Genomic DNA, 56,356 nt, shown 5'->3' with positions numbered 1-56,356 from the left:
GCCGCGTACCTCCAGAACGGTGCCGGCGACCTGCAGGCGGACCGCCCGGCGGGGCAACTCGTCGGTGACGGTCTTGATCAGCGCGCCGAGCCGGTAGCGGTCCGGCATCACCACCGGCACACCCAGGTCGATCAGCGGCGCGGCGGTCACCGGGCCGACACAGGCGGCGAGGGTACGGCAGCCGAACGCCCCCGTGACGTCCGCCGACGACTCCCCCGCGATCTGCAGGAAGGCCTTCACAGCCGGGGCGCTGGTGAACGTCACGGCGTCGATCTGGCCGGCGGCGACCTGGTCCGCCAGGCGTTTCACCGGCGCGGTGTCCGGCGGCATCGCCCAGCGGTAGACCGGCACCTCGACCACTGCCGCACCGGCCGCGCGCAGCGCGTTGACGAACTCGGTCTGCGGCTCACCGTGCTCCTGCACCACGATCCGCTGACCGGCCACACCCTCGCTGAGCAGGCGCTGCAGGATCTCCTCGTTCGCCTCGGTCTTGGCCGCCCACTCCTCGGTGAGTCCGGCCGCCCGGATGGCGCCGCACGGTTTCGGGCCACGCGCCAGGATCCGCGCGCCGCGCAGTGAGTCGCGCAGCTGGTCGCCGATGCCCCAGCCCTCGGCCGCCTCCAGCCAGCCGCGGAACCCGAAGCCGGTGGTGGCCACGACCAGGTGCGGCTCCAGGCCGATGCAGGCCGCGGTGGCGGCGTGCAGCGCCTCGTCGTCGATCAGCGGAATGATGGTGATGGCCGGCGCGCTGACCACGCGCGCCCCGCGCCGCTCCAGCAGCGCCTCCATCTCGGTCCGGCGCCGCTCCGCGGTGACTGCCACGGTGAACCCGGCCAGTGCGCCCTCGATCATCCGGTCCCCATCCTGTGCCGCTGTCGTTGCACAGAGTCCTAAGGCCCTATTTCGGGACCAGCGCGACCATGTTTCCGCGAGAATAACGGCCGGTCACTTGGCTGACGTTCACCGTTGTGAGCAGTTGATCATGCGCTCTCTTCCGGGCCGTCGAAGAGTGACCCTTCCACTCCCAGGATCCGCCGAATCTCTGCGATATGGTGAAAAGCCGCGATTCGCCCGTCCAGGAGGCCGACCCGGTAATCCGCTCCGACCTCTGGGTCCTCGGCGATCTGCGGGTCCCGCAGCCCGGCCGCCCCGTCCACCCGCCCGGCGTTGTAGGCCACCAGAGCGTCGTCCATCGGGTCACTCCCTGCACTGCCGTGTATCTCTGTCGCGCGCAATCTCGCACGTGCGCCGCGACAGGCCCACCCTCCGACCGTCCGGATCACACCGGACCGCTCGGGCAGCCGCGCTCAGTCGTAGTCATAATCACGGCTTGCCCGGCTCGCGGCTTCGAAGCGGGCTCGCAGGTCGGCGGTGGTGGCGTCGTGCATCGAGGGCATCCAGGCCCAGGAGTGGCCGGCGCAGGAACGCTCCCGGAGCGAGCCGGTCTCCGCCGCCGCGAGGAGCCGCTCGGCCAGGGTCCGGTCGCCGAGCGCGCGGCCGGCCGCTCTGACGAACCGGCCCACCTTGCCGAAGGCGCCGTCGTGCAGGATCACGTCGAGGATCTCCGGACCGAGGCGGGCGGCGAGGTCCGGCTGCTCGTCGATCCGGCCGGCGGCCTCCCGCCGTTTCCGATCGACCCGGCGGACCAGCGCCGTCCCCTCGTCGAGGCCGGCCGGGTCGGGTGGTGGCGACCCCGCGGGTCCCAGCGCCAGCAGCAGCACGTCGAGGCGCCGCTCCAGCTCAGGCAGCGTGTCCACGCCGGTTCCCAGGGCGTAGCCGTGTTCGCCCGTCCAGTGGCGGGTGCCGCATCTGCGGCAGTATCGGCGCGGGTCGGAACTCGACGCGGAGGACGCCTCCCGCCGCACCTCCTTGATCTGCTCGGCGGTCAGGCGACGGGCGTCCCACGCGAGCTCGGCCAGGCCTTCGTGGTCCGGGTGCGGCTGGGCCTCCGGATGGCCGTCGACGCCGGTCACCGCGGCGAGGTCGGCCACCGGGACGCCGAGCAGGTACGCGAACGCGCTCACGTAGCGCGGTGTGAGCTCGACGCGGCCCGCGAACAGCATGGCCACCGTGGAGTCGGAGACGTAGGGCCCCTCGCCGATGACCATTAGCGTGCCAGCGCGTACCCGTCTCATGGCTCTGTTCTTCACCAGCGCGCCCAGAATCGGACCGGGACCGGCCTCGCTCACCGCGGGCATCGGCTCGGACGGCTTCACCTCGGGCATCCGCCGGATGACGGCCTGCAGGTGACGCCGCTCGGCGGGCGTCATCTCCGCGGCCCGGCCGACGATCGAACCCACGCCCCCCGAGGATCTTCCGGGCGCGGCTGCCAGATCCACCGGGACGTCGCGGCCGGCCAGCACGAACAGATCAGCCGCGTGCCAGCCCAGCAGCGGCGCCAGGTCGCGTGGATCCCCCGTTGCCGGAACGCCGCGATGCTCGAGCAGGCGGCGCAGTGGGGAATCGTCCATCCGATGAGGCTAGATCAACCCCGAAGCCCGCCACAGTGCCGCGCCCGGCCCGCCGATCAGGTCCAGGTCGCGCAGGAACTCGACGACCCGCTCGCCGGCCCAGCGCATCGTCTCGCGGTGGTACGGGTTGGCCCGCGCCGCACGCCGCCCCTCCTCCGGGTCGATGCCCACCGAGCGGTAGACGCGCGGGTCGACGAGCCGGGTTCCGGTCAGGTACGCCGCACGGGCGATCACGATCTTGTCGAAGGCAAGCCGGCCACGGCCCGCGCCGCGGATCTGCCGGGCGAGTTCCTCCCGCGCGTACCGGACGTGCCGGGCCTCCTCGACCACGTGGATCCGGGACACCATGCGGACCAGCGGCTGCACGTCCTCGCAGGCCATCGCCTCGCGCTGCAGGGTGTCCAGGATCTCCTCGGCGATCAGGATCGCGGCGTACATCCGCGGGCCGGTGCCGGTGTGCGCGATCCACTTGCCGAGCGCCTGGTTGAAGCCGCTGGGCTGGTAGACCGGAGTGCCCAGACGGGCGATCATGCGGCCGAACATCACCGAGTGGCGGCACTCGTCGCCGATCTCGGTGAGCGCGTACTGCGCGTGCGGCGCGGTGGGGTCCTGCTTGAAGTACTCCCTCACGAGCAACTGCATGAGGATCGTCTCGAACCAGACGCCGAGGCCCGCGATGCTGGCGACCTCGTGCTTGGTGAGCTCGACGCGCTGCTGCTCGGAGAGCCGGTCCCAGAGCGCGGTGCCGTAGAGGCTGGAGCGGTGCGGCGGCACGAAGTACCTGCCGTCGGCGAACGGGGCCTCCCAGTCGATCTCCACCTCCGGGTCGTACGAGTGCTCGGCCGAGGAACGGAGCAACCGGGTCGCCGTGCGGTCGCGATCGGGCGGGGTCACGGTCGTCATTCCAGCCTCCAGGTCTTGACGTTACCGGCGGTAACAGTTACTTCTAGTACTATGAGCCCGGTCACTCCACCCGTCAATCCCGCCTCTTCCGGTCCTTCCGGCTCCTCCGGTCCTTCCGGCTCCTCCGGTTCGTCCGGCCGTTCCGACGGTCGCCGCGGTCGCTGGGAGAACCACCGGGAGCAGCGCCGCGCGGAACTCACCACCGCCGCCATAGAAGCGATCCGGGCGCACGGCCCGGACATCGGCATGGAGGCGATCGCGGCACACGCCGGGGTCAGCAAGCCGGTGCTCTACCGGTACTTCGCCGACAAGTCCGAGCTGTGGCTGGCCGTCGGCCAGCAGGCCGGCCAGATGGTGGTCGAGGCGATGGTGCCGGCCGTCGCGGCGGTCCGCGAGGAGCGGGCGATCATCGCGGCGGCCATCGACGTCTACCTGGCGCACATCGAGAACGACCTGAACCTCTACCGGTTCGTCGTGCACCAGCCTGACATCGCCCGGCACCGCGACGTGGTCGCCGACGTGATGGACACCGTGGCGAGCGGACTCGCCCGCATCTTCGGGGACCGGCTGCGCGCTCGCGGGCTGGACTCCGGTGCCGCGCTGCCCTGGGCGTACGGGGTGGTCGGCTACGTGCAGTCGGTGGGTGACTGGTGGCTGCGGCAGCAGCAGCCGATCAGCCGGGACGCCCTCTGCGACTACCTGACCACGTTCCTCTGGGGCGGCATCGCGGGCATGCGCCGTGCCGCGGACGTCCCGGGCGGGCTGGCGGCACACGAAGGGTGGGCTCGGGATCTATGAGCGTTTCCGAAGAGGAGTACCGGGGGCCGGCGACGCTGCATCTCGCCGACGGGCCGGTCGCGGTCCAGATCAGGATGTCGGCCCGCTTCGAGCCGATCGAGGGACGGTTCCGGTGGGCGGGGCGGACGGGGCCGGACGAGGGGCTGCGGGAGCGGGTCGGGGATGGCCTGCGCAAGGCGACGATCGTGGTGCCGGGGGCCGGGGAGACCACGGTCCGCCTGAGCGAGCCGGATCCCTGGGGCGGCGTCCGCCTCTCCGGAACCGGAACACCCCCCTGGTTCCCGCTTCCCAGGAGTGACAAAAATGCCTGCTGAGATTCATTTCGATGTGTTGATCGTCGGGGCCGGGATGTCGGGGGTCGGGGCCGCCTGGCGACTGCAGAAGCAGCGTCCCCGGGACAGTTACGCGATTCTCGAGGCCCGCGACGCGATCGGCGGGACCTGGGATCTGTTCCGCTACCCCGGTGTCCGCTCCGACTCTGACATGTTCACGCTGAGCTATCCGTTCCGGCCGTGGCGCGAGCCGGAGGCGCTGGCGTCCGGTGACAAGATCCGCCGGTACATCGAGGAGACCGCGGCGGAATCCGGCATCACTCGGCACATCCGGTTCGGCACGCGGGTGGTCCGCGCCGACTGGTCCACACCGGACGCGCGCTGGATCGTGCGCACTTCCGCCGATCAGGTCTACACGTGCAAGATTTTGTACGGTTGCTCCGGCTACTACAGCTACACCGAGGGCTACCAGCCCGACTTTCCCGGACTCGACGATTTTCGCGGTCACGTCGTGCACCCGCAGTTCTGGCCGGAGGACCTCGACTACGGGGGCAAGCGCGTCGTGGTGATCGGCAGTGGCGCTACCGCTGTCACGCTGGTGCCGGCCATGGCCGTCGACGCCGCGCACGTGACGATGCTGCAGCGCTCCCCCACGTACATGACACCGCTCCCGAACCGTGACGTGATCGCCGACGCGGCACGCCGGATCCTGCCGCCGGCGGCGGCCAACCGCGTCGCCCGCGCCAAGAACATCCTGCTCACCCAGGCCTTCTACCAGCTGGCGCGGCGCCGCCCGCAGCTGGTCCGCCGGGCGCTGCGCGGCATCGCGCTCCGCTACCTGAACAACCCGGGGTACGTGGACGAGCACTTCAAACCCGCCTACGACCCGTGGGACCAGCGGCTCTGCGTGATCCCGTCCGGCGATCTCTACACGTCGATCACGTCGGGACGCGCGTCGGTGGTGACCGACCACATCGACACGTTCGTGCCGGAGGGCGTCCGGCTCCGCTCCGGCAAGATCCTGGAAGCCGACGTGGTCGTCTCCGCGACCGGCCTCTCACTGCTGCCAGTCGGCGGAATCGCGCTGTCCGTCGACGGCGCTCCGGTCGACGTCGGCACACACGCCGCCTACCGCGGTCTGATGCTCAGCGGAGTGCCGAATTTCGCGTACTGCATCGGATACGTCAACGCGTCCTGGACCCTGCGCGCCGATCTGTCGCACCGATACCTGATCAGGTTGCTCGACCACATGGAACGGCACGGGTACGTGAGCGCCACACCCACCGCCCCGTCCGGCACCGGCCGTCCGTTGCTCGACCTCTCTTCCGGTTACGTGCGGCGCGCCCTCGACAAGTTCCCGTTCCAGGGCGATCGCGAGCCGTGGATCGTCCGGCAGAACTACCTGCGCGACGTGGTCACGACCCCTCGGGCCGACGTCACCCGGGACATGACGTTCGCGCGGCGTACCGCCAACGCCCGTAAAGAAGAGGTGGTTCGATGAGCCTTCCCGAATACCGGTTCGCCGGCCGTGTCGCCGTCCTGACCGGCGCGGCGAGTGGCATCGGCGAGCATCTCGCCTACGGCCTGGCGGCGCGGGGCAGCAGTCTCGTGCTGGTCGACGTCGACGAGGAGCGGCTGGAACGCGTCGCCGGCCGGATCCGCCTGGCACACCCCGGCATCAAGGTCGAGACGATAGTCGCCGATCTGGCCGACCGCGACGCCGTGCTCTCGGTCGCCTCCACAGTGCTCGCCTCGCACCCCGCGATCGGTCTGCTGATCAACAACGCCGGGATCGCGCTGGGCGGCCGCTTCGACCAGATCTCGATCGACCAGTTCGACACTGTCATGAACGTGAACTTCCGTGCACCACTGTTGCTGACGCATGCACTGTTGCCCGTGTTGACTGCATCGCCGTCAAGTCATCTCGTTAACGCAAGTCATCTCGTCAATGTGTCAAGTCTGTTCGGGTTGATCGCGCCGCCGGGGCAGTGTGCGTACAGCGCCAGTAAATTCGCACTGCGCGGTCTCAGCGAGTCTCTGCGCAGCGAACTCGTCGACAGCGGCGTCGGCGTCACCACAGTTCATCCCGGTGGCATCAGGACACGGATCGCCGAGTCGGCGCTGGTCGGTTCTCACGTACCCGAGGAAGAGATCGAACCCAACCGCAAGCTCTTCGCCGCGTTGCTCACCTATCCCCCCGACAAGGCCGCGGATCAGATTTTGCGTGCCGTCGCGAAGCGAAAGGCGCGGCTGCTCATCGCGATCAGCGCCAAGGCGCCGGATCTCTTGGCCCGGCTTCTGCCGGTCGGTCACGCACGGATCGTGCGCGCGCTCACCACAGCACGCAGCACCGGTTCGGCCCGGTCGGTGGTCAAGCGATGAGATTTCAAGACGTACGCGGTACGCGCATCCGTGTCCACGAAACCGGCGATCCGGCCGCTCCGCCCGTCGTCCTGCTGCACGGAATCGGGCGGAGTCTCGAGGACTGGTCGTCGCAGCACGCGCTCCTGTCCTCGGACTATTTCGTGGTGAGTATCGATATGCCGGGTTTCGGGTTGTCACAGCGCATGCCCGCCCCGACGACGCTTCCGGTGCTCGCCGACGGCGTGTGGGCGACACTCGACGCGCTCGGCGTCTCGCGGCCGGCGCACGTGATGGGCAACTCGCTCGGCGGCGCCGTCGCCATGAACATGCTGGCGTCGTCGCCGGGCCGGGTGTCCACGCTGACGCTCGTGAACAGCGCCGGGTTCGGCAAAGAGGTGACCATCGCGCTGCGGATGCTGGCCGTCCCCGGGCTGGGACGCCAGATGCTGCGCCGCATCGACCGATGGAGCGCCCCTCGCGTGGAACGCACACTTTTCGCGGATCGTGCCATGGTCACGCCGGAACGGGTGGCGATGGCCATCAAGATCGCGCGGCAGCCGGACTTCGCCGCCGTGTACCTGGAGATCGCCAAGGATCTCGGCGGTTTCCGTGGTGTGGCGGCGGCCTGGCGCGACGACCTGCTGAGGCGGGTGGCTCCGCACGTGAAGCCGACGATGATCGTCTGGGGAGAGCGTGATCTGATCCTGCCGTGCGCGCACATGGCGGCAGCGCGGGTGGCGTTCCCTCATGCGCAGTCGCACATGTTTCCGCGCACCGGCCACATGCCCCAGATCGAGCGCCCGGAGGAGTTCGCCGACCTCGTCCGGCCGGTGCTGGCCCGGATCGCGGTCTAGTCAGGCACCTGTGTCTTTCGGCCACGCCCACACGATCCGGGTAATGACCGGCTCACCGGTCTCATGGCCAAGCTCGGGACTCGGAACCGCTTCGAACTGGCCACGTGGGCCTACCGGACCAACCGCGTGACGTGACGCGTTCTTGCGTGTTCCCGCCGGCTCAGCCCGCACGACGCGTTTTCCCTTGTTGTCTTGCTCGTCGCGCGGTTCCTATTCGGACTTGCGTTGCACGGTGACTCCGTCGCGGGCGGCGTATCGGGGCAGGGCCTCCAGTGAACCACCGGTCTGGAGGGTCCTGGCCGTCGGCGGGTCGACGACGATGACGTCGAGCAGGAAGAGGTCCTCGCCGCCGCGGTCCAGGCGCACCGGGTCGCAGACGAAGGACCGCCCGCCGCGGCAGGCGCCCTCGGTCCGGAACTGTCCGCTCTGTCCCTGCCGTGAGAGCAGCCAGACTTGATGGCCGTCCGGAAGTACCGCCGTTCCCGACACGCCGGCCGTCCCCGCCAGCGTCTCCCCGTCCCCCGGACTGCCCAGCCGAACCGACGCCGCCTCGGTGCGTGGCGTCCCGCCCGACGGCCGGCCCGTCGCCCGCTGCGGCACCGGCTGAGCAACCGTTGCCCCAGCCGTCGGCTCAGCAGCCACCATCGGGTCCGTCACCGCCGGCACCGCACTGGGCACTCCGCTGCTCTGGTCTGGACGCGGCGGCGGGCTGCTCGAAGCCACTCGATCGGCCTCGGCCGGCTCGTAGGGTGCGAACGGCGCCAGCCCGCGCGGAGCCACCACGTCCGGGGAAGCCACGTCCGACGGTGACGGGGTGACGCCGACAGCTGCCGGCCGGGGAGCCTCGCGGCGCTCCTCGCCCAGGGCCAGCCCCGACACCACGAGCAGCACGACCCCGACAGCCGCGATCACAGCTGTCGCAAGGGTGCCGCTCGACAGCGCTCGCCCACGACCGGCGCCCAGTTCCCCGACCACTCCTGTCAGCGACGAAAGTCCGGCCCACCGGCGTCTCGCTGGCCTGCGGTCCCGCTCCCACCGCGGGCGCAGCAGCATCGTTGCCCGGTCATGTTCGGTGCCGGCCGGATCTTCCGCGTGTGCATTCACCGCGGTCGAGGGTTCGCGGTGATCGTTCGCGGACGAGTGCTCGTGCGGGTCGTCCAGCGCCCGCGGGGTGACAACCATCGAAATGCCTTCCGCATGGTCCAGGGCCGTCGGCAAGCTCGCCGGCCGCTATCCCGCCCGGCGGCGGGTTCAGCGCGAGTAACCGCCCCACCGCCCGTTTGGATGCGGCACCGGTTGTGTCGCGACCGTGTCAGTGACCGACGGCATGCGTGGAGCGTTCCGGGCGCCGGCGGTGGTTGTCAGGCGTTGCGGTTGAGTGCGGATTGCCAGCCGGGGACCTCGGGTGCTTCTCGTTCGGCCGGGCCCACGTAGTCGGCGGACGGGCGGATGATCTTGCCGAGGCGTTTCTGTTCGAGGACGTGGGCGCTCCAGCCGGCCGTCCGGGCGCAGCTGAAGACGGCGGTCAGCATGTCGGCGGGGACGCCCGCGAAGTCGAGGACCACGGCGGCCCAGAATTCGACGTTGGTCTCCAGTACCCGGTCGGGCTTGCGCTCGCGGAGCTCGGCCAGGGCGGCGAGCTCCAGGGCGCGGGCGGGTTCGTAGCGGGGCGCCAGCAGCTCACGGGCGGTCTCGCGGAGGATGCGCGCGCGGGGGTCCTCGGCTCGGTAGATGGCGTGGCCGAAACCCATCAGGCGCCGGCCGCTGTCGAGGATCTGGCGCACGTGGGTACGCGGGTCGGCGCCCGCCTCCACGGCCTCGATCATGCTCAGGGCCCGGGCGGGCGCGCCGCCGTGCAGTGGCCCGGACAGGGCGGCCACGGCGGCGGAGAGACAGGCCGGGGCGTCGGCGCCGGTGCTGGCGACCACGCGGGCGGTGAAGGTGGAGGCGTTCATGCCGTGTTCGGCCGCGCAGATCCAGTAACGGTCGAGCGCTGTCACGTGACGCGGGTCGGGGTCGCCCTGCCAGCGAATCATGAACTGTTCGGTGGCGTTGCGGCCGGCGTCGATCCGATGTTGCGGGACGGCGGGTCGACCGGTTCCGCGGGCGGCCTGCGCGACGAAGGACAGGACGGCGGCGGAGGCGCGAGCCAGGTCTACGCGGGCCTGGTGGTCGTCGATGTCGATCAGCTGGCCGAGGCGCCAGTGCGGGGCGAGCATCGAGACGGCGGCCTGCACGTCTACTCGGATGTCGCCGGTGCTCACCGGTACGGGGAATGGCTCGGCCGCAGGTAGGGGCGCCTCGAAATGGGCGTCGGCCAGCAGGCCCCAGACGTCTGCGAAAGAGACGTGGCCGGCCAGCGAGCGGATGTCGACGCCGCGGTAGCGCAGGGAGCCGCCGTCGCGGTCGGGTTCAGCGATCTCGGTGTCGAATGCGACGACACCGGCAAGACCTGGGTTGACAGTCAACATGACTTCAATCTGAAATCAACACGACTTGATGTCAATGTTGATCCAGTCAATATGAGAACATCAGCACACGCCCGCTGAGCAGTTATCCACAGGCCGCCGACGCGAATCTGCCGTGTGTGGTGGGGTGGGTGGCCGGCGACAGAGGCGGAGGGTGGTCATGGTGGTGGTGAGTGGGGATCCGACGTTGCGGGCTGCGGAGCTCATGACGACGGACGAGGTTGCTGAGCGGTTGGGGGTCAAGCCGGCCACCGTTTATGCGTACGTGAGTCGTGGGCTGTTGAGCAGTCGGCGCAATGCTGACGGGAAGAAAAGCCTGTTCAGCAAAGGGGACGTGGACGAGTTCGTGGCGGGGAGGAAGCGGACCACGCCGGACATCCGGACGGGTGTCACGCTGATCAAGGAGAAGGAGCTGTTCTATCGGGGGCGGGACGCCGTCGTGCTGGCGCGGACGGCCAGCTATGAGGCCGTCGTTCACCTGCTCTGGACCGGGGAGCTCGAACACCTCGACTTTCCGGTCAATCACAAGCTGGTCGAGCTGGCTTCGGCGGTCACACGGCCGCTGCCGGGGACGGCGCGGCTCACTGATCGGCTCAGGGTGACCGTGGCGGCGGTGGCGGCGGCTGACCCGTTGCGGTTCGACACGGCGCCGGCGGCTGTGGTGGCTACCGGGCGGCAGCTGCTCGCTGTGATGGTGCACGCGCTGCCGTCGCGAACCGGCGTGCACACGACGAAACCCATTTCGCTCGCGGAGGCACTGTGGAGCCGGCTGACGGCGGAGCCTCCGACCGAGGCGGGGCTGCGGATACTCAATGCGGCGCTGGTGCTTCTCGCGGATCACGACCTGGCGGCGTCCACAGTGGCGGCGAGGGTCGCGGCGTCGACGCGGGCGCATCCGTACGCGGTGGTGAGCGCGGGTCTGGCCGCACTCGACGGTCCTCTGCACGGAGCCGCGAGCGCGCTGGCGTACCCCTTGATCTTGGAAGCGGCCAACGGCCTGGACCCTGTCGCCGGGATCTCCGACCGCCTGCGCTCGGGTCTTCCGGTGCCCGGCTTCGGGCACCTGCTGTATCCGGGCGATGATCCGCGTGCGACGGCGCTGCTCGAAATGCTCGAAGAGGGGCGGATCCGGCAGACGGCGACGCGGCTGGCGGAGGCGATGCGGACGCGGTCGGGCGCGGCGCCGAACGTCGACCTCGCGCTCGCTGCGCTCGCACTGCATCACCGCATGCCGGCGGACGCGGGAGAGGCGATCTTCGCGGTGGCGCGGACGGCGGGGTGGTTGGCGCACGCTTTGGAGGAGTACGTGGACCAGCCGTCCCGTTTCCGGCCATCTGGACGATATGCCGGTCGTTCACCCGTCTGAACTCTTCGCAAGTCGCACACGTGGTCCGCGATCACCGTCCAGTTCGACTACCGTGAAGCCAGTGACTGCCGGGCGGATCGGGTGGGTCGTCCTCGGGTTGCTCACGCTGGCATCGGCCATCGCGGTGAGCTTCAGGTTCGGCGTGGGCACGATCGTGGCGGCGTTGATCTTCTTCGTGGTGCCGTGGATGCCCTGGAAACCGCTGCGCTCGGCCTGGTTTCCGCTGTCTGGTCTGGTGGTGCTGACGGTGTGGCCGGTGTGGCCGCCGCTGTTCGGTGCGGGGCTGGGCTGGCTGACGGGCATCGCGGCGGTCCGGGTGCTCCGCGGGCCGGATGAGCTGCGGGACGGGCCGGCCGGACCGGGACGGCTGGGATTTCGGGTGCTGGGGCTGGATCTGGCGCCGGACCGGTCGTTGCTCGGGTTTCGGGGGAAGCCGGGACCGCAGGCCGGACGTGCGTCGATCCCCCGGCCCGAGCCGGTGAACAGTGAGCCCGAGCCGCGGTCGTCGCCGTCGTCGTCGCCCTCCGAGGAGGAGCCGCCATCGGGCGAACCGGGTCCGGCAAACGGACCGGCGCCGAGCCAGCGGGCCGCCGAACAGGGCGAACGGAGGCCGCACCTCCGGCCCCCGGCGAATCGGCAGCCGCGGGCGGCGTCGAAGCCGGAGCCGCGGCAGGTGCCCAAGCCGGGATCCGGCAGGCACGCGCGGCCGGACAGCGGGCCCGAGTCCGGGACAGGACGCTGATCCACCGTAGGCTTCGGCCATGACCGCACCCGAGCCTGACCCGCAGGAACTCACCCTGCTGGAGGCGTTGCACTCGACGCCGGCCCGCCGCTACCTGTCCACCGATCCGATCAGCGACGACGTGATCCGGTCGATCCTGGACGCCGCGATCCGGGGGCCGTCCGCCGGGAACGGGCAGTTCTGGAGTTGGATCGTGGTTCGGGATCCGGACACCAAACGGCAGATCGCCGAGTGGTACCGGGAGGGCTGGGAACGCCACTACGGTTCGCGCCGCGAGCAGATCCTGAACGCGCCCGAGGGCGGGCCGATGAGCAAGCCGAGCTTCCTCGCCGCGGATCACCTGGCCAACCACCTCGAGGAGGCGCCGGTGTGGATCTTCCCGGTGCTGCTGGGCGCGGCGAAGTCGAGCAACCCGCGGCTCGGGTCGTCGATCTACGGGGCGGTGCAGCACCTGATCCTGGCGGCTCGCGCACATGGCCTGGGTGCGACGCTGACAACCCTGCACATCGGGCACGAGGAGGACGTGCGGGCGCTGCTCGGGCTGCCGGACGACGCGCTGACGATGGCGCTGATCCCGCTCGGCTATCCGAGCCGTGGCCGCTGGGCACAGCCGAAGCGGCGGCCGCTGGACGAGGTGGTCCGGTTCGAGCGGTACAGCTGAGATTCACCCCTCGCGAGTGATCACGTTCCGCCCGGCCCCGCGAATCATGGGCGGATCGGGGAAGGGGGGCGCGATGCGCGAGAGGGAAATGGCGGCCACGGTCGCCGAGAACGCCGGGCTGGCCAAGCAGGAGGCCGCTGACCTCATCCGGGCCACGCTGGAGGGACTGGGCAACCAGTTCAGCAACGGCGTGGTCCGGGAACTGGCCGGATATCTGCCCGCGGAGCTGGCCGCCAGCCTGCCGCAGCACGACAACGGGGCGCGCCCGGTGCCGCTTGCCGACTTCATCCGTCAGCTCAGCCGGCGTACCGGGCTCACCGAGGTGGAGACGGAACGCGGGGTGCGCTCCATCGTCACCGAATTGAACGAGACGGGCGGTCCGGCGCTGGTCCGCGCGCTGTCCCAGTTGCCGGGCGAATACCGGCGGCTCGGGGAGAACGGCGGATAGGGGTCATCCGGCCAGGGCGGCATAACGACCGCCGTCGCGCAGCAGTGAATCGTGGGTGCCGGATTCCAGAATCCGGCCGTGGTCGATGACGGCGATCTGATCGGCCGAACGAACCGTGGAGAGCCGGTGCGCGATCGTCACCGTGGTGCGGCCACGGGACAGTTCGTCGAAAGCGCGCTGCACGGCTCGTTCGGTCTCGTTGTCGAGCGCGCTCGTGGCCTCGTCCAGCACGAGGATCCGCGGGTCGCGCAGCAGCGTCCGGGCGATGGCCATCCGCTGTTTCTCGCCGCCGGAGAAACGGTGCCCGCGGGATCCGACAACGGTTTCATAGCCGTCGGGCAGGGCGGCGATCACGTCGTGGATCTGCGCGGCGCGGGCCGCTGTCACGATCTCGTCGTCGGAGGCGCCGGGCTTGGCATAGCGCAGGTTCTCCCTGATGGTCGTGTGCAGCAGGTAGGTCTCCTGGCTGACGACACCGACGATCTCGGCGAGCCGCGCCAGCGGGATCTGGGAGATGTCGACGCCGTCGATCGTGACCCGGCCCGAGGACGGGTCGTACAGCCTGGCGATCAGGGCGGCGATTGTCGACTTTCCCGAGCCGGTCTCGCCGACGAGCGCGAGCGACGATCCGGCCGGGACGTCCAGGCTCACTCCCGCCAATGCGGCGGTGCTGCTTCCCGCGTACGCGAAAGTGACGTCCTCGAACCGCAGGTGGCCCCGCACCCGGCCCATTTCGACGGGCCTCGCCGGTTCCGCGACCTCGACGTGCAGATCGAGATATTCGAATATCCGCGCGAACAGTGCCAGCGAACTCACCCACGTCACGCCGACGTCGAGCAGGCTCATCAGCGGGCGGAACAGATTGCCCTGCAGGGTGGTGAACGCGACCAGCGTCCCGATGCTCATCGAGCCGGCCGCGAACGGGAGTCCCGCCGCGAGATAGATGGCCGCCGGAATGACGGCGAAGACGATGCTCATCGCGGCCATTCGCCAGCGGCCCGCGAGTTCGGATCGCAGTTCCAGGTCGATCAGCCGGCGTGACGAGGCGGTGAACCGGTCGATCTGCGCGGCACCGGCGCCCATCGTCTTGCTGAGCTGGATGCCGCTGATCGACAGTCCCTCCTCGATGATCACGTTGAGGTCGGCGAGTTCGCGCTGCCGTTGCGCGGTGATCGTCCGGCGCATCCGGGCGACCCGCCGGGTCAGGATGATCGCCGGCGGCAGCACGATCAGCGAGACCAGCGTCAGCTGCCAGGACAGGGCCGTCATGGCGACCAGCGTGGCGGCGACGGTGGTGAAGTTCGAGGCGACCGAGCTGGCGGTGGACGTCACGACCTGCTGCATGCCGCCGATGTCGTTGGTGATGCGCGATTGCACCTCGCCGGTGCGCGTTCGCGTGAAGAAGCCGACGGATTGTCGCTGGAGATGCGTGAAAACCTCCGTTCGTAAACGGTGCATCACGTTCTGGCCGACCGCGGTGGAGATCCACGTCTGCACGACGCCGAGCGCGGCGGTCACCGCGGCGATCGCGACCATGCCGCCGACGAGCCAGAGCAGCAGGGTCACGTCACTGCGCGGAATCGCGACGTCGATGACCTCACGCAGCAGGAACGGTGATCCCATCGAGAGGACGGACGAGATCACGATGACGGCCACGACGACGGCGAGCTGCCGGCGGTGGCCATGGAAGAGAGCGCCGATGCGGCGCAACGAGACGGAGCGGGCCTGCGCCTTCTCCGCGGGGGTCGGTGTGCGTGCCGCGCCGCGGCCTGATCCTTGAGCCAAGAGCAAAACCCTGTTTCTGTACGGTCGACGCCCCCGGCGGTCCACGAAGATGCGCGTTCGGAGGCTCTGAGCAATGATGAGGTTACCTCAACATGAGGGTACAACCGCAACCGTTGCTACCTTGTTCCCGTGGAGGACGAGAGTCTGCTCGAGGCGTTCTGGGCTGTCACCCGGCGCCTGCGTCATCGAACCCGGGTCGCGCTGGAGCCGTGGAACGTGTCACCGTCGCAGTCGCGCGCGCTCACGATGTTGATGGAACACGGAGAAATGCGCCTCAGCGCGCTCGCCGAGCACCTGCGCATCGCGCCGCGGTCCGCGACCGAGGTCGTGGACGATCTTCAGTCCCGTGGTCTGGTCGAGCGCCGCCCGGATCCGGCTGATCGTCGTGCGACGCTGGTCGCTCTGACCGATCAGGGCATGGCGACCGGCACCGGGATCCGCCAGGTGCGGGCCGCTGAGGGTGAACGTCTTTTCGCCGAGCTCAGTCCGGGCGACCGCGCGACTCTGGCCCGGATCCTGCGTAAACTCCGCGACTGAGCCCTGTTTCCGCCGGAACGCGCGGGAACGTGCAGCATCCGCTTCGGCGAGCCGCGCCTTCCGCCGCACTCCGCCCGCCGGCTCGGTGAGCCCGCCGCACGCAGCACCCGCCCCGCTCTGCCCGCCCTTCGGCTCGGTGAGCCCGCCGCACGCCGCACCCGCCCCGCTCTGCCCGTCGTCCGGTTCGGTGAGCCCCGCCGCGCCCTGCCCGCCCTTCGGTTCGGTGAGCCCCGCCGCGCCCTGCCCACCCTCCGGCTCGGTGAGCCTCGCCGCGCCCCGCACCGGCCCTCCGGCTCGGTGAGCCCCGCCGCGGGCCGCGCGCTGTGTTCCGGTGGCGTTGTCCGGCGTGCCCCAGGGCTGGACCTGTCGGAACTTTGGAGAAACGCGCAACAGTCGCGCCGCGATTGCGCGGAGGTTCAGGAGTGTGGGGAAACGCGCGAGAATCGTTCGATCAAGCCGGCGCCTACCGTTGCGCACATCAGGCCGACGTAGATGCTGTTCTCGACTACTACGAAGCCGGTCACGTCCAGGGCTGCCACCAGGCAGAACGCCGCGAGGAACCACACCAGCGAGACCCGCGCGACATAGGCGACTGCCTCTCGGACCGGGGCACGCCGGACACCGAGGTGGCCGCGCGGCTGCACGCGCAGTGTCTCCGCGAACTCGTCGGCCGCGACGGCAAGGGTGGGTGCGTCGATCACGCCGCGCATCGCGTTCTCGAAGCGGACCAGGGCTGCTTGGGCGCCTATGTGGGCGGGATCGAGGCTCAGTGCCTTGGTGAGGGCCTCACGGGAGCTCAGCGGCCGGCCGATGGCGAAGAGTGCCAGTGCGTAGGTCACGTAGAGGTCGGCGTCGTAGCCTGCGAACTCCACCGCTACCCGTAGTCCCTCAGCTGCCTCTGCGGTCTGGCCCGCTGCCAGGCGCGCCTCGCCGAGCCGGTTGTGGAGGCGGGGGTTGCCCGGGTCGTCCTGGCAGGCGGCGTATGCCGATTCGATCGCTTCTGGGTGCTCGCCGAGGGCTGTGCACGCGCGGCTCACCCAGAACAGCGACTCAGCGCCGTCCGGATCGAGTTGCCAGGCGGCACCGGCCGCGCGCAGGGCGCCCTGGGGGTCGCCGAGGTCCAGGCGGGCCCGTGCCATCCGGTGCCAGGCGCCTACGTTCTCCGGCTCGCCAGCCACGAACGGGGCGAGCAGGTTCGCGGCGTTGTGGGCGCGGCCACGCTCGAGAAGGGCGTCGGCTTCGATCAGGACGGGCTCGGTTCGCACGCCGCATGGAATCGGCGGCGCCCGCCCCAACCTGTGAAACCGGATCGTTGCGCTGCGGTTGCGCCCTCGAGGGACCGGTCCAAGTCATCGGCGAGCCACCGGCGGGCCAGATGCCCACCATCCAAGCGACCGCGGTCACCCGCGACCTTGGGTGTTCAGGGCAACGCCGGCGTCAGCCCAGCACCACCGGCCGTGACCCGGACCCGCCCGTCGAGGGCTTGCCGCGCAGTTCGTCGCGGTAGGCGACCAGGGCGCCCGCCATCCCGCCGAGGAAACGCTCGACCGCCTGCAACTCCGTGACGCTGAATTTCTCCATCACCGCGTCCGTGTGTGGGCGCAGCGGTGTGAAGAACGCCAGGGCCAGCGTCATTCCCGCGTCGCCGTATCGCAGGTGCACCACCCGGCGGTCGGTGCTCTCCCGGCTCCGGCGCAGGTGGCCGCCGCGCTCCAGCCGGTCGATCAGCGCGGTGGTCGCGCCCGATGACAGGCCGATCGCCTCGCCCAGCCGGCCCGGGGTCAGCGGGCTGCCGCGCCGCTCGGCGTGCATGACGGCCAGCAGGGCGTGCATGTCGGTCGCGTGCAGGTGGTTGCGGCCGGCGAAGGCGTGCCCGATGTGTTGGGCCTCGCTGCTGTACGTGTTCAGCAGGTCGACCAGCGCTCTGCGCAACCGCTCCCGTTCGGCGGTCTCGTTCCCTTCCACGCGGGTAAGTGTTGCAGATTCCTCCCCAGTCGTGAACAATCTCGATCGTAAAGATTCTCGCTCTTGGAGGCTTCATGAGACGGGCATGGGCAACGCTGTTGCTGGCCCTCGTGATCGGCGGGTTGGTGTTCGCCTTCGCCGGGACGACCCGGACCGACAACGACCAGACGTCGTCGCTACCGGCCTCGGCGGAGTCGACACGGGTCGCGCAGTTGCAGAAGGAGTTGCCGTCCGGGCGGACCAACCCGGCGCTCATCGTGGTCGCCAAGGGCGGCGCCGCGCTCACCGACGCCGACCTGGCGAGCGTCCGCGACCTCGGGCAGCCGATCCTCTCCGAGGACCGCAAGGCCGCCCTGATCACCGTGCCGCTGGCGGCCACCGGTGACAGCGCCGAGACGATCCGGGTCGTCGACGAGTTGCGGGCCAAGGCCGCAGACGGGCTGCCGGCCGGTGTGACGGCGCAGGTGACGGGTGGGGCGGGGTTCGGGGCCGACCTGGCGAACAGTTTCAGTGGCGCGAACACCCGGCTGCTGATCGTCACGGTGGTCGTGGTGACGATTTTGCTGCTCGTCACGTACCGTAGCCCGATTCTTTGGATCGTCCCGCTCTTCGTGGTCGGTTTCGCCGATCAGCTGGCGGCCAAGGTGATCGCGATCCTCTCCGAGCACACCGACCTGGCGATCAACGGGTCGACGACGGGCATCGTCACGGTGCTGGTGTTCGGCGCCGGCACCGACTACGCGCTGTTGCTGATCTCTCGTTACCGGGAGGAGTTGCACCGGGAGGAGAACCGGTTCGCCGCGATGGCCAAGGCGCTGCGCGGTGCCGGGCCGGCCATCGCCGCGAGTGCCGGCACGGTGATCCTGGCGCTGCTCACGTTGTTGCTGGCGAGCCTCAAGACCAACGCGGCGCTCGGCGTGACCGCGGCCGCTGGTGTCGCGATCGCCGCCGTCTTCGCGCTGGCCGTGCTGCCGGCCGCCCTCGTCGTCTGCGGCCGCGGCCTGTTCTGGCCGTTCGTCCCGCGGGTCGGCCAGGCCGGGCCGGAGGACGGCAAGGGGGTGTGGGCCAGGGTCGGGCGGACGGTCGTACGCCGCCCGGTCGCCGTGACCGTTCTGTCCGCTGTGGTCCTCGGGCTGCTCGCGCTCGGCGGCCTCGGCACCAAGGTCGGCCTGTCGCAGACCGAGCAGTTCCGGGTGGAGGCCGAGTCGGTCGCCGGGCTGGAGACGCTGAGCCGCTACTTCCCGGCCGGCGCCGCCGGTCCCGCGGTCGTGCTCACCTCACCCGAGCGCGCCGACGAGGTCCTCGGCACGGTCAGCGAGACGCCCGGCGTGGCGCAGGCCCGGATCGCCGAGCGCACCGCGGAGCAGGTCAGCATCAGCGCCGTGCTGCAGGCCGCGCCGGACACCAGCGAGGCTTTCGCCACGATCCGCGAGCTGCGTGACCGGCTCGACGGCGACGCCCTGGTCGGCGGCACGGTGGCCACCGCCCTGGACACCCGCGACGCCAGCCGGCGCGACCTCGTGGTGATCGTCCCGGTGATCCTCGCGGTGGTGCTGCTGGTGCTGATCGTCCTGCTTCGGGCACTCGTCGCACCGCTGCTGCTGATGGTCACCGTGATCCTGAGCTTCCTGGCGTCACTAGGTGCGGGTTCTTGGCTGTTCCGCAACGTGTTCGACTACCCGGCCCTGGACAACTCGGTGCCGCTGTTCTCGTTCCTGTTCCTGGTCGCGCTCGGCGTGGACTACAACATCTTCCTGGTCACCCGGGCGCGGGAGGAGACGCCGGGACGGGGCACGCGTGAGGGCATGGTGCACGCGCTCGCTGTCACCGGTGCGGTCATCACCAGCGCGGGCATCCTGCTGGCGGCGGTGTTCGCGGTGCTCGGAGTGCTGCCGGTGGTGACGCTCACCCAGATCGGCATCATCGTCGGCATCGGCGTCCTGCTCGACACGCTGCTCGTGCGTACCGTATTGGTCCCCGCCCTTGCCACCCTCACCGGTGACCGATTCTGGTGGCCCGGCCGCCCGCAGGCCAAGGCCGGCGCGCCGCCGGGCACCGGGGGTGACTCGCCGCAGGAGCGCTCCCGCCCTGATTGGGAGGCGGTCAACCGCACGAAGCTGACCGCCGACGCCGAACACAACCAGTAACCAAAGCTTTCCTCACCGCCAGAAATGCCCGGCCGCGCGAAACGCGCGGCCGGGCATGCTGCTGAAAAGCGACGGGCGAACGACAGCGACCGAGCGGACGACAGCCACCGAACGGGCGACAGCGGCAGGGACGGACGACAGCGGCCAGACGGGGCGACAGCGGCAGGGGACGGACGACAGCGGCCGGACGGGGCGACAGCGGCAGGGGACGGACGACAGCAGCAGGGGACGGACGACAGCCACCGAACGGATGGCAGCCGCCGGAGGACCGTCAGGACGCGGCGGTCGGGGCCTCGATCGGGACGCCCGCGAACGGGATCGCCGACGCCGCTGTGTCCCTCTCCCCCGCCGGGTGCCGCCACAGGCCGCGGCGGCGTAGTTCGGGGAGTACGCCTTCGCCGAACCAGTACGCCTCCTCGAGGTGCGGATAGCCGGAGAGGATGAACTCCTCGATGCCGAGCGCCGCGTACTCCTCGATCCGGTCGGCGACCTCGACATGGCTGCCGACCAGCGCTGTTCCGGCGCCGCCGCGGACCAGGCCGACGCCGGCCCACAGGTTCGGCGAGACGGTCAGGCCGTCGCGGTTGCCGCCGTGCAGGTCCAGCATCCGCCGCTGGCCCTCGGACTCGCTGCGCCGCAGCCCGGCCTGCACCTTCGCGATGTCGTCGGAGGAGATGTTGCGCAGGAGCCGCGCCGCCTCGGCCCAGGCCGCGTCCGCGGTGTCGCGGGTGATCACGTGCAGCCGGATGCCGAACCGCATGTCCGGCTTCAGGGTCCGGATCCAGGCCAGCTTCTCGGCCACCTGCGCGGGCGGCTCACCCCAGGTCAGATAGACGTCGGCGTGCGACGCCGCGACCGGGCCGGCCGCCTTGGACGATCCTCCGAAGTAGATCGCCGGGGGCGATGACGGGACCCGGGCCAGCCGGGCGTCCTCGACCTTCAGATGAGAGCCTTCGAACGTCACCGTCTCGCCGCGCAGGAGCCGGTTGACGATGCCGAGGAACTCGCCGGTACGCGCATACCGCGCGTCCTTGTCGAGGAAGTCACCGAACTGGCGCTGCTCGTGCGACTCCCCGCCGGTCACCACGTTGAGCAGCAGCCGGCCGCCGGAGAGCCGCTGGAACGTGGACGACATCTGCGCGGCGAGCGTTGGTGAGATCAGCCCGGGGCGGAACGCGACGAGGAACTTGAGCCGCTCGGTCACCTCGGTGAGCATCGCGGTGGTCAGCCACGCGTCCTCGCACCAGGCGCCGGTCGGGGTGAGCGCGCCGACGAACCCGAGTTGCTCGGCGCTGCGTGCGATCTGGCCGAGATATCCGATGGTCAGCGGGCGCACGCCGCCGGCCGAACCGACCGGCGTGCCGTGCCCGCCGCCGACGATGTCGCGGCTGTCGCCGTTGGTGGGCAGGAACCAGTGAAACTCCATGGACCGCAGCATACCCACAATTCCTACTTAGCCTATAGGCTGCACTAATGAACGAGGGTGACTACGACGACAGCCGGCTGCGGGACTTCCAGGCCGGCCACACGCGCGGCTTCTCCCGTCGCGATCTGCTGATGCTCAGCGCGGCGATAGGTGTCGGCGCGACGGCCCTCCCCGAACCGGCGACCGCGACGGCCCTCCCCGAACCCGCGAGCACGGCCGGGAACGCACCCGCGAGCACGGCCGCGAACGCACCCACGAGCCCGGCCGCGAACGCACCCGCAAACACGGCCGCGAACGCACCCGCGTTCGCCGCCGGCCCGATCGTCAAACCCCTGCCGCCGGAGCTGTTCACGGTGTTCGGCACCAACGCCGAGACCCGCTGGTCGGCGCTGAAGGACCAGGGCTACTACGTGCCGATCGACCGGTTCTTCGTCCGCAACCACACCAGCACGCCGATCATCGACCCGGCCACCTGGAGCCTGGAGGTCTCCGGCTCGGGGCTGCGCGGCGAGGGCGCGCAGTTCAGCCTGCGCGACCTCAAGAGGCTGCCGAGCGAGACCCGGGCGGTCGCCGTCGAGTGCGCCGGCAACGGCCGCAGCTACTACACCAGGCAGCAGGGCCAGACCGTCTCCGGCACCGCCTGGGGCCTGGGCGCGGTCGGTGTGGCCCGCTGGCGGGGTGTAAGGCTGTCGACCGTCCTGCGCAGGGCCGGGCTCAGCCGCCACGCCGTCGACGTGCAGCCGACCGGCCTGGACGCCAACTTCGTCAGCGGTGGTGTCGACCTCGGGCCGGTGCGGCGCCCGTTCCCGATTCGCAAGGCGCTCGACGACGTGCTCCTGGCGTACGAGATGAACGACGAACCGCTGCCGCCCGACCACGGCGCCCCGCTCCGCGTGCTGGTGCCCGGCTGGATCGGCATCGCCTCGATCAAGTGGGTGGGCCGCATCGAGGTCTCCGCCGAGCCGCTCTTCTCCCCGTGGAACACGCAGTTCTACCGGCTGTTCGGCGAGGGCTACCCGGTCGACGGCCTGCCCTTCGACCGTCAGGTGATCAAGAGCGCGTTCGAGCTCGACCCGGGCGCGACCTTCCCCGCCGGGGTGCGCACCCGCCTGACCGGCCGCTCCTGGTCGGCGAACGGGCCGATCAGGAAGGTGGAGGTGAGCACCGACAGCGGCGCGTCCTGGCGGCGGGCCCGGCCGTACGGCGCCACCCCGGGCGGCGTCTGGCAGCGCTGGGAGCTGGACTGGACACCCGCCGCCGGCGAGCATGTCCTGCTCGCGCGGGCCACCGACGTGCACGGCGGCACCCAGCCGGACACGGCCCGGCACAACACTCTCGGATACCTGTTCGACGCGGTGGTCAAAGTGCCGGTAACCGCCCGGTGAGCCTGATGGTGAAGCCGCCGGCCCCCCGGTCCAGAGCCACGTGGTCGCAGAGCAGGTGGGACAGCCACAGCCCGTGGCCGGCGGTCGGGAGCAGTCCCGCGTACGGGTCGACCGGCCCGGGCCCCTCGTCGGTCACCGACACCACCACCCGGCCGGAGCCCTGCCACGCCCGCAGCCGCACCCTGCCCTGACCATGCTGGCGGGCATTCGTGACCGCCTCGCTGACGGCCAGCAGCAGCTCGTCGAGCGGCTCCGGCCGGATCCCCCGCACCGCCGAACGCGCCTCGCCCAGGGACGGGTCGGTCAGCTCGATCAGCGGTGCGGCGTACTGCAACGGGTCGGCGGGCACCGGCCGGTGCTCGGTGAGGAACACGCCCGGGTCGGTGTAGCCGGTGTTGGTCGCGTACCGGCCGCCGGGCAGGAAGCTGTGCGGGTGGGTACGCCGCACGTCGCTGAGCACCCCGGCCGGTGTGACCCGCATGTCGTAGACGCACATGCTCCAGATCGGGAACTCGTCGTACACGTCGTTGACCGCCGCCTCGTACCGCGCCCACCAGTCCCATGTGGAGCCCAGCGCCTCGCGCGGCAGCTCACCCAGGATCCGGATGCGCGGCGCCCCACCGGCGACGTGCCCGGCGAACAGCTCCCGGTAGCGCAGGATCGCCGCCGCCGGACGGGCGTAGACCGAGCCGTCGGCCAGGAACGTCACGCCGCCGCCGGGTGGCAGGGCGGCCCGGATCAGGTCGGCGGTGCACCGGCTCAGCGTCACCAGGGTCGGCTCGCCGGACGCGATCCCGCCCAGCAGGAACGGCACCACGACCGAGAGCAGTTGCTCGGCGGAGTCGTAGCAGACGGCGTCGTGCCGGTGGCCCTTCATGCGACCGCCTCGACGCGCAGGCTGGTGAGCGCGAGGGCCTCGGCCATCGGCGCCACGGTCCGCAGGCGGGTCCGTATCACCAGGGTCAGGCACCGGCGCTCGGCGTGCCGCTGCAGCCCGATCAGGCACCGGTGGGTGATGAACGCCAGCCCGGTGGCGTGTATGACGATCTCGCCGTCGGCCGGGCGCAGGTCGGCGCGCTCGAACAGGGACAGGAACAGGTCCTCGGCGGCGGCGTCCACCTCGCCGGCGAGCACGGTCTCGGCCGAGGTGCGCCCGGCGTGCAGCTGGAACGGCACCTGGGCGGCGTTCGAGCTCGCATGTACGCAGGCCAGTTCGGTGACGGCCCGCTCGCCGAGCTCGGCCCGGTCGTAGACGCAGACCGCCTGCAACGGCGCGGTGCGCATGTAGCGGCCGATCGCGTACTCGTACCGGACGAACGCGTCGAGCCGCTGCCGGGTGCGGACCATCGCGGTGCCGTCGCCGACCACACGCAGCCCGGTGAACCCGGCCGCGACGGCGTCCTCGGTGGCGCTCACGTACGCCGCCATCTGGGCGGCCGGGTCGAACGGCTGGTCCGGGCGGTAGACCTCGAGCGGGTCGAGCACCCGGACGGTGCCCTCGGGCCAGGCGGGGGCCTCGTCGAGCAGCCAGCCGACGACACCGTTGGAGCGGGGCCCGGGTACGTACCAGACCCGCTCGCCGGCCTCCAGGCCGGCGTGCAGGAACGACCGCGCGTGCGCGACGAACGCCTGATGATCGTCGTATGACCAGCAGGTGTGCGTCATGGCCCAAGGGTGCCACCGGGGCAGCGCGGGATGGCGAGGCGTCGCCCGTCCGGGGGAACAGATAGGGTGAGGCGCCGACCCAGGGAGCGTGCATGCCGTCGCGAAGGCCCAAACCCACGTCGAGCGACGTGGCGGCGGCCGCGGGGGTGTCGCGGTCGGCGGTCTCGTTCGCCTTCAACAACCCGCAGCGGATCTCGGCGGCCACCCGGACCCGGATCCTCGAGGCCGCTCAGCAGCTCAACTACGTGCCCAGCACCCTCGGGCGGATGCTGCAGGCCGGCACCACCAACTCGATCGGCGTGCTGCTGCCGCAGCGGCTGGCCCGGGTCCTGGAGAACCCGTACTACTCACGGTTCCTGATGGGCGCCGGCCAGGTGTGCGACCAGGAGGGCTACACGCTGCTGCTGACGCCGCCGCTGCAGGACTCGGTGCTCAAGGCGATTCCGTACGCGGCGGTCGACGGCTTCATCGTCTGCGGCCTGGAGAAGGACCGCGGCGAGGTGGCCGAACTGGACCGTCGCGGCATCCCGTTCGTGCTGATCGACAGCGACCGGCACGAGGGCGCGCCGAGTGTCGAGGTGGACGACCGGGGTGGTGCCCGCGAGGTGGCCCGGCATCTGCTCGAACTCGGGCACCGGCGGCTCGCGGTGCTGTCCATCGGCGCCGAGCGGCAGGCGCTGGCCCGGGGCAGTTACGGCCCGCTCGCCCGCCGGCTGGCCGGGATCGGCGACGCGCTGGCCGAGGTGGGCCTGAGCCTGGCCGACGTGCGGCTGGCCGAGGTGCCGGTGACCCGCACCGACGGTTATCGGGCGGCGCGCGAGCTGATGGCCGAGGGCGAGACACCGACGGCGATCCTCGCGCTCTCCGACGTCCTCGCGTACGGCGCGGTCGACGCCCTGCAGGAGCTCGGTGTCGACGTGCCGGGGCAGGTGTCGGTGACCGGCTTCGACGACCTGGCCGAGTCCGCGTGGTTCCGGCCGCGGCTGACGACCGTGCGGCAGCCGATCGTCACGAAGGGCCGGATCGCCGCGGACTTCCTCGTCTCGGCGATCCGCGGCGAGGACCAGCACCCGCACCAGACTCTCGGGACGACGCTGATCGTCCGGGATTCCACCGCAAAAGCGGCATAACGGCGCGTTGCAAGAACTTGCAGAAAGAAAGCAACGCGCAGGTCTGTAACACGAGTTAGTTGCCTGCTACCTTTTCCGCTCATGACAGATGCACTGATCGCACCGCCCGCCGTGGAGGCGCCGCCCGCATCCTGGTGGCGCAACGCGGTCATCTACCAGATCTACCCGCGCAGCTTCGCCGACTCGAACGGCGACGGCATCGGCGACCTGCCCGGCATCACCGGCCGGCTGCCGTACCTGCGGGACCTGGGAGTGGACGCGGTCTGGCTCTCCCCGTTCTACGCCTCCCCCCAGGCGGACGCGGGCTACGACGTCGCCGACTACCGGACGGTCGACCCGATCTTCGGCACCGTCGCCGACGCCTCCGAGCTGATCACCGGCGCGCACGCCCTCGGCCTGCGCGTCATCGTCGACCTCGTGCCCAACCACTCGTCGGACCAGCACGAGTGGTTCCGCAAGGCGATCGCCGGCGGCCCCGGCTCGCCGTTCCGCGAGCGCTACCACTTCCGCGCGGGCAAGGGCGAGAACGGCGAGCTGCCGCCGAACGACTGGCCGTCCATCTTCGGCGGACCGGCCTGGACTCGCGTCGAGGACGGCGAGTGGTACCTGCACCTGTTCGCCCCCGAGCAGCCGGACTTCAACTGGGAGCACCCGGCGGTCCGCGACGAGTTCAAGACCATCCTGCGGTTCTGGCTCGACCTGGGCGTCGACGGCTTCCGCGTCGACGTGGCGCACGGCCTGGTCAAGGAGGACGGCCTGCCGGACGTCGGCTCGGACGCCGAGTGGCACCTGCTGGGCGTCGGCGAGAGCCCGTGCTTCGACCGTGACGGCGTGCACGAGATCTACCGCGACTGGCGCCGGATCCTCGACGAGTACCCCGGCGAGCGCATCGCCGTGGCCGAGGCGTGGGCGCCGAACCTGGCCCGGGTATCGCACTACGTCCGCGCCGACGAGCTGCACCAAGCGTTCAACTTCAGCTACCTGGGCACCGCGTGGAACGTCCACGAGCAGCGGCAGATGATCGACGACTCGCTGGCCGCGATGCGTACCGTCGGCGCGCCGACCACCTGGACGCTGTCCAACCACGACGTGGTCCGGCACACCACCCGTCTCATGCAGACCGCCGACGGCGAGGTGGCCGGCCGCAAGGCGGTGGCTGTCGACGAGACGGCCGGCCTGCGCCGGGCCCGCGCCGCGTCCGCGCTGATGCTGGCGCTGCCCGGCTCGGCGTACCTCTACCAGGGTGAGGAGCTCGGCCTGCCCGAGGTGCTCGACCTGCCGCCGGAGGTGCGCCAGGACCCGGCGTTCCACCGGGCCACCGGCCAGGACGGTTACCGCGACGGCTGCCGGGTGCCGATCCCGTGGAGCGGCACGGTCGCCCCGTACGGCTTCGGCCCGGACGGTGGCGGCAGCTGGCTGCCGCAGCCGGCCTCGTGGGCCGGGCTCAGCGTGACCGCGCAGGCCGGCGTCGAGGGCTCCACGCTGGAGCTCTACCGCGCCGCCCTGCGGATCCGCAAGACGAACCCGGCGCTACAGCCGACCGACAACCTGGAGTGGATCAGCGCACCCGCCGGGGTGCTCGCCTTCGAGCGCGGGACGGGCTTCCGCTGCACCGTCAACATGGGCCCGGAGCCGGTCGCGATCGGCCGCCCCGGCGAGCTGCTGCTGGCCAGCGGCCCGGTCGACGGCACACCGGACGACGTCGTGCTGCCGCCGGACACCACGGTCTGGTGGGCGATCTGAAAACAGCGTCCCGGCCACCCCAGGACGGTGGGGGTGGCCGGGCACCGTCCTGATCGGACTTTCCCGGGCGGCGTATGCTTCCCGCTTATGACCGACAGCGACGCCGCGAAGCTCGACACCAGCGTCCCGCACTCCGCGCGGGTCTGGAACTACTGGCTGGGCGGCAAGGACAACTACCAGGTGGACCGGCAGGTCGGCGACGACTTCGCCAACCTCTACCCGGACATCACCGTGGTGGCCCGCCAGTCGCGGGCGTTCCTCAAGCGCGCGGTCACCCATCTGGCCGCCGACGCCGGCATCCGCCAGTTCCTCGACGTCGGCACCGGCATGCCCACCGCGGAGAACACCCACCAGGTCGCCCAGGCCGCCGCGCCCGCGTCGCGGATCGTCTACGTCGACAACGACCCGCTGGTCCTGGTGCACGCGCGGGCCCTGCTCACCGGCACCCCCGAGGGCGCCACCGAGTACATCGACGCCAGCCTGCACGAGCCCGACAAGATCATCGCCGCGGCACGCAACATCCTGAACCTCGACGAGCCCGTCGGCCTCATCCTGATGAACATTCTCGGCCACGTCCCCAACCTCGACGAGGCCGTCACGATCGTGCGCACGCTGCTCGGCGCGCTACCCTCCGGCAGCTACCTGGTCACCGCCGACGGCACCAACGTCCTCGACGGCCCGGCCTTCGAGGAGGCCATCGGCGTCTGGAACGCCAACGCGCCCCTCTCCTACCATCTGCGCCACCCCGACCAGCTCGCCCGCTACCTCGAAGGCCTCGAGGTCCTCGAGCCGGGCCTGGTCCCGTGCGCCCAGTGGCGACCCTCCCCCGACGCCGAACCGGACGAACTCCGCCCGGTCGACGAGTTCGGCGCCGTCGGCCGCAAACCCTGATTTCGGTCAGGCTGGGCGACTTTCCTCCGCTTCTTCTTTGCTACGCGCGATCAACACAGTCCCCATAGCCCGAGGCGGACCGGCCGGGAGCTCCCTCCCTGCCGTCCCCCGCCGCCGGCCCATGCGTGCCGGCGGCGATCAGCTCATGTCGATCGCGAGTGCTTCCTCCCGTACCTCTTCCTGGGAATGCTCCCGGAGCCGCAGCAGGCGCACTTGCCAGGCTTCCGCCCAGCCGAACCCCGCACCGGCCCGGACCAGCGCCGCCGCGAGCAACCCACCCGCGAGATCGCCGCGCCCGGCCAGAGCGTCGATCACCGGGCCCAGCCTCTCCTGCTCACCCGGCAGCTCCCGCATCCGGCCGCCGGCCCGCTCGGCCGCACGCACCGCCAGGACCGGCCGCCCCGCGCACAGGTCGGCCACGGTGTCCAGATTGTCCAGCCGGCCCAGCCCGATCAGCGTGACGACCGCGACCGCCGCACAGTCCGGCCGGTCCGCGAGCCGGCGCACCGCACCGGCCGCCACGCCCCGATCAATTCCGGCCGGTGCGTTGCGCGACCAGGTCACCGCCGCCCGCGCCAGAGCCTCGATGCGCCGCCGCGCCGGGCGGTCCGACCCGGGACCGCCGGGATCGCCGTCGTTCGCGTCGCGCTCGGTCAGCCGCTCGAACGCCTCCCGCAGACCGCCGCCGCGCAGCGCCTGCAACAGCCGGGTGATCTCGCCGGCCTCCGGCTCCTCGCCGAGATCGGTGAACCGGTCGACGACCGGCCCGGTCAGGTCACCCGTCCACGCCGCCCAGTCCGGCACCCGCTGCCAGGCCGCGCGACGGACCTCGCGGTCGTCCGAGCGACAGGCGGCGACGATCAGCGCGGCATAGCGGGCCCGATGGCGTTCGGCGATCAGATACGGCCATGCGGCGAGGACGCTGCGCTGTTCCTCGCGGCTGCCGGCACGGGCCGCGTCGAGGATCGCCCAGCTCGCGTCGTGCTGCAGGCTCTGCCGGGCGGCGGAGACGATCGCCGCGCGCACGTCGCGGTGCGCGGCCGGATCGGCGTACGCCGCCAGCAGCCCGCTCATCGCCGACGCCGGGCCGAACCGCGCGAGCAGCCGCGCCGCCTCCTTCTTGCTGGTCACCCTGGCCGGGCCGGTCAGCACCGGGAGCAGCAGTTCCGGCAGCAGCGACGGCCGGACCCAGGACGCCGCGCGGCCCGCCGCATAGAGCGCCACCCGCGCCCGGTCGTCACCGGCGTGCCCGAGCAGCACCGGCAGCGCCTCGTCCGGCCGGTCCGTCCAGATCAGCGCGCCGAGCGCCGCCTCCGCGACCACCACGTCCGGCGAGCCGACGTGACGCAGCACGAACTCCCGGCCGGCCGCACCGACCTCCGCGGCCGCCGAGACCGCCGACGCGATCAGCCGAACGTCCCGACCCGCGCCCCGGCCCGCGCCTCCACCCGCGTCCCGGGCCCGCAGCTCCTGCAGCGCGACGAACCGCTCCTGCTGGCGTGGGAGCCAACGGTCCGCGTACACCGCATAGCTCGGCACCCACCGCACCCCGGCCTGCACGAACCGGCCCTCCACCGGCTCGCCGAGCACCCGGTCCAGCAGGTCGGTACGCCGCCGGCACACCACCCGCCACACCACGCTGTTCGTCACCGCGCTCAGGTCCGCCGCGAGCACCTCCCCGGCCCGCTGGTCCCGCCCGCGCGGCGCCTCCAGCCAGTAGCCGATCGCCTGGCTCGCCACCCCCGGCAGCGTCCCCGGCCCGATCGCCCGGCGCAGCAGCTCCTGCAGTCCCGGCAGCGCCCAGGCGCGCCGCCCGAGCGCGCGGGTCAGCGCGAACAGCGGCCCGTACCACCCGCGCCGCATGCCGCGCTCCACCCACTCGCGGAGCCGCTCGAAGACCATCGTCTCCTGCCCGCGGCGCAGCACCGTGTCGAAGCCGCGCAGCACCGGCACCGTACTGGTGGTACTGACCAGGTCGATGGTGAGCAGGGCCCAGTCGGTCAGGGCCGGGTCGTCGACGTGATGCCGCAGCGTGTCGGCCGCGAGCCGGCTGAGAGCGGTCGTGGTGGCGGCGGACGCGTCCCGCGCCTCGACAGCGTCGGTGGTCAGCCGGGCGAGCCGCGGCGCCGACTCCGCTGTCAGCAGCCCGGCCAGGGCGGACAGGGCGGTGAGGGCCGCGGAGCGTACCGGGTCCTGCTCGTTGCGCAGCCGCCCGAGCAACTCCAGCACCTCGGCCACCGCGCGCGGGTCCCGCGACCGGCGTGCCGCGTCGACGAGCAGGCGGTACCCGTCGGCTCGCTCACCGGCGTCACCCGAGGCGAGCGTGGCGGTCAGCGCGGCCTTCGCGTCCGGCCAGGCGAGGTAGGCGCTCCACTGCCGGACCTTCGCCTCCTGCTCGATGATGTCGGGCAGTGTCAGCAGCCGGGCCGCCTCGCGGATCCGGATCGCCGCCGGCAGCGCCTCCATCACCTCGACCGCCGGAATCAGCGTCTTCGTGTCCACGTCAGACATGGCCGCGTCGTAGATCTCGCCGCGCCGCGCCGGCGCCAGGACCGCGAGCAGGGCGGACAGGCTGCGGTTGCGCCGCACCCGGCGGGCGATCGGCGCGAGCTCGTCGGTGCTCAGGCAGGCGAGGCGGCGCAGCAGAGCGTTCGGCAACTTCGTGTACGCGAGCCAGCCGGCCCTGTCCGGGTGGGTCAGCAGACGTGCCACCCTGCCCGGGTCGTGCGCGGCGAGCCGGGCGTAGTCGTCGAGCCGCCCCGGCAGCATGTTCTCCGGGCCGTGGCGCTCCAGCAGGTCCAGCACCCCGCCCGGGTCACAGCTCAGGACGGCGTGGCTGGTGCGGCCCCAGATGGTCAGCCGGTCCTCCGGGCGGGCCGCTTCGAGGCGTTCCGCCACCCGCCGCAGCACCTCGGCGGGGTGGCTCCTGGTCAGGGCGGCCAGGTTCACCCGGTGTTCCAGGGCGGGCAGGAGCTCTCGTACCGTGCCGGGTCCGCAGGCCGCGAGCAACCCGGCGGCCTCTCCGTCCCCGAACCGCTCCCGGACCTCCCCGATCATCGCCTCCGCCGCGTCCGGCGCCCGCATTCCGCGCACGGTGCGGTAGATCAACCGGCGCTCCCGAGCAGAGACGTCCTCCGGCAGCCGGGTGATCAGCCCGCGCCGGACAGCGGCCCGCAGCGCGGCCGCGCGAATCGCCGGGCGCGGGTCACGGGCGGCCTCCTCGATGCCCGCCGTGTCCCCGATGACCATGGAGGCGGTCAGGGCGAGCTGCCGTTCGTAGGTCTCCCCGGTCCGCAGGTCGGCGCAGACGCGGGCGGTGTCGGGCGAGGTTCGTGCCCAGGTGGCAAGGTGGCGCATCCGCTCCCGGTACGAGAGCGGGTCCAGCGCCGCGAGGAGGTCCCTGGTCGCATCGATCATGCTGACGATTGTGCCGGGCGCCGCACCCGACGGGGCGGGTTGTCAGGCGAGGGCCTCCGCCCGGTCCCGGATGGCGTGGCCTATCTCGGCCCGGAGGGCGGCGAACTCCGGCAGTCCACGCAGTTCGTCCGGGGCCAGGCCGGTGCGGGGCAGGTCGATCCGGAGGTCCAGGGCGATCTGGCCGGGGCGGGGCGTGAGGACCACGACGCGGCTGCCGAGGAAGACGGCCTCGTCGACGCTGTGGGTGACGAAGATGCTGGTGCGGCCGGTTTCGGCGCTCACCCGGCGCAGATCCTCCTGGAGGCGTTCGCGGGTGAGGGCGTCGAGGGCCGCGAACGGCTCGTCGAGCAGCAGCAGCGGGTTGTCGACGGCCAGGGCGCGGGCGATCGCCACCCGCTGCTGCTGGCCGCCGGAGATTTGCCAGGTGCGGCGATGAGCCACGTCGTGCAGGCCCACCTGAGCCAGCAGCTGATCGATTCGCGCAGAGGTAGCCGGAATACCCGCATATTTCAGGGCGAGCGCTACGTTGCCGCCGACCGTCTTCCACGGGAACAGGCGTGGCTGCTGGAAGACCAGCCCGGCGCCCTTGCCGGGCACCGGGGGCGCGCCGGCCGCGAGCACCGAGCCCGCGGCCGGCTGCTCGAAGCCGGCGATCAGGCGCAGCAGGGTGCTCTTGCCGCAGCCGGAGGCGCCGACCAGCACGAGGAACTCCCCCGCCGGGACGGTCAGGTCGACCGGCCCGACGGCGGTGACGTCGCCATAGGAGTGCGAGACGTCCGAGAGGACGACGGCGTCAGCCGAGGACACCGGGTAGCCCCTTCACGTAGATGGACTGCTTGACCTGGTCCAGCGTGGGAACCGCGTCGATCTTCTGCTGGGACTTGAGGAACTCGGCGGCGCTGACCAGGTTGTCGGCGAGCTTGCCGACGTTGCCCTCGGTGCCCAGCCACTCCGGCGAGGAGACGTCGGCCGGCTTGAGGAAGACGCCCTGCTTCAGCTGGTTGAGCGCCTCGTCGGGGCTGAGGTTGAGCTCGGCACCGACGGCCTTGGACGCGGCGGCCGGGTCGGTGGCGATGATGTCCAGTGCCTGCGCCTCCACCTTGCGCCACGCGTCGACCGCCTCCGGGTGCGCGGTCGCGAAGTCGGTCGAGACCACGCCGAGGTCGAGGGTCGGCTTGCCGCCGGCGGCCAGTTCGCGGCTGGTGACGAGGACCTTGCCGGTCTTCTTCAGCTCGTCGAGGGAGGGCAGCCAGGAGTACGCGGCATCCAGGTCGCCACGGGTCCACGCGGCCAGGATGTCCTGCGGCTCCAGGTCCACGACGGTCAGCTCGGACTCCTTCACGCCGGCCTTGTCGAGGGCGGCGAGCAGGCTGTAGTGGGCGGTCGACGCGAACGGCGTGGCGACCTTCTTTCCTCGCAGCGAGGCCACGTCGGTGACACCGCTGCCGTTGCGGGCCACCAGGGCCTCGTTGTCACCGGCCACGTCCAGCACGAACGCCACCTGGTACGGGATGTTCAGCGGCGCGGACAGTCCACGGGCCACCGGGCTGGAGCCGATCGCGGCGATGTCCAGGCTCTTGGCCACGAACGCGGTGTTGATGCTCGCGCCGGAGTCGAACTTCGTCCAGGTGATCCGGTAGTCCGGCAGCGCCTTCTCGAGCAGCCCCTGGTTCTTGACGATCAGGTCGCCGCTGGGGAACGCCTGGTACGCGATCCGGATGGTCTTCTCCTCCGGGTCAGGGCCACCGCTCGCGGCGCCGTTCCCGCAGGCAGCGGTCGAGGCGACCACAACGGCCAACACAACAGACAGTGCTCTTCTCACAGTTTTTCCTTAGGAACGGCCGCGCCACGGGATCAGCCGGTCCTCGGCTGTCCGCAGTGCGGCGTCGATGAGCAGGCCCGAGAGGCCGATGGCGAACAGTCCGAGCACGACCACGTCGGTCTGGGAGTAGCGCTGGGCGTCGCGGACCATGCCGCCGATGCCGGGCACGCCGTTGATGGTCTCGGCGGCGACGACCGAGGAGTACGCGACACCGACCGCGATCCGGATCCCCGTGAAGATCTCGGGCAGCCCGGCGGGGAGCACGACGTCGCGGATCGTCTGCCAGCGACCGGCGCCCAGTGCCCGGGCCGCCTCGACGAGACCGGTGGGCGCGCCCTGCACGGCGGTGGCGGTGGCGACCGCGACCGGCGGCAGCGCGGCGATCGAGAGCAGCCACAGCTTCGGGGTCTCGTCGATGCCGAACCAGATGATGAACAGGCTGAAGTAGGCGAGCGGCGGCAGCGCCCGGACGAACGTGACCACCGGCTCGGTGACCACACGCAGCCAGCCGATGGTGCCCATGAGCACACCGATGACCAGGCCGCCGGCGATGCCGATCACCGAGCCGACGACGATCCGGCGCAGGCTCACGCCGAGGTGCTCGATGAGCAGGTGGCCGCTGTATCCGCGTACGCCGTCGTGCGTGGTCGAGGTGACGATCAGCTGATGCCAGACCGCCGAGGGTGCGGGAATGAAGGTCGGGTTGCGCATGACCCGCGCGGTGATCTCCCAGAGGAGATACAGCACGAGCAGCGCGAGAAGGCGCAGCGCGACGCGGCGGCGCAGGCCGCCGCCGGGCGCGAGCGCGGCGGCGTTGCCGGCCTGCCGACCGGCGGCGCGGCCGGTCGGCGGCGCGGGGGCGACGGAGGTGGTCAAGGAAACTCCAGGCAGAGGTACGCGTGAATGCCTGCTATTCCTATCGCATCTATGGGGTTACTGGCAATACCGTCCCACCTGGCGGTTCGTCACGGGCTGTTTAAACATATATCGCCCATAGGTATTGAGGGTTCAGTCGGATGCTGCCTAGCGTCTGCGCCATGAGTGTGCTGTCACAGCGGCGGGCGAAGAGCGCCACGCCACCGGACAGGGACGACCTCGTCGTCGTCCCGGCCCGGCATCCCTGGCGATGGGTCGCCGTGGCGGCGGTCTCCGTGCTGCTCGCCCAGTTCGTCCACGGTCTCGCCACCAACCCCGGCTGGGACTGGCCAGCCTTCTTCGGGTACTTCCTGGAGAAGTCGGTCGTCGAGGCGCTCGGCATGACGCTCCTGCTGACCGTCGGCGGCGCGATCCTCGGCTTCCTCGGCGGCATACCCCTGGCCGCGATGCGACTGTCCCGCAACCCGGTGCTGTCCGTGGTGAGCTGGACCTACATCTGGGTGTTCCGGTCCGTGCCGCTGCTGGTGCAGCTGCTGTTCTGGGCCAACCTCGGCTACCTCTACGAGACGCTGCAGATCGGCATACCGTTCGGGCCCGGCTGGTCGTTCCCGACCGTCAACCTGATCAGTACGTTCGGCGCCGCGCTGCTCGGCCTCGCCCTGCACGAGGCGGCGTACGCCGGGGAGATCATCCGCGCCGGACTGCTCTCGGTGGACGCCGGCCAGCACGAGGCGGCGGCCGCGCTGGGCCTGCCCCGGTACCGGCAGTTCTTCCGGATCGTGCTGCCGCAGGCCATGCGGGCGATCCTGCCGAACGCGGCGAACCTCCTCGTGAACCTGCTCAAGAGCACCTCGATCGTGTACGTGCTGGCGATCGGCGAGCTGTTCTACCAGGTACAGGTGATCTACGGCCGGAACGGTCGGGTCGTGCCGCTGCTGATGGTCGCCACCGTCTGGTACGTGATCCTCACCGCCGCTCTGTCGATCCTGCAGTACTACACCGAACGGCACTTCGCCCGCGGCGCCGTCCGCAACCTGCCACCGACACCGTTCCAGAAGCTGAGGGCGGCACTGCGATGATCGAGATCAGCGGCGTGCACAAGTCGTTCGGCTCCACACCCGTGCTGCGGGGCGTCGACCTCACCGCGAAGGCCGGGACGGTCACCGTGATCCTCGGCCCGTCCGGCTCCGGCAAGTCGACGCTGCTGCGCTGCGTCAATCATCTGGAGAAGGTCGACCGCGGCCTGGTCCGGCTCGACGGCGAGCTGATCGGGTATCGCCAGTCCGGCAACCGGCTGCACGAGCTCAGCGAACGGCAGATCCTGCGGCAGCGCGCCCGGATCGGGTTCGTCTTCCAGAACTTCAACCTGTTCCCGCACCTCACCGCCGTGGAGAACGTCGCGGAGGCGCCGATCGCGACGCTCGGCGTACCGAAGGCGACGGCACACGAGCGGGCCCGTGAGCTGCTCGACCGGGTGGGGCTCGCGGACCGGGCCGAGGCGTACCCGCGCCGGCTCTCCGGCGGCCAGCAGCAACGGGTGGCGATCGCTCGCGCGCTGGCACTGGAACCCAGGTTGATCCTCTTCGACGAGCCGACGTCGGCACTCGACCCGGAGCTGGTCGGCGAGGTACTCGACGTGCTCCGCGACCTGGCCCGGGCCGGCACCACCATGATCGTTGTCACGCACGAGATCGGCTTCGCCCGGGAGGCGGCCGACACGGTGGTCTTTCTCGACGAGGGCCGCATCGTCGAACAGGGCTCGCCGGATCAGGTTCTCGATCACCCGCAGCACGACCGGACCCGGGCATTCCTGTCCAAGGTCCTCATTTAGGAACGAGGAGCTTTATGCGTACGAAATGGGCTTTGGCACTTGTCGCAACGGCCTTGACCCTGACCGCCTGCGCCGCGCCCGACGAAAGCGGGGAAAGCGCTGCCGGCGATCCCTCCGCTGTGGCCGCTGTCAAGATCAATGACAGCCCCGACCAGAACCGCGTCGTGCCGGCCAAGGACGACGCGATCGCCGCCCTGCTCCCCGCGAAGACGGCGTCGGCCGGCAAGCTGGTGATCGGCGTGGGCGCGGCCGGCTCCGGATTCCCGCCGCTCGCGTTCGCGGCGACCGACAACAAGACGCTGATCGGCAGCGAGCCGGACGTCGCGGTGGCGATCGCCGGCGTCCTCGGCCTCGAACCGGTGCTGGAGAACACCTCCTGGGAGAACCTGTTCATCGGCCTGGACAGCGGCAAGTTCGACATCGGCGCGTCCAACATCACGGTGACCGAGGAGCGCAAGCTCAAGTACGACTTCGTCACCTACCGCCTGGACAACCTGGCGTTCCTGGCGAAGAAGGGCTCCGGTCTCACCGTGCGCGGACCGGCCGATGTGGCCGGCAAGAAGGTGTCGGTGAGCTCGGGCACCAACCAGGAGAAGATCCTCGTCGAGTGGAGCGAGGAGGCGGTCAAGCAGGGGCTGCCGGCGGTCGACATCAAGTACTACCAGACGAACCAGGCGGTGTACGTCGCCCTGGGCTCCGGGCAGATCGACCTGCACCTCGGCCCGAACCCGTCGGCGGCCTACCACGTGGCGACGACCGGGCAGACCGAGATCGTCGGGACCTACTCGGGCGCCGGCAAGGACCTGCAGGGTCTGATCGCGCTGACCACCAAGAAGGACAACGGGCTGATCAAGGCGTACGCGGCGGCGCTGGACAAGTTGATCTCGTCCGGCGACTACGCCAAGATCCTCGAACGATGGAACCTCTCCGACGAAGCCGTGACCAAGGCCGAGGTGAACCCGCCCGGCCTGCCGATCGAGGGCAAGTGACCCGCTCGACGACCTCGGCGGAACTGCTGGACAACGCCGCGTGGGCATCGCTGACCGGTGCCCACGCGCGGTTCGCCGAGATCCGCGGGCGGGCGGCGCGCTATCAGCCGGACGTCACGCCGTTCCACGCTCTGGCGGACCCGTCCGATCCTCGAGCGTGGGCGGACCTGGCGCATCTCGTGCCGGTGGGCTCCGCGGTGACCATCGCGGGGGCGGGTGGTGTCGCGCATCCGGGCTGGGAGGTCGAGGGGACCATCGCGGGCGTGCAGCTCGTCGACGTGTCGCTGCGGGCGGCGCCGGCCCCGGAGGCGGTGCGGCTCGGCGAGGCCGACGTGCCCGAGATCCTGGAACTCGTCTCGCGGACGCAGCCGGGGCCCTTCCTGCCGCGGACTGTGGAACTCGGGACCTACCTGGGGATCCGGGATGCGGGCGGCGCGCTGATCGCCATGGCTGGGGAACGGCTGCGTCCGCCCGGGTGGACGGAGATCAGCGCGGTGTGCACGGATCCGGCGTTTCGGGGGCGTGGGCTGGCTACGCGGCTGGTGCGGGCGGTGGCGGCGGGTATTCGGGAGCGCGGGGAGGTGCCGTTCCTGCACACGTCGGCGGGGAATGCGGCGGCGATCCGGCTCTACGAGTCGATCGGCTTCGCGTTGCGGCAGAGGACGGATTTCACGGCGTATCGCCGGTTGTAGAGGGTGCGCTATCCCTCGCTCCGGTTGTGGTTCCGGGATGCGGTTGCCGTCGGCTGGATGCGTGCTCGCGCTGTGGGGTGCGTGGTTGCGCCTCAGTGGCGCCGGATTGCGGTGGGAGCCGGGGCGCGGCCGTATCCCGGTGGACGGCGCGGGAGCACTTGGTCACGGTCGGTGCCCGCGAATCAGGCATGGGTTTGGTTGTGCGGAAACCGGATGCGCCCGTGGCCGCACCGGGTTTCCGCAGAGCCAGAGGGCACCCTTCGACGCCGTCACCGTGAGTGGCGTTACGGCCTCGGCCACGCGCCCCGGCCGCCTGGCGACCCGAGCCCGACCCGACATCGGGGTAATGCCTAGTTCACCTGTAGGTTTGGTTGACTTCGTCGCCGGGCTGCACCAGAGTGTTTTCATGGCGCACCTCACCGCACACACCCACCTGGCCGGCCCGGTCGACGTGGACACCTACGGCGAGTACCGCACCTCGCCGGAGACGCGATTCACAGGCCGGATCACCGACGACGGCGCGTTCACGGCGCGGCCGTTCCGCTATCACGTCTACGGCGGGTGGTTCTGTCCGTGGACCCACCGCGTCGCGATCACCCGCGAACTCGCCGGCCTGCACGACATCGTCACGATGTCGTATGTCGACGACGAGCGGGACGCGCGCGGCTGGGCGTTCCGCGAACTCCACGGACCCGATCCGGTCAACGGTTTCACGTTGCTGCGTGAGGCCTACGAGGCGACCGAAGAGGGCTTCGACGGGCACGTGGCGGTGCCGATGCTCTGGGACCGTTTCTCCAGTCGCGTGGTCAGCACCGACCCCACCGGCATCGGCGTCGACCTGGCCACCCGGTTCCGGCACCTGGCCGCTTCACCCGTCGACACCTGTCCTCCGGCGCTGCGCGACGAGATCGAGCGCCTCGACCGCTGGATCGGCCCGGCGGTCAACCGCGGGGTGAACTCCGCCGGGCACGACCCGGCCGCCCGGTCCGCGCTGCTGGAGGCCTTCGAGCTGCTGGACGGCCGGCTGGCACACACCGATTTCCTGGTGGGCGGCGCACTCACCGAGGCCGACGTGCGACTCTGGCCCACCCTGATCCGCTTCGACGCCGGCCCGAACGCGGCGCGCACCATCAACCCGGGACTGCACGTCTATCCGCACCTGTGGCGGTACACGCGGCGCCTCTACGACCTGCCCGCCTTCCGGGACACGACCCGCTTCGAGTCGTTCACGGCCCCGGGCGCCACCAAGCCCCCCTGGGCATGACCGCGGACCCAGCCCGACCACGCCGCCCGGCAACGACGCACGGGCGCGCCCGCCGCCCCCCTGGACCCGCAAGCGGCGCAACGGCCCGGACCGCCCACCCCCGCCGCTGGCAAGCCGCCCTAGCCCCGCGCACGCGCGACTTCAGGATTCGTCGCCGCGACCTCAGGACTGCGTGCCGAGGGGCTCGGGCGCTGGCCGGTGCGACATCAGGACTCCGGGTCGAAGGGCTCGGGGGCTGGGCGGTGGGACGGCTCCGGCTGGCGGCCGGCCATCTCCACCAGATGGTGGCGGCACGACTGGGCGGCCGGGCTCAACGGCCGATCCCGCGAGTGCATCACCCCGATCGGCGGGTGTACCGGCGGTGGATGCAGATGCCGCACCGCCACCGCGGGCCCGTGTGTGCCCTCCGCCGCGTACCGGGACAGCAACGCCACCCCCAGGCCCGCACCGACCAGGTCCCGGATGCCCGCACCGTCCGGCGCCTCGAATTCGACCCGTGGTGTGAAGCCCGCCGAGCGTGCCGCGTCCTCGAGGATCCACCGCAGGGGACGGCCCGGTGGCAGGCTCACGAACGGCTCGTCGCGCGCCTCGCCGAGGGTCAGGCGGCCGCCGCGGGCCAGCACGTGCCCGAGTGGTAGCGCCAGCACCAGGTGTTCGTCGACCAGGGGCAGCGCGTCGAACCGCGGCGGCAGGTCGGCGTGGACCGGCCCGACGACCAGGTCGAGCTCGCCCGCGTCGAGGGCGCCGAGCAGGCCGGTGACCAGGCCGGAGCGCAGGCGCAGGGCGATGCCGGGGAATCGGTCGCGGAAGCGGGCCAGGGCCTGCGGGAGATCGTACGGGCCGAGCGTCACCGTGGCACCGATGCTGACCCGCCCGCTGACCACCGCGGTGATCTCGTTGAGTTCGGTACGGGCCCCGTCGAGCTCGGCCAGGACTCGCCGTGCCCGCGCGACGAACAGCTCCCCGGCCGGTGTCAGCGCCACCCGCCGCGTGGTGCGGGCGAACAGCGCCAGGCCGAGTTCGGCTTCGAGGGCGCGGATCTGCGCGGACACCGCCGACTGGGCCACGTGCAGCCGTTCCGCGGCCCGGGTGAACCCGCCGTACCGCGCCACCGCCTCGACGTAGCTGAGCTGCCGCAACTCCACATCACGATAAAAGCGGAGAAATCAGGTTATATCAGCCACTCTTTGGCGAGCAACTCGTAGGAGCGGACCCGATCCGCGTGGGAGTGGGCGATCGTGGTGATCAGCAGCTCGTCGGCACCGGTCACCCGCCGCAGCGTCTCCAGGCCCTCGGCGACCGTCTGCGGCGAGCCCACGAACTGGGTCGAGACACGATCGGCGACCAGTTCACGATCGGTGTCGGTCCACTCGTACGCTTCAGCCTCCTCGATGCTGGGGAACGGCACCGCGCCGAGCCCGCTCCGGATGCTGCGCACCCACAGGGCGTATGGCGCCGCCAGGCGCCGAGCCGTCACGTCGTCCTCGGCGACCAGCACGTCCGCCGAGACCATGAGGTACGGCTCGCGCAGCGACGCCGACGGTACGAACGACTCCCGGTAGGCCCGCACCGCCTCCAGGATCTTGGCCGGCGCGACGTGGTAGTTGGCGACGAACGGCAGGCCCCGTGCCCCCGCCGTTCGCGCGCTCTCCCCGCCGCTGCTGCCCAGCAGCCAGATCGTCAGGTCGGCGCCCTCGCCGGGCACCGCACGCACCTCGTTGCCCTCACCGTCGCCGTAGGGCCCGGCGAGCAGCGCCTCGATCTGATCGAGGATCTCCCCCAGCGGCTGCGACTGCGCACCCGGCTGCTGCAGGAGGCTGCCGATCAGCTGAGAGCGTTGGGACGCGAAGATCGGCGCCCAGGAGAAGTGCTTCGGGATGAGGAGGCCGTCCACGACGCGCTCCTCATCCGGGGTTTCCGGAAAGAACGTTCGTTCTCCCGAACGAGCGGCCTGACCGGAACGGCCCAGCCCGAGGTCGAACCGGCCCGGATAGAGCGCGTCGATCAGCCCGAACTGCTCCACGATCGACAACGCGGTCTGGAATCCGGTCTGCACCGCGCCGGAACCGAGCCGGATGTGGTCGGTCACCGCGGCGATCTGCCCGAGCAGCAGCGCCGGCTGAGCGCCGGCCACGCCCGGCGTGAAGTGATGCTCGGCCACCCAGTAGCGGTGATAACCGAACTGCTCGGCCCGGCGGGCCAGATCCAGCGTGCGGGTCAGGGCGTCGCGGACATCGCCGCCGGCCACGAGCGGGGCAAGGTCAAGAACGTTCAGGGGTACGGGCATCGCGCTCAGCCCCTCTCCGGCAGGCCCAGATGGCCGCGCAGGGTGGTGGTCTCGTACTCGGTGCGGAACACGCCGCGCTCCTGCAGCAACGGGACCACCCGGTCCACGAAGTCGTCGAGGCCGGCCGGGGTCAGGTGCGGGACGAGGATGAACCCGTCACACGCCTCGGTCTGGACGTACTCGCTGAGCTGCTCGGCCACCCGCTGCGGGGTGCCGATGAAGTTCTGCCGCCCGGTCACCTCGATGATCAGGTCGCGGATCGAGAGGTTCTTCGCCTCGGCCTTCGCGCGCCATTCGGAGGAGGTCCTCAGACGGTCCGGGTACATCCCCGCCCGGCCCTTGATGATCGTGTCGTCCTCGTCGAGCTTCGGGTCGACGGCGGGCAGCGGGCCGTCCGCGTCGTATTCCGACAGGTCGCGGTTCCACAGCTGTTCCAGGAGCAGGATCGCGGTCTGCGGGCTGACCTGCTGCCGCCGGATGTGGTGCGCCTTCTCCTGCGCGTCGGCGTCGCTGTCGCCGAGCACATAGGACACGCCGGGGATGACCTTCAGGCTGTCCGGGTCCCGGCCGTTCGTGACCGCCCGCTGCTTGACGTCGCGGTAGAACTGCCGGGCGTCGTCGATCCGGTGGTGCCGGGAGAAGATCGCGTCGGCGTGCCTCGCGGCCAGGTCCCGGCCCCCGTCGGAGTCGCCGGCCTGAAGCACCACCGGATGGCCCTGCGGGCTGCGCGGCACCCCGAACCGGCCCCGGATCGAGAACTGGCTGCTCTCGATGTCGAACTCGCCGCCGCCGGTGTCCCACAACCGGCGGGCGGCCTCGATGAACTCCCCGGCGCGGACGTATCGGTCCGCGTGGTCCAGGAACCCGCCGCGCCGGAAGTTCTCGCCGAAGAACGCGCCCGGCGAGGTGACCACGTTCCACGCCGCCCGGCCGCCGGAGAGGTGGTCGAGGGTGGCCAGCTGGCGGGCCAGCTCGTACGGCTCGTGGTAGGTCGCGTTGAGCGTGCCGGCCAGCCCGAGGTGCTCGGTGACCCCGGCCAGGGCGGCGAGCACCGTGAGTGTGTCCGGGCGGCCCACCACGTCCAGGTCGTGGATGAGCCCTCGCTGCTCGCGCAGCCGCAGTCCCTCGGCGAGGAAGAAGAAGTCGAACCGGCCGCGCTCGGCGGTGCGCGCGAGGTGCTCGAAGGAGTCGAACTCGATCTGGCTGCCGGAGCGCGGGTCGCTCCAGACCGTCGTGTTGTTCACGCCCGGGAAGTGCGCCGCCAGGATGATCTGCTTAGGCATTCGCGGCCTCCTCGTAGCGGTTCGCAGCGCGTGGAAGCCCGAGCCGCTCGCGCAACTGCCCGATCTGTGACGGCTCGAACAGATTGCGCCGGCGCAATTCGGGCAGCAGGTCGCGGGTGATCGCGAGCAGGTCGTGCGGCAGCTCACCGGGACGCAGCCGAACGCCGTCGATGCCCGATTTCGCCCAGGCCTCGATCAGGTCGGCGAGCTGCACGGCCGTACCCGAGAAGACGGCCGCGTCGCTGGGCGCGGCACCGCGCCGGTCCCCCAGATGGACCACGATGTCGGCATAGACCTTCAGCCGCGGGTCCAGCTTCCGCATGATCTTCTCGGCCGACCAGGCGTCCGAGGGCGTGATGAAGACCAGGTCGGCCGCCCGGCCGGCGAATGCGAAGGCGACCGGGACGTGCGCGAGCGCGGCGATCACCGGCTGCCCCTGCGGCGGCCGCGGCACGATCGAGGGTCCCTTCACCGAGAAGTACGGGCCGGCGAAGTCGATGTAGTGCAGCCGGTCGCGGTCGATGAACCGGCCGGTGGCGGTGTCCCTGATGATCGCGTCGTCCTGCCAGCTGTCCCAGAGCCGGCGCACCACCTCGACGGCGTCGGCCGCCTCGGCGAACAGCTCCTCCACGCCGAGCGGCTCGCGGCGGCCGAGCAGCGACGCCTCGGACTCGTCGCCGGAGACGCGCGGCTGCCACCCGGCCCGGCCCCTGCTCACGTAGTCGAGGGTGGCGAGCGCGGTGGAGAGGTGGAACGGCTCGGTGTGTGTGGTCGTGGCGACCGGCACCAGCCCGATGTGCCGGGTCAGCGGGGCGACTCGCGCCGCGACCAGCACCGCGTCCGGCCGGGCGCCACCGGGCGGCGGGCCGAAGGAGTCGTCGATGGTGACGAAGTCGAGCCGCGCCTCGTCGGCGGCGCGGACCAGGTCCGCCCAGGGCCCGGCGGTGAAGTGCCGGGCGTCCAGGGCGGCCGCCAGATGGAGTCGCGTCATCTACCTTTCCTATCGCTCAGATAGGAGATTGGCAAGGGTGCGTGACGTGCGGCTCAGATCTTGCGATGAACCATCCCGGCCGGCCATGCGTTCCCCATGACGTGCAGCCGACAGACCTCGCCGATCCGCAGCAGAAGCCGGACGAGCCAGAGACCGCGGAGACGGCCCCGGAATCGGAGCCCGCCGCGACGCCCGAGACGGACCAGGCGGTCCAGGACGAGGAACCCCCCAAGCCCCCGGGCCGGTTCCGGCGCCTGCTGAGGTCGCCGGGCGCGGCGATCAGCCTGACCGTCCTGGCCTGCGTGATCCTCTTCGTCGCGCTGCTGTTCCCGAACGTGCTGAAGCGGCTCACCGTCGGCAGCTTCGTCCGGATCCCGATCGAACTCGGTCTCGGCCTCGCCGTCGTGGCCTTCGTCCCCCGCCGGGTCCGCATCGTGCTGGCCTCGATCGCGGGTGTCGTCCTGGGCTGGCTGGTCCTCGAGAAGTCCCTGGACATGGGCTGGTTCGAGACCCTGGCCCGGCCGTTCGACCCGGTCCTCGACTGGGAGCTGCTCGACGACACCTACGGCTTCATCCGGGAGGCGTACGGTCAGGGCGCCGGTTACGCCGCGATCGCCGCCGTGGCGCTGCTCGCGATCGGCGTGCCCGCCCTGACGACCTGGGCCGCCCTGCGGGTGTCCGCCGCAGCCGCCCGCTACCAGAAGCAGGCCGGATTCGCCGCCGGCGCGATCCTGGCCGCCTGGGTGGTCGCCTTCACGCTCGGCGTGCAGGTGGTGCCGAAGGTGCCGCTCGCGGCCCGCACCTCGGTCACCTACGCCTGGGACCGCGCGCAGCAGGCCAGGGCCGGCATCGCCAACGAGGCCCGGTTCGCCGACGAGGTCAAGATCGACGCCTTCAAGAACGCCCCCGGCGACCAGCTGCTCTCCGCGCTGCGCGGCAAGGACGTGATCTTCACGTTCGTGGAGAGCTACGGCCGGAACGCCCTGGAGGCGCCCGAGCTGGCACCCGGCGTCAACGCGGTCCTCGCGGCCGGCACCGAGAAGCTGCAGCAGTCCGGCTTCGCCGGGCGCAGCGGCTGGCTCACCTCGCCCACCTTCGGCGGCAACAGCTGGCTGGCGCACTCCACGCTGCTCTCCGGCCTCTGGATCAACAACCAGGGGCGGTACCGGAACCTGACCGCCAGCGACCGGCTCACCATCACCAGCTCGTTCAAGCGGGCCGGCTGGGACACCGTCAGCGTCATGCCGGGCGCCACCCGGGCCTTCCCGGAGGGCAACTTCTACGGCTATAACCGGATCTGGGACTCCCGCAACCTCGGTTACCAGGGTCCCAAGTTCAGCTGGGCGCCGATGCCGGACCAGTACACGCTCAAGCAGTTCACCGAGCGGGAGTACGCCAAGCCGAACCGCCAGCCGCTGATGGTCGAGATGCCGCTGGTCTCCAGCCACACGCCGTGGACACCGATCCCCGAGTTCATCGACTGGGACGCGGTCGGCGACGGCTCGGTCTACGCCGACATCGTGAAGAACCAGCAGTCGAAGTCGGAGACCTGGGCGTTCTCGCGGCGGGTCAAGAAGGCGTACGGCGACTCGATCGAGTACACGTTGACGAGCCTGATCGACTGGGTGAAGACGTACGGCAACGACGACCTGGTCCTGGTCTACCTCGGCGACCACCAGCCGTCCAAGGTGGTCTCCGGCGAGAACGCCAGCCACGACGTGCCGATCACGATCATCACCAAGGACGCGGCGGTCCTGGAGAAGCTGAACACCTGGAACTGGACGGAGGGCCTGGCGCCGAACGCGAGCGCCCCGATCTGGCCGATGAACGAGTTCCGGGACCGCTTCCTGACCACGTTCTCCAGCCCAGGAACCGCCGCACACTAGCGCCTGTTTCGGAGTGGATGGCTGGGCTGCGGCGTGGCCCAGCCGCCGTCTGGCCGCACGTCGCGAACACCCAGATACAACCCCGGTATCTGGGCGCCCGCGCCGCACACCCAGACGACACCTGGACCTCGCCTCGCTCCTGCCCCCACTCCGAAACAGGCGCTAGACGTGGTGTGCGGCGCCGGGCCCGGTCACTCCGGCGCCGCACATCCACCGAGAGCTGGCTCTCAGTGCTGTCCCGCGGCCCGGCGGGCATCGCTGGGAGCCAGCGCCTGTCTCTACCGTGGCGTCAGCAGCACCGGCCGCAGGGCCTCCAGGACGTCCGGGTTCTCGATCGTCGAGGGCACCGGCTCGTCCCGGCCGTCGGCGATCCCCCGCATCGTGCCGCGCAGGATCTTGCCGGAGCGGGTCTTCGGCAGCCCGGCCACCACGTCCACCCGGCGCAGCGCCGCCACCGGCCCGATCCGGTCCCGGACCAGCGCGATCAGCTCGGCCTCCAGCACCGCCGGGTCGGCGCCGGAGTCGCCGCGCAGCACCACGAAACCGCGCGGCACCTGACCCTTGAGCAGGTCACCGACACCGATCACGGCACACTCGGCGACCGCCGGATGGGTGGCCAGGACCTCCTCCATCGCACCGGTCGAGAGCCGGTGACCGGCCACATTGATCACGTCGTCGGTGCGGCCGAGCACGTACAGGTAGCCGTCGGCGTCGATCATCCCGCCGTCGCCGGTCAGGTAGTTGCCCTGGAACGCGGACAGGTAGGAGCGCACGTACCGCTCGTCGTCCTGCCAGAGCGTCGGCAGGCAGCCCGGCGGCAGCGGCAGCCCGATCACGATCGAGCCCTCCTGCCCGGCCGGCAGCGTGGCGCCGGTCTCGTCGACGATCCGCACCCGGTAACCGGGCATCGGCACGGATGGCGAGCCCGGCCGGGTCGGCAGGTCCTGGAGGCCGCGCGGGCTGGCCGCGATCGGCCAGCCGGTCTCGGTCTGCCACCAGTTGTCGATCACCGGCACGCCGAGCAGCTCACCGGCCCACTCGTAGGTCCGCGGGTCCAGCCGCTCCCCCGCGAGGAACAGCAGCCGCAGCGCGCTCAGGTCCCGGCCGGCCAGCAGCACGCCCTCCGGGTCCTCCTTGCGCACCGCCCGGATCGCGGTCGGTGCCGTGAACATCGCGTTCACCCGGTGCTGCTCGGCGACCCGCCAGAACGCGCCGGCGTCCGGGGTGCCGACCGGCTTGCCCTCGTAGAGGATCGTGGTCGCGCCGGTGAGCAGCGGGGCGTACACGATGTACGAGTGGCCGACGACCCACCCCACGTCCGACGCCGCCCAGAAGACGTCGCCCGCGCGTACCCCGAAGATGTTCTCCATCGACCAGCGCAACGCGACCGCATGGCCCCCGTTGTCCCGGACCACGCCCTTCGGACGGCCCGTCGTCCCGGACGTGTAGAGGATGTAGAGCGGATCGGTGGCCCGCACCGGGACGCACTCGGCCGGCGCCGCACCGTCGATCGCCTCCGCCCAGGTGAGATCGCCCTCGCCCAGCGTCGCCGGCGCCTGCGGGCGCTGCAGCACGATCCGGTGGTCCGGCCGGTGCGCCGCCTCGGCCAGCGCCGCGTCCAGCATGGGCTGGTACGGCACCACCCGGCCGGGCTCGATGCCGCAGGAGCTCGCGACGATCACCTTCGGACGGGCGTCGTCGATGCGGGCGGCAAGTTCCCGCGCGCCGAACCCGCCGAAGACCACCGAGTGCACCGCGCCGAGCCGGGCGCAGGCCAGCATCGCGATCACCGCCTCGGGCACCATCGCCATGTAGACGACGACGCGGTCGCCGCGCTCGACCCCGAGCCGCCGCAGCGCACCGGCGAAGACCGCCACCTCGTCGCGGAGCTCCTGATAGGAATAGGTGCGCGCCGCGCCGGTAACCGGGCTGTCGTGGATCAGCGCGGGCTGGTCACCGCGGCCGGCCCAGACGTGCCGGTCCAGGGCGTTGTGACAGGTGTTCAGCTCGGCGTCGGGGAACCACCGGAACAGCGGCGCCTCGCTGTCGTCGAGGATCCGGGTGGGCTCACGATCCCAGTCGATCGCGGTCGCGGCGTCGCGCCAGAAGCCGTCCGGGTCGGTGAGGCTGCGCTCGTACTCCTGCCGGTAAGCACCCATGATCTCAGAGTAGGACCGGAGTGTCCGTTCGGCGGACAGTCCGGTCCCTATTGATTCGCGTAGGGGAACACTCGGTCCACCATGGTGAGCAGCGTCGTGGTGAGCAGCGTGTGCACCTGTTCCCGGCTCAGGGCGTCCCGCTGGAGCCACTCCCGGGCCGTGTAGATCGCCAGCCCGACGTACGACCTGGCCATGCCTCGCAGTGCCTCGACCGGCTCGTCGCCGAGCCCGAGAGCCGACAGGACACTGTCCGCGGCGACATCAACGGCCTCACTGATCACGGCGTCAACATCGGCATCACCGGCCATGCCGCCGGCCGAGATGGCGGCCAGCCAGGATGTGCTGTGCCGGGAAACGACGTCGAGGAACCAGTTCACGATCGCATCGGCACGTTCGGCCGGTTCGCCCACTCGCAGCTGCTCCACGGCCACCGACGGCACCGTAAGCATGATTCGCACGACTTCTAGATATAAATCCTTTTTCGTGCCGAAATAGTGGTTCACGAGGCCGCGTGCCACTCCGGCGATCCGTGCCACGTCGGTCGTGGAGACCTCCGCGTACGGTTTCGACCCGAACAGGCGGATCGCCACCGACAGGATCTGCTCACGCCGGGCGTCCGGTTCCAGCCGGCGGCGCCGGGCCGCCTCGACATGCACCACCAGAAGACCTTACGACAGCTCGATTCATCACCGTTGGCGATCGGTGTTCTGTCGATGCCTCGATCGGATCAAACGATGAATGACGGAAATTCATATCGCCCTCGTTGACACATCGCCAATAGTGCTTGAGGGTATGTCGATGCCGACGCCTGGATTGGACGGCTACGCCGAGCCGTGGCGCAAGCCGGAACACGACGACCTGGCCGAACTGGCCCGCACCTTCTTCACCAAGGAGGTGGTGCCGCACGCCGGCCGCCTGGAGAGACAGGGCCACCCCGACCGCGAGCACTACCGCCGGGCCGGTGAGCTGGGCCTGCTCGGGCTCTCAGTTCCCGAGCAGTACGGCGGCGGGGGCGGCGACTTCACCCACGAGGCCGTGCTGCTGCACGAGCAGACCCTCGCGGGCGAGGGCAGCCTCGGCCTCGCCGTGCACAGCGGCATCGTCACCGGATACATCGCCGAATACGGCACGGAAGAGCAGAAACAGCGCTGGTTGCCGGGTTTGTGCAGCGGTGAGCTGATCGGGGCCATCGGGATGACCGAGCCGGACGGCGGCTCCGACGTCCAGGCGATCCGGACCAGGGCGGTCCGGGACGGCGACGACTACCTCGTGACCGGCGCCAAGACATTTATCACCAACGGCGGACTTGCGGACCTGTTGGTCCTTGCGGTGAAGACCGATCAGTCCGCAAAGGCGCACGGCATCTCGCTGCTGGTCTGCGAGCTGCGCGACGACGCGCCCGGTTTCCGCCGCGGCCGCAACCTGGAGAAGATCGGCCTGCACTCCAACGACACGGCGGAGCTGTTCTTCGACGACTTCCGGGTCCCGGCGGGCAACCTGCTGGGCACCGAGAACGCCGGCTTCATCCAGCTCATGCAGCAGCTGCCGCAGGAGCGCCTGGTCATCGGCGTGGGCGCGGTCGCAGCCATGCAGCGGGCGGTCGAGCTGGCCACGGCGTACGCGAAGGAGCGCACCGCCTTCGGAAAACCCCTGCTCGGGCACCAGAACACCCGGATGGTCCTGGCCGAGTGCGCGACACGGACCCGGGCGTCGAGGATCTTCCTGGACGACTGCATCGTCCGGCACGCGCGTGGTGAGCTGGACGTGGCGACCGCCGCGATGGCCAAGCTCTATCTCACCGAGGGGCAGTGCGAGGTCGTCGACCGCTGCCTGCAGATCTTCGGCGGCTACGGCTACACCACCGAGTACCCGATCGCGAAGATGTATGCGGACGCCCGCGTCCAGAAGATCTACGGCGGCACGAACGAGATCATGAAGGAGCTGATCGCGCGTGTCCTCTGAGCTGCCCCCGCTGGCCGGCGTCAAGGTCGTCGAGCTGGCCGGTCTCGCGCCGGGCCCGTTCGGCTGCATGGTACTCGCCGACCTGGGCGCGGACGTCGTGCTGGTCGAGCGCCCCGGCGGTTCCGGACCGCTCGTTCCGCCCGCCGGCCCGCTGCAGCGCAACCGGCGGGTGGTCACCCTCGACCTGAAGAGCGAGGCCGGCATCGGGGATCTGCTGCGCCTGGCAGCGCAGGCGGATGTGCTGGTGGAGGGCTACCGGCCGGGGGTCGCCGAGCGCCTGGGCTTCGGCCCCGCCGAGTGCGAGAAGATCAACCCCAGACTTGTGTACGCGAGGATGACCGGCTGGGGTCAGCAGGGTCCCCTGGCGCCCGCCGCCGGCCACGACATCGACTACCTGGCGATCGCCGGCGCGCTGGAGCCGCTCGGCCGTCCCGGGCAGCCGCCGCACGCGCCGATCAACCTGCTCGCCGACTTCGCGGGCGGCGGGATGCTGCTCGCCGTCGGTGTCCTCGCGGCGCTGGTCGAACGCGAGCGGTCCGGCCGCGGCCAGGTCGTCGACGCCGCGATGGTGGACGGGTCGGCGCTGCTCACCACGTTCCTGCACGGCATGATCGGCGCCGGGATGTGGCCGGGTGGCCGCGGCGAGAACCTGCTCGACGGCGGGGCGCCGTTCTACGACACGTACCGAACAGCCGACGGCGGCTACGTGGCCGTGGGCGCGCTGGAGCCGCAGTTCTACGCGGCGCTGCTGACCGGGCTGGGACTCGACGGCGACGATTCGCTGCCGCACCAGCTGGACCGCTCCGGGTGGCCCTCGCTGCGCCGGATCTTCACGGAACGGTTCGCGGCGAGGACCCGGGACGAGTGGGAGAAGGCCTTCGAAGGGCTCGACGCGTGTGTCAGCCCGGTGCTCACCCCGGGCGAGGCGGCGGACCACCCGCACAACCGGGAGCGCGGGACGTTCGTCGAGGTGGGAGGCGTGCGGCAGCCTGCTCCGGCGCCACGCTTCGGGCGTACCCCCGCAAACGCACCCGCCCCGGCCGAGACGACCACCGTGACCGAGGTCCTGGCCGCCTGGAAATGAATCAGGCCGCGGCCGCCCGGCCGCGCTTGTCGCGGTACATCGCGGCGTCGGCCTCGGCGGTGAGCGCGTCGAGGCCGGCGTCGCCGCCGGCCGGCCGGATCGCCACGCCGGCGCTGACACCGACGGTCACCTCGCGGCCGTCGCCGATGTCCACCGGGCGGCGGACCGCGTCGCGGATCCGCACCACGGCGTGCGCCACCTCGGCGGTTCCGGCCTCGGGCAGCAGCACCAGGAACTCGTCGCCGCCGAGCCGACCGGCCAGGTCGCCCGGCCCGAGCGCGCCGGTCAGCCGGGCCGCCACCTCCTGCAGCAACCGGTCGCCGGCGGCGTGCCCGTGGGTGTCGTTGACCTGCTTGAAGCCGTTGAGGTCCAGCAGCAGGACGGCGAGCGGGCGGCCCGCGTGCTCGTCCGCGTAGCCGGCGAGCTGGGCCCGGTTGGGCAGGCCGGTGAGCCCGTCGTGGGTGGCCTGGTGCTGCAGGGCCCGGCGGGTCTCCTGGAGCGCGGTGAGCTGCCGGGCGAAGGCCGCCGACTGCGCTCCGGTCATCACCGCGATCATCGCGTTCGTGCCGAGCAGGAACGCCACGTCGGGCGAGTCCGGTACGCCCACCACGAACGCCACAGAGGTCAGTGCGAACGTCAGCAGGGCGCCCGCGAGCTGGTGCCGGATCGCGGCGATCGCGATGGTCAGGCCGAGCAGCGGCCATGTGGTCTGCGGGTAGTCCCGCTCCGAGACCACCACCCATGCCACGATCGCCACGGAGTCGAGAAGCACCTCCGCCGCGCTGAACCGCGGATACCAGCGCGACGCGGGACGGGTCAGGTTGCGCACGCTGAGCAGGTTCGAGACGAGCATGAGGGCGATCGCCGCCAGGCACGCCAGCCGCATGTCCGCGCTGAGGACCGCCGGGGAGAGGCCGGTGCTCCCGGTCAGGTAGAGCCCGGTGCAGAGCAGACCGATGGTGCGTGAGACGAGCGCGGCGAACTCCACCGCGCGCCGCCGCGACCGCAGCGAGTCGTCGACCGATTCGTCCCGCACGAGTCCTCCCATCGGCATCTCTCCGGCCGTCATGAAAGGAAGGGGCCGGCCACCTCGCGGTGTCCGGCCCCCGTACCTCTGGATCTTTCAGAATTTGAACGCGGTGACCAGGCTGCGCAGCTCCTCAGCGGTCCGCGACACCTCGGTGCTGGCCTCGCGGGTCTGGTTGACACCGCCGACCGTCGCGGCGCTCGCCGACGAGACGTCGCTGATGTTCGCGGCGATCCGGCTCGAACCGGCGGCCACCTCGGCGATGCTGCGGCTCATCTCGCCGGTCGTGGCGGTCTGCTCCTCCACCGCCGAGGCGATGGTCGTCTGGAAGTCGTTGATCTGCGCGATGACCTCGGAGATGCGGTTGATGACCTCGACCGCGCCGCCGGTGTCCTGCTGGATCGCGTTGACCCGGCTGTGGATGTCCTCGGTGGCCCGGGCGGTCTCCTGGGCCAGGTCCTTGACCTCGCTGGCGACCACGGCGAAGCCCTTGCCGGCGTCACCGGCCCGGGCGGCCTCGATGGTGGCGTTCAGGGCGAGCAGGTTGGTCTGCTCGGCGATGCTGGTGATCAGCTTGATCACGTTGCCGATCTCGGCCGACGACTCGCCGAGCTGGCGGATGGTGTCGGTGGCGCGGGCGGCCTCGGCCACCGCGACCGCGGCGATCTGAGCGGCCTCGCTGGTGTTGCGGGAGATCTCCCGGATCGACAGGCCCATCTCCTCGGAGCCCGCGGCAACCGTCTGCACGTTGCGCGAGATCTCGTCGGCCTCGATCGAGGCCGAGCTGCTCTGCCGGTCGGTGTTGTCGACGGCCGAGGCGATCTCGCCGGAGACAGCGGCGAGCTCGGTCGAGGCGGCGGCGAGGCTGTCGGCGTCGTGGGCGATCGTCTGCATGGAGTCGCGCAGCTTGTCCAGCGAGCGGTCCAGGCCGGCGGCCATCGTGCCGATCTCGTCGCGGCTCGTGATGCCGCTGCGCACGGTGAGGTCGCCGCCGTCCAGCGCCTCGATCACCTCGCCGAGCTTGCGGATCGGGCCGAGGATCGAGCGGACCATCGGTACGGCCAGGCCGACCAGCAGCACGAGACCGACACCGGCCACGATGATCGCGGTGTTGCGGGTGTCCGCGACGGTGGCCGCCATCTCGGCCTTCTGCTCGGCGACCGCGGCCTCCACCTTCTCGGTGAGCGCGTCGAGCTCGTCATCGGTCTTGTTGTTCTGCTCGGGGATCTGGTCGATCTCACCGATCACGGACTTCGGGTCGGCGACACCCTTGGTCACGAAGTCGGTGATGAAGACGTTGAAGGCGTCGAAGTCCGGGCGGTACCCCCGGAACTCCTCCAGCATGGCCGTCGGCAGGCCGCAGGCCACCACCTTGTCGGCGGCCGAGACCGACGACTCAACGTCGTCCTTCACGTCGCCGGTGACGTCCTGGCCGAGGGCGGCCCGGTACGCGTCCACCTTCAGCTCGCTCTGCCTGTTGTTCAGGTGGTTGATCGCGGCGAGGCAGGCCTCAAGACTGCGCATCTCCTCAGCCTGAGTGGCCAGGCTGTTCTGCCCGAGTAGGGTGATGGCACCCATCCCCCCGAGGGCGACAGCCCCTGTCGCCACGATGGCGCCCAGCCGTTTGGCTGTGCCGATGTTCCCCAAGCCGCGCATCTGTCCTCCACGATTCTCCGACGTACGCAGCATCGACCGCTCGGGGCCGCACCTGAGGAACGACGTTTCGGGAACCGTTATGTTCGGAAGCAGACGATCTGTTGTCTAACGATTGAGCCTGGTGCGCCAGTCCACCGGGACCGAACCGGCGGGACCCGGCGCGGGCTGGTCCTCGGGGCGGCTCGACGGCGGGGACAGCGGCGGGCCGTCGAGCGCGGTCTCCGCACTGTAGTCCCAGAACCAGTCCTCACCCGGCTCGAACGACTGGATGACCGGGTGCCCGGTGCTGCGGAAGTGCGCGGTGGCGTGCTGGGCGGGCGAGCTGTCGCAGCAGCCGATGTGGCCACACTGGGCACAGCGGCGCAGGTGGAACCACCAGCCGCCGGCCGGCAGACACTCGGCACACCCGGTGCCGGACGGCGGGATCTCGGGCTGGATCGAATCAGCGGTCACGAGCGAAACGTATCGTATTCGGCCTGCGCCTTCTGGATCGGGCCGATCTCGCCCTCCACCAGATCGATCAGCTCCTTGAGCTTGGCGGCGACGCGGGCCCCGAGGTCGGTCAGGCTGTACTCCACGCGGGGCGGGATCGTCGCCTGCACCTCGCGGCGGATCATGCCGTCCCGCTCCAGGGCCTGCAGCGTCTGGGCCAGCATCTTCTCGCTGACGCCGTCGACGCGGCGGCGCAGGGCGTTGAACCGGTAACTGCCGTCGTGCAGCGCGGCCAGGGCGAGCCCGCCCCAGCGCCCGGTCACGTCGGCCAGCACGTAGCGGGAAGCGCAGTCCCGGGCGAAAACGCTCGGGATCAGGTCCTCCGGCTCTGTCATGAACGCAACAATACCGCCTGCGGGTTGGCACTGTGGAAAAGTTAGTGCATTCTTCTGGACAGCACTAACCGCTCGGCCGCTCGTCCTGTTCGTTCTTCTCGTTCGCTCGTCTCGTTCGTCTTTTGGGAGTCATCATGACCATCGCAGTCACCGGAGCCACCGGACAGCTCGGCCGTCTCGTCATCGACGCGCTGATCAGCCGGGGTGCGGCGCCGGGCGAGATCGTCGCCGCCGTACGCGACGTCGCCAAGGCCGCCGATCTCGCCGCCCGCGGTGTGCAGGTGCGCGAGGCCGACTACGACCGGCCCGAGACGCTCGCCACGGCCTTCGAGGGCGTCTCCCGGCTGCTGCTGATCTCCGGTAACGAGGTCGGCAAGCGGCTACCGCAGCACACGGCCGTGGTCTCCGCAGCGGTGTCCGCCGGGGTCGGGTTCATCGCGTACACCAGCATCCTGCGGGCGGACACCAGCACGATCGGGCTCGCGCCGGAGCACAAGGGCAGCGAGGACGTGATCGCGGCGTCCGGGATCCCGTACGCCTTCCTGCGCAACGGCTGGTACATCGAGAACTACCCGATCGCCGTCGCGCTGAGCACCGGTGCGTTCGCGGGCAGCGCCGGTGCGGGCCGGATCGCCGCCGCGACGCGGGCCGACTACGCCGAGGCCGCGGCGGCGGTGCTGCTCTCCGGCGAGCCGGGCGTGTACGAGCTGGGCGGCGACGCCTTCACGATGGCCGAGCTGGCCGCCGAGGTGGCGAAGCAGAGCGGCAAGCCGGTCGTCTACCAGGACCTGCCGGTCGCGGAGTACCAGGCGGTGCTGGTCGGTGCCGGGCTGCCCGAGGGCTACGCGGGCCTGCTCGCGGAGACCGACGCGAAGATCGTCGACGGGGAGCTGGACGTGGACAGCGCCGTGCTGAGCCGCCTCATCGGCCGCCCGGTCACCCCACTGTCCGATGCCGTCACCGCCGCCCTCAAAAACTGAACCACCCCCACCCCAAAACCGGTGTGTGGAGTTCGGCCCCACTCCACACCCCAACTCCACACACGAAATGGTCGACGACCCGTGTGTGAAGTTCCGCCCCGCTGCGCACCCGTACTCCACACACGAAGTGGTCGACGACCCGTGTGTGGAGTTCGGCCCCGCTGCGCACCCGTACTCCACACACGAGGTGGGCCTGCCCCGTTTTGACGGACAGCCGAGATCAGGGGACCTGGGGTCTCCGGGAGGATGTTCGACATCATGGAGAGTGTGGGGAAGAAGCGATCGAGGCCGCGGCGGGCGTTCACGCCCGAGTTCAAGGCTGAGATCGTCGAGTTGTGTCAGCGTGGTGACCGGACCGTGGGTCAGGTCGTGCGGGATTTCGACCTGACCGAGACCGCGGTTCGGGCATGGGTCAAGCAGGCCGAACTCGACGCGGGCAACCGCACCGATGGGCTGACGTCAGACGAGCGGGCGGAGTTGGCCCGGTTGCGGCAGGAGAACCGGCGGCTGCAGCAGGACAACGAGATTTTGAAGCGGGCGACGGCTTTCTTCGCGCGGGAGATCCGGTGAACGTGTATCCGTTCATCGAGGCGGAGCAGGCCGGTCAGCACAGCGTCAAACGTGCGTGTGAGCTGCTTGAGGTCTCCCGGTCCGCCTATTACACCCGCAACAACACGAGCCGTCGCGCCCGCGTCGACGAGCAACTCACCGCCCAGGTCGTCGAGATCCACGCGGCGTCGAAGGGCACCTATGGCGCGCCGCGTATCCACGCCGAACTCGCCGACGCCGGGTTGCGGCACGGCCGTAAGCGCATCGCTCGGCGGATGCGCGCGGCCGGCATTCGGGGCGAGAGCCCTCGCCGGTGGCAGGTCACCACGATCCCGGATCCGAACGCCGGCCGGCGGCCGGACCTGATCCGGCGGGATTTCACCGTCGACCCGGCGGCGGTCGACACGCGCTGGTGCGGCGACATCACCTACATCAACACGTGGGAAGGCTGGCTGTATCTGGCCACCGTCATCGATCTCGCATCACGGCGGGTCGTGGGCTGGGCCGTCGCCGACCATCTCAAGACCGACCTGGTCGACGCCGCCCTGTCCGACGCGCTGCGGCGCCGCGGGCCCGCCGACGGACTCGTGTTTCATTCCGATAGTGAGAGTAAAGGGGCCGGCGTTCCCAGGGGTCCTGACTCGCACAGCGATGGACGCGACAGGATGCTGGTGCCGGGCGCTCTCAGGGGTTCCTGACCCTCACTCCGATCGACGAAGTTGTCTTTCCCCGGATCTGTCGGTCCCTTGGGAA

The 56,356-nt window shown here is 70.9% G+C and carries 52 protein-coding genes (1 of these 52 cut by a window edge); 26 read left to right on the top strand and 26 right to left on the bottom strand.

The genetic code is table 11. The features are described 5' to 3' along the window. The 4 genes from AB0M02_RS35185 to AB0M02_RS35170 all read right to left on the bottom strand — a co-directional run. A protein-coding gene (locus AB0M02_RS35185) for a uroporphyrinogen-III synthase (protein WP_364235001.1) crosses the window boundary here: on the bottom strand, positions 1 to 852 show its 5' portion. Its footprint begins 249 nt before the window's first position; the window shows 852 of its 1,101 coding nt (coding positions 1-852); its start codon is at positions 850 to 852; its stop codon lies off the left edge, out of view. Between the two features lie 128 nt (positions 853 to 980). Further along, positions 981 to 1,193 (bottom strand): hypothetical protein, encoded by a 213-nt coding sequence (locus tag AB0M02_RS35180; RefSeq protein WP_364234998.1) that lies wholly within the window; start codon positions 1,191 to 1,193, stop codon positions 981 to 983. 114 nt (positions 1,194 to 1,307) lie between these two features. Continuing rightward, on the bottom strand, positions 1,308 to 2,471 hold the full coding sequence (locus AB0M02_RS35175; RefSeq protein WP_364234997.1) for a hypothetical protein: 1,164 nt from the start codon (positions 2,469 to 2,471) through the stop codon (positions 1,308 to 1,310). A gap of 9 nt (positions 2,472 to 2,480) precedes the next feature. Continuing rightward, entirely contained in the window at positions 2,481 to 3,374 is an 894-nt protein-coding gene (locus tag AB0M02_RS35170; RefSeq protein ID WP_364234995.1) for a diiron oxygenase, read from the bottom strand. 51 nt (positions 3,375 to 3,425) lie between these two features. Between AB0M02_RS35170 and AB0M02_RS35165 the strand changes: the two genes are divergently transcribed. From AB0M02_RS35165 to AB0M02_RS35145, 5 genes are read left to right on the top strand one after another with little or no spacing between them, the layout of a single operon-like run. After that, positions 3,426 to 4,172, top strand: coding sequence for a TetR/AcrR family transcriptional regulator (locus tag AB0M02_RS35165; protein WP_364234993.1), 747 nt, complete (start codon positions 3,426 to 3,428; stop codon positions 4,170 to 4,172). Then, a complete protein-coding gene (locus tag AB0M02_RS35160) occupies positions 4,169 to 4,486 on the top strand; it encodes a DUF4873 domain-containing protein (protein ID WP_364234991.1) in 318 nt (105 codons plus the stop codon). The genes AB0M02_RS35165 and AB0M02_RS35160 overlap by 4 nt, the downstream gene beginning before the upstream one ends. Next, complete coding sequence (locus tag AB0M02_RS35155) at positions 4,476 to 5,945, top strand: NAD(P)/FAD-dependent oxidoreductase (protein WP_364234989.1); 1,470 nt, start codon at positions 4,476 to 4,478, stop codon at positions 5,943 to 5,945. The genes AB0M02_RS35160 and AB0M02_RS35155 overlap by 11 nt, the downstream gene beginning before the upstream one ends. Further along, entirely contained in the window at positions 5,942 to 6,826 is an 885-nt protein-coding gene (locus AB0M02_RS35150) for an SDR family NAD(P)-dependent oxidoreductase (RefSeq protein WP_364234986.1), read from the top strand. Before AB0M02_RS35155 ends, AB0M02_RS35150 begins: the two co-directional genes overlap by 4 nt. Then, the gene (locus tag AB0M02_RS35145) at positions 6,823 to 7,662 is read left to right on the top strand and encodes an alpha/beta fold hydrolase (protein ID WP_364234984.1); all 840 of its coding nucleotides are present in this window, start codon (positions 6,823 to 6,825) and stop codon (positions 7,660 to 7,662) included. Before AB0M02_RS35150 ends, AB0M02_RS35145 begins: the two co-directional genes overlap by 4 nt. A 210-nt stretch (positions 7,663 to 7,872) precedes the next feature. On the opposite strand, the gene AB0M02_RS35140 is transcribed toward AB0M02_RS35145, so the two are convergent. Together AB0M02_RS35140 and AB0M02_RS35135 are read right to left on the bottom strand one after the other, a co-directional pair. Further along, positions 7,873 to 8,844: a hypothetical protein gene (locus AB0M02_RS35140; RefSeq protein ID WP_364234982.1), complete on the bottom strand. Its 972-nt coding sequence runs from the start codon at positions 8,842 to 8,844 to the stop codon at positions 7,873 to 7,875. 179 nt (positions 8,845 to 9,023) lie between these two features. Next, positions 9,024 to 10,133 (bottom strand): citrate synthase 2, encoded by a 1,110-nt coding sequence (locus tag AB0M02_RS35135; RefSeq protein ID WP_364234979.1) that lies wholly within the window; start codon positions 10,131 to 10,133, stop codon positions 9,024 to 9,026. A 157-nt stretch (positions 10,134 to 10,290) separates the two neighbouring features. On the opposite strand from AB0M02_RS35135, the gene AB0M02_RS35130 reads away from it, so the two are divergent. The 4 genes from AB0M02_RS35130 to AB0M02_RS35115 all read left to right on the top strand — a co-directional run bounded on the left by AB0M02_RS35130 (position 10,291) and on the right by AB0M02_RS35115 (position 13,347). After that, positions 10,291 to 11,496 (top strand): citrate synthase family protein, encoded by a 1,206-nt coding sequence (locus AB0M02_RS35130; RefSeq protein ID WP_364234976.1) that lies wholly within the window; start codon positions 10,291 to 10,293, stop codon positions 11,494 to 11,496. A gap of 61 nt (positions 11,497 to 11,557) precedes the next feature. Then, entirely contained in the window at positions 11,558 to 12,238 is a 681-nt protein-coding gene (locus AB0M02_RS35125) for a hypothetical protein (protein ID WP_364234973.1), read from the top strand. 19 nt (positions 12,239 to 12,257) lie between these two features. Then, complete coding sequence (locus AB0M02_RS35120; RefSeq protein WP_364234971.1) at positions 12,258 to 12,899, top strand: nitroreductase family protein; 642 nt, start codon at positions 12,258 to 12,260, stop codon at positions 12,897 to 12,899. A 73-nt stretch (positions 12,900 to 12,972) separates the two neighbouring features. After that, positions 12,973 to 13,347, top strand: a complete 375-nt coding sequence (locus AB0M02_RS35115; RefSeq protein ID WP_364234970.1) for a DUF2267 domain-containing protein — start codon at positions 12,973 to 12,975, stop codon at positions 13,345 to 13,347. A gap of 3 nt (positions 13,348 to 13,350) precedes the next feature. Here the strand turns inward: AB0M02_RS35115 and AB0M02_RS35110 are convergent, their stop codons facing one another. Then, complete coding sequence (locus tag AB0M02_RS35110; RefSeq protein WP_364235306.1) at positions 13,351 to 15,057, bottom strand: ABC transporter ATP-binding protein; 1,707 nt, start codon at positions 15,055 to 15,057, stop codon at positions 13,351 to 13,353. Between the two features lie 204 nt (positions 15,058 to 15,261). Between AB0M02_RS35110 and AB0M02_RS35105 the strand changes: the two genes are divergently transcribed. Then, positions 15,262 to 15,669 carry a MarR family transcriptional regulator gene (locus tag AB0M02_RS35105; RefSeq protein ID WP_364234968.1) on the top strand — a complete coding sequence of 136 codons (408 nt, stop codon included), beginning with the start codon at positions 15,262 to 15,264 and terminating at the stop codon, positions 15,667 to 15,669. A gap of 416 nt (positions 15,670 to 16,085) precedes the next feature. Here AB0M02_RS35105 and AB0M02_RS35100 read toward each other — a convergent pair whose 3' ends face one another. Both AB0M02_RS35100 and AB0M02_RS35095 read right to left on the bottom strand, forming a co-directional pair. Further along, the gene (locus tag AB0M02_RS35100; RefSeq protein ID WP_364234966.1) at positions 16,086 to 16,934 is read right to left on the bottom strand and encodes a tetratricopeptide repeat protein; all 849 of its coding nucleotides are present in this window, start codon (positions 16,932 to 16,934) and stop codon (positions 16,086 to 16,088) included. Positions 16,935 to 17,106: 172 nt separating this feature from the next. Beyond that, positions 17,107 to 17,634: a MarR family transcriptional regulator gene (locus AB0M02_RS35095; protein WP_364234965.1), complete on the bottom strand. Its 528-nt coding sequence runs from the start codon at positions 17,632 to 17,634 to the stop codon at positions 17,107 to 17,109. A 74-nt stretch (positions 17,635 to 17,708) separates the two neighbouring features. Between AB0M02_RS35095 and AB0M02_RS35090 the strand changes: the two genes are divergently transcribed. Further along, positions 17,709 to 19,781: an MMPL family transporter gene (locus AB0M02_RS35090; protein WP_364234963.1), complete on the top strand. Its 2,073-nt coding sequence runs from the start codon at positions 17,709 to 17,711 to the stop codon at positions 19,779 to 19,781. A gap of 271 nt (positions 19,782 to 20,052) precedes the next feature. Here the strand turns inward: AB0M02_RS35090 and AB0M02_RS35085 are convergent, their stop codons facing one another. Beyond that, positions 20,053 to 21,207 carry an LLM class flavin-dependent oxidoreductase gene (locus tag AB0M02_RS35085; protein WP_364234961.1) on the bottom strand — a complete coding sequence of 385 codons (1,155 nt, stop codon included), beginning with the start codon at positions 21,205 to 21,207 and terminating at the stop codon, positions 20,053 to 20,055. A gap of 47 nt (positions 21,208 to 21,254) precedes the next feature. Here AB0M02_RS35085 and AB0M02_RS35080 point away from each other — a divergent pair, with 47 nt between their 5' ends. Continuing rightward, positions 21,255 to 22,592: a sulfite oxidase gene (locus tag AB0M02_RS35080; protein ID WP_364234958.1), complete on the top strand. Its 1,338-nt coding sequence runs from the start codon at positions 21,255 to 21,257 to the stop codon at positions 22,590 to 22,592. Here the strand turns inward: AB0M02_RS35080 and AB0M02_RS35075 are convergent. Both AB0M02_RS35075 and AB0M02_RS35070 read right to left on the bottom strand, forming a co-directional pair. Beyond that, complete coding sequence (locus AB0M02_RS35075) at positions 22,567 to 23,469, bottom strand: sensor histidine kinase (RefSeq protein WP_364234956.1); 903 nt, start codon at positions 23,467 to 23,469, stop codon at positions 22,567 to 22,569. The two genes, AB0M02_RS35080 and AB0M02_RS35075, sit on opposite strands and share 26 nt — an antisense overlap. Then, entirely contained in the window at positions 23,466 to 24,257 is a 792-nt protein-coding gene (locus AB0M02_RS35070; protein WP_364234954.1) for an MEDS domain-containing protein, read from the bottom strand. The genes AB0M02_RS35075 and AB0M02_RS35070 overlap by 4 nt, the downstream gene beginning before the upstream one ends. 92 nt (positions 24,258 to 24,349) lie before the next feature. Here AB0M02_RS35070 and AB0M02_RS35065 point away from each other — a divergent pair, with 92 nt between their 5' ends. The 3 genes from AB0M02_RS35065 to AB0M02_RS35055 all read left to right on the top strand — a co-directional run bounded on the left by AB0M02_RS35065 (position 24,350) and on the right by AB0M02_RS35055 (position 28,021). Next, positions 24,350 to 25,387, top strand: coding sequence for a LacI family DNA-binding transcriptional regulator (locus AB0M02_RS35065; RefSeq protein ID WP_364234951.1), 1,038 nt, complete (start codon positions 24,350 to 24,352; stop codon positions 25,385 to 25,387). Between the two features lie 81 nt (positions 25,388 to 25,468). Further along, the gene (locus AB0M02_RS35060) at positions 25,469 to 27,130 is read left to right on the top strand and encodes a glycoside hydrolase family 13 protein (protein WP_364234949.1); all 1,662 of its coding nucleotides are present in this window, start codon (positions 25,469 to 25,471) and stop codon (positions 27,128 to 27,130) included. Positions 27,131 to 27,217: 87 nt separating this feature from the next. After that, positions 27,218 to 28,021 carry an SAM-dependent methyltransferase gene (locus AB0M02_RS35055; protein WP_364234946.1) on the top strand — a complete coding sequence of 268 codons (804 nt, stop codon included), beginning with the start codon at positions 27,218 to 27,220 and terminating at the stop codon, positions 28,019 to 28,021. Between the two features lie 138 nt (positions 28,022 to 28,159). On the opposite strand, the gene AB0M02_RS35050 is transcribed toward AB0M02_RS35055, so the two are convergent. The 4 genes from AB0M02_RS35050 to AB0M02_RS35035 are packed head-to-tail and all read right to left on the bottom strand — an operon-like array spanning position 28,160 to position 34,136. Further along, positions 28,160 to 31,438: a hypothetical protein gene (locus tag AB0M02_RS35050; protein WP_364234943.1), complete on the bottom strand. Its 3,279-nt coding sequence runs from the start codon at positions 31,436 to 31,438 to the stop codon at positions 28,160 to 28,162. Positions 31,439 to 31,480: 42 nt separating this feature from the next. Next, positions 31,481 to 32,245, bottom strand: coding sequence for an ABC transporter ATP-binding protein (locus tag AB0M02_RS35045; RefSeq protein ID WP_364234941.1), 765 nt, complete (start codon positions 32,243 to 32,245; stop codon positions 31,481 to 31,483). Then, positions 32,232 to 33,239, bottom strand: a complete 1,008-nt coding sequence (locus AB0M02_RS35040) for a glycine betaine ABC transporter substrate-binding protein (RefSeq protein ID WP_364235303.1) — start codon at positions 33,237 to 33,239, stop codon at positions 32,232 to 32,234. The genes AB0M02_RS35045 and AB0M02_RS35040 overlap by 14 nt, the downstream gene beginning before the upstream one ends. Before the next feature lie 30 nt (positions 33,240 to 33,269). After that, complete coding sequence (locus tag AB0M02_RS35035; RefSeq protein WP_364234938.1) at positions 33,270 to 34,136, bottom strand: ABC transporter permease; 867 nt, start codon at positions 34,134 to 34,136, stop codon at positions 33,270 to 33,272. 161 nt (positions 34,137 to 34,297) lie between these two features. Here AB0M02_RS35035 and AB0M02_RS35030 point away from each other — a divergent pair, with 161 nt between their 5' ends. The 5 genes from AB0M02_RS35030 to AB0M02_RS35010 all read left to right on the top strand — a co-directional run bounded on the left by AB0M02_RS35030 (position 34,298) and on the right by AB0M02_RS35010 (position 38,912). Further along, positions 34,298 to 35,215, top strand: a complete 918-nt coding sequence (locus AB0M02_RS35030) for an amino acid ABC transporter permease (protein WP_364234935.1) — start codon at positions 34,298 to 34,300, stop codon at positions 35,213 to 35,215. Further along, positions 35,212 to 35,967, top strand: a complete 756-nt coding sequence (locus AB0M02_RS35025; protein WP_364234932.1) for an amino acid ABC transporter ATP-binding protein — start codon at positions 35,212 to 35,214, stop codon at positions 35,965 to 35,967. The genes AB0M02_RS35030 and AB0M02_RS35025 overlap by 4 nt, the downstream gene beginning before the upstream one ends. Before the next feature lie 119 nt (positions 35,968 to 36,086). Further along, a complete protein-coding gene (locus AB0M02_RS35020; RefSeq protein WP_364234929.1) occupies positions 36,087 to 36,956 on the top strand; it encodes an ABC transporter substrate-binding protein in 870 nt (289 codons plus the stop codon). Continuing rightward, on the top strand, positions 36,953 to 37,648 hold the full coding sequence (locus AB0M02_RS35015; RefSeq protein ID WP_364234927.1) for a GNAT family N-acetyltransferase: 696 nt from the start codon (positions 36,953 to 36,955) through the stop codon (positions 37,646 to 37,648). The genes AB0M02_RS35020 and AB0M02_RS35015 overlap by 4 nt, the downstream gene beginning before the upstream one ends. A gap of 406 nt (positions 37,649 to 38,054) precedes the next feature. Beyond that, positions 38,055 to 38,912 carry a glutathione S-transferase C-terminal domain-containing protein gene (locus AB0M02_RS35010; protein ID WP_364234924.1) on the top strand — a complete coding sequence of 286 codons (858 nt, stop codon included), beginning with the start codon at positions 38,055 to 38,057 and terminating at the stop codon, positions 38,910 to 38,912. Between the two features lie 206 nt (positions 38,913 to 39,118). On the opposite strand, the gene AB0M02_RS35005 is transcribed toward AB0M02_RS35010, so the two are convergent. The 4 genes from AB0M02_RS35005 to AB0M02_RS34990 are packed head-to-tail and all read right to left on the bottom strand — an operon-like array spanning position 39,119 to position 43,473. Beyond that, positions 39,119 to 40,057 (bottom strand): LysR family transcriptional regulator, encoded by a 939-nt coding sequence (locus AB0M02_RS35005; protein WP_364234922.1) that lies wholly within the window; start codon positions 40,055 to 40,057, stop codon positions 39,119 to 39,121. 26 nt (positions 40,058 to 40,083) lie between these two features. Beyond that, positions 40,084 to 41,199, bottom strand: a complete 1,116-nt coding sequence (locus tag AB0M02_RS35000) for an LLM class flavin-dependent oxidoreductase (RefSeq protein ID WP_364234920.1) — start codon at positions 41,197 to 41,199, stop codon at positions 40,084 to 40,086. Between the two features lie 5 nt (positions 41,200 to 41,204). Beyond that, a complete protein-coding gene (locus AB0M02_RS34995) occupies positions 41,205 to 42,482 on the bottom strand; it encodes an LLM class flavin-dependent oxidoreductase (RefSeq protein WP_364234918.1) in 1,278 nt (425 codons plus the stop codon). Further along, a complete protein-coding gene (locus tag AB0M02_RS34990; protein ID WP_364234916.1) occupies positions 42,475 to 43,473 on the bottom strand; it encodes an LLM class flavin-dependent oxidoreductase in 999 nt (332 codons plus the stop codon). Before AB0M02_RS34990 ends, AB0M02_RS34995 begins: the two co-directional genes overlap by 8 nt. A 101-nt stretch (positions 43,474 to 43,574) precedes the next feature. On the opposite strand from AB0M02_RS34990, the gene AB0M02_RS34985 reads away from it, so the two are divergent. Then, complete coding sequence (locus AB0M02_RS34985; protein ID WP_364234912.1) at positions 43,575 to 45,359, top strand: sulfatase-like hydrolase/transferase; 1,785 nt, start codon at positions 43,575 to 43,577, stop codon at positions 45,357 to 45,359. A gap of 278 nt (positions 45,360 to 45,637) precedes the next feature. Here AB0M02_RS34985 and AB0M02_RS34980 read toward each other — a convergent pair whose 3' ends face one another. Together AB0M02_RS34980 and AB0M02_RS34975 are read right to left on the bottom strand one after the other, a co-directional pair. Continuing rightward, positions 45,638 to 47,518, bottom strand: coding sequence for a propionyl-CoA synthetase (locus AB0M02_RS34980; protein ID WP_364234910.1), 1,881 nt, complete (start codon positions 47,516 to 47,518; stop codon positions 45,638 to 45,640). Positions 47,519 to 47,565: 47 nt separating this feature from the next. Continuing rightward, entirely contained in the window at positions 47,566 to 48,177 is a 612-nt protein-coding gene (locus AB0M02_RS34975; protein ID WP_364234908.1) for a TetR/AcrR family transcriptional regulator, read from the bottom strand. A gap of 139 nt (positions 48,178 to 48,316) precedes the next feature. Between AB0M02_RS34975 and AB0M02_RS34970 the strand changes: the two genes are divergently transcribed. Together AB0M02_RS34970 and AB0M02_RS34965 are read left to right on the top strand one after the other, a co-directional pair. Next, positions 48,317 to 49,480, top strand: coding sequence for an acyl-CoA dehydrogenase family protein (locus tag AB0M02_RS34970; protein ID WP_364234905.1), 1,164 nt, complete (start codon positions 48,317 to 48,319; stop codon positions 49,478 to 49,480). Next, positions 49,470 to 50,564 carry a CaiB/BaiF CoA-transferase family protein gene (locus AB0M02_RS34965; RefSeq protein WP_364234902.1) on the top strand — a complete coding sequence of 365 codons (1,095 nt, stop codon included), beginning with the start codon at positions 49,470 to 49,472 and terminating at the stop codon, positions 50,562 to 50,564. The genes AB0M02_RS34970 and AB0M02_RS34965 overlap by 11 nt, the downstream gene beginning before the upstream one ends. Position 50,565: 1 nt before the next feature. On the opposite strand, the gene AB0M02_RS34960 is transcribed toward AB0M02_RS34965, so the two are convergent. The 4 genes from AB0M02_RS34960 to AB0M02_RS34945 form a co-directional block, all read right to left on the bottom strand. After that, positions 50,566 to 51,600: a GGDEF domain-containing protein gene (locus AB0M02_RS34960; RefSeq protein WP_364234899.1), complete on the bottom strand. Its 1,035-nt coding sequence runs from the start codon at positions 51,598 to 51,600 to the stop codon at positions 50,566 to 50,568. Positions 51,601 to 51,687: 87 nt separating this feature from the next. Next, positions 51,688 to 53,247, bottom strand: a complete 1,560-nt coding sequence (locus AB0M02_RS34955) for a methyl-accepting chemotaxis protein (RefSeq protein ID WP_364234896.1) — start codon at positions 53,245 to 53,247, stop codon at positions 51,688 to 51,690. A 105-nt stretch (positions 53,248 to 53,352) separates the two neighbouring features. Continuing rightward, positions 53,353 to 53,700 (bottom strand): UBP-type zinc finger domain-containing protein, encoded by a 348-nt coding sequence (locus tag AB0M02_RS34950; protein ID WP_364234893.1) that lies wholly within the window; start codon positions 53,698 to 53,700, stop codon positions 53,353 to 53,355. Continuing rightward, entirely contained in the window at positions 53,697 to 54,074 is a 378-nt protein-coding gene (locus AB0M02_RS34945; RefSeq protein ID WP_364234890.1) for a helix-turn-helix domain-containing protein, read from the bottom strand. The genes AB0M02_RS34950 and AB0M02_RS34945 overlap by 4 nt, the downstream gene beginning before the upstream one ends. A gap of 134 nt (positions 54,075 to 54,208) precedes the next feature. Here AB0M02_RS34945 and AB0M02_RS34940 point away from each other — a divergent pair, with 134 nt between their 5' ends. The 3 genes from AB0M02_RS34940 (at position 54,209) to AB0M02_RS34930 (ending at position 56,301) form a co-directional block, all read left to right on the top strand. Next, positions 54,209 to 55,054, top strand: a complete 846-nt coding sequence (locus AB0M02_RS34940) for an SDR family oxidoreductase (RefSeq protein WP_364234887.1) — start codon at positions 54,209 to 54,211, stop codon at positions 55,052 to 55,054. A 258-nt stretch (positions 55,055 to 55,312) separates the two neighbouring features. Beyond that, positions 55,313 to 55,624 (top strand): transposase, encoded by a 312-nt coding sequence (locus AB0M02_RS34935; protein WP_364234884.1) that lies wholly within the window; start codon positions 55,313 to 55,315, stop codon positions 55,622 to 55,624. Beyond that, the gene (locus tag AB0M02_RS34930; RefSeq protein ID WP_364234881.1) at positions 55,621 to 56,301 is read left to right on the top strand and encodes an IS3 family transposase; all 681 of its coding nucleotides are present in this window, start codon (positions 55,621 to 55,623) and stop codon (positions 56,299 to 56,301) included. The genes AB0M02_RS34935 and AB0M02_RS34930 overlap by 4 nt, the downstream gene beginning before the upstream one ends. The last annotated feature ends 55 nt before the right edge of the window (positions 56,302 to 56,356 follow it).

Origin of the sequence: Actinoplanes sp. NPDC051861, assembly GCF_040681145.1 — a bacterium.
Classification (GTDB): domain Bacteria; phylum Actinomycetota; class Actinomycetes; order Mycobacteriales; family Micromonosporaceae; genus Actinoplanes.
Note: the sequence above shows the minus strand (reverse complement) of the source record. Positions and strands in the feature narration are given on the sequence as shown.

Coding starts and splice junctions, on each gene's coding strand:
- AB0M02_RS35025 (WP_364234932.1), top strand. CDS start 35,212: ATGATCGAGATCAGCGGCGTGCACAAGTCGTTCGGCTCCACACCCGTG.
- AB0M02_RS35165 (WP_364234993.1), top strand. CDS start 3,426: ATGAGCCCGGTCACTCCACCCGTCAATCCCGCCTCTTCCGGTCCTTCC.
- AB0M02_RS34995 (WP_364234918.1), bottom strand. CDS start 42,482: ATGCCTAAGCAGATCATCCTGGCGGCGCACTTCCCGGGCGTGAACAAC.
- AB0M02_RS35075 (WP_364234956.1), bottom strand. CDS start 23,469: ATGAAGGGCCACCGGCACGACGCCGTCTGCTACGACTCCGCCGAGCAA.
- AB0M02_RS35155 (WP_364234989.1), top strand. CDS start 4,476: ATGCCTGCTGAGATTCATTTCGATGTGTTGATCGTCGGGGCCGGGATG.
- AB0M02_RS35120 (WP_364234971.1), top strand. CDS start 12,258: ATGACCGCACCCGAGCCTGACCCGCAGGAACTCACCCTGCTGGAGGCG.
- AB0M02_RS35065 (WP_364234951.1), top strand. CDS start 24,350: ATGCCGTCGCGAAGGCCCAAACCCACGTCGAGCGACGTGGCGGCGGCC.
- AB0M02_RS35010 (WP_364234924.1), top strand. CDS start 38,055: ATGGCGCACCTCACCGCACACACCCACCTGGCCGGCCCGGTCGACGTG.
- AB0M02_RS35170 (WP_364234995.1), bottom strand. CDS start 3,374: ATGACGACCGTGACCCCGCCCGATCGCGACCGCACGGCGACCCGGTTG.
- AB0M02_RS34990 (WP_364234916.1), bottom strand. CDS start 43,473: ATGACGCGACTCCATCTGGCGGCCGCCCTGGACGCCCGGCACTTCACC.
- AB0M02_RS34980 (WP_364234910.1), bottom strand. CDS start 47,518: ATGGGTGCTTACCGGCAGGAGTACGAGCGCAGCCTCACCGACCCGGAC.
- AB0M02_RS35060 (WP_364234949.1), top strand. CDS start 25,469: ATGACAGATGCACTGATCGCACCGCCCGCCGTGGAGGCGCCGCCCGCA.
- AB0M02_RS34940 (WP_364234887.1), top strand. CDS start 54,209: ATGACCATCGCAGTCACCGGAGCCACCGGACAGCTCGGCCGTCTCGTC.
- AB0M02_RS35085 (WP_364234961.1), bottom strand. CDS start 21,207: ATGGAGTTTCACTGGTTCCTGCCCACCAACGGCGACAGCCGCGACATC.
- AB0M02_RS35000 (WP_364234920.1), bottom strand. CDS start 41,199: ATGCCCGTACCCCTGAACGTTCTTGACCTTGCCCCGCTCGTGGCCGGC.
- AB0M02_RS35140 (WP_364234982.1), bottom strand. CDS start 8,844: ATGGTTGTCACCCCGCGGGCGCTGGACGACCCGCACGAGCACTCGTCC.
- AB0M02_RS35180 (WP_364234998.1), bottom strand. CDS start 1,193: ATGGACGACGCTCTGGTGGCCTACAACGCCGGGCGGGTGGACGGGGCG.
- AB0M02_RS35090 (WP_364234963.1), top strand. CDS start 17,709: ATGAGACGGGCATGGGCAACGCTGTTGCTGGCCCTCGTGATCGGCGGG.
- AB0M02_RS35135 (WP_364234979.1), bottom strand. CDS start 10,133: ATGTTGACTGTCAACCCAGGTCTTGCCGGTGTCGTCGCATTCGACACC.
- AB0M02_RS35145 (WP_364234984.1), top strand. CDS start 6,823: ATGAGATTTCAAGACGTACGCGGTACGCGCATCCGTGTCCACGAAACC.
- AB0M02_RS35050 (WP_364234943.1), bottom strand. CDS start 31,438: ATGATCGATGCGACCAGGGACCTCCTCGCGGCGCTGGACCCGCTCTCG.
- AB0M02_RS35175 (WP_364234997.1), bottom strand. CDS start 2,471: ATGGACGATTCCCCACTGCGCCGCCTGCTCGAGCATCGCGGCGTTCCG.
- AB0M02_RS35070 (WP_364234954.1), bottom strand. CDS start 24,257: ATGACGCACACCTGCTGGTCATACGACGATCATCAGGCGTTCGTCGCG.
- AB0M02_RS35115 (WP_364234970.1), top strand. CDS start 12,973: ATGCGCGAGAGGGAAATGGCGGCCACGGTCGCCGAGAACGCCGGGCTG.
- AB0M02_RS35030 (WP_364234935.1), top strand. CDS start 34,298: ATGAGTGTGCTGTCACAGCGGCGGGCGAAGAGCGCCACGCCACCGGAC.
- AB0M02_RS34970 (WP_364234905.1), top strand. CDS start 48,317: ATGCCGACGCCTGGATTGGACGGCTACGCCGAGCCGTGGCGCAAGCCG.
- AB0M02_RS35160 (WP_364234991.1), top strand. CDS start 4,169: ATGAGCGTTTCCGAAGAGGAGTACCGGGGGCCGGCGACGCTGCATCTC.
- AB0M02_RS35055 (WP_364234946.1), top strand. CDS start 27,218: ATGACCGACAGCGACGCCGCGAAGCTCGACACCAGCGTCCCGCACTCC.
- AB0M02_RS35150 (WP_364234986.1), top strand. CDS start 5,942: ATGAGCCTTCCCGAATACCGGTTCGCCGGCCGTGTCGCCGTCCTGACC.
- AB0M02_RS34945 (WP_364234890.1), bottom strand. CDS start 54,074: ATGACAGAGCCGGAGGACCTGATCCCGAGCGTTTTCGCCCGGGACTGC.
- AB0M02_RS35080 (WP_364234958.1), top strand. CDS start 21,255: ATGAACGAGGGTGACTACGACGACAGCCGGCTGCGGGACTTCCAGGCC.
- AB0M02_RS34955 (WP_364234896.1), bottom strand. CDS start 53,247: ATGCGCGGCTTGGGGAACATCGGCACAGCCAAACGGCTGGGCGCCATC.
- AB0M02_RS35130 (WP_364234976.1), top strand. CDS start 10,291: ATGGTGGTGGTGAGTGGGGATCCGACGTTGCGGGCTGCGGAGCTCATG.
- AB0M02_RS34935 (WP_364234884.1), top strand. CDS start 55,313: ATGGAGAGTGTGGGGAAGAAGCGATCGAGGCCGCGGCGGGCGTTCACG.